At 58.5% G+C, this 55,470-nt stretch carries 57 protein-coding genes and 1 pseudogene; 31 read left to right on the top strand and 27 right to left on the bottom strand.

Features of this window, described 5'->3' with window-relative positions:
* Positions 1-304: 304 nt before the first annotated feature.
* Genes BHMPCIPO_RS30965 through BHMPCIPO_RS30950 form a run of 4 tightly spaced genes read right to left on the bottom strand, consistent with a single transcriptional unit; the run spans position 305 to position 5,755 of the window.
* Positions 305-2,266, bottom strand: a complete 1,962-nt coding sequence (locus BHMPCIPO_RS30965; RefSeq protein WP_173520639.1) for a DUF2357 domain-containing protein — start codon at positions 2,264-2,266, stop codon at positions 305-307.
* 4 nt (positions 2,267-2,270) lie between these two features.
* Entirely contained in the window at positions 2,271-4,289 is a 2,019-nt protein-coding gene (locus BHMPCIPO_RS30960) for an McrB family protein (protein ID WP_173520638.1), read from the bottom strand.
* Complete coding sequence (locus BHMPCIPO_RS30955) at positions 4,289-5,311, bottom strand: DNA-methyltransferase (RefSeq protein WP_246304751.1); 1,023 nt, start codon at positions 5,309-5,311, stop codon at positions 4,289-4,291. Before BHMPCIPO_RS30955 ends, BHMPCIPO_RS30960 begins: the two co-directional genes overlap by 1 nt.
* 39 nt (positions 5,312-5,350) lie before the next feature.
* Positions 5,351-5,755: a HigA family addiction module antitoxin gene (locus tag BHMPCIPO_RS30950; protein ID WP_080579148.1), complete on the bottom strand. Its 405-nt coding sequence runs from the start codon at positions 5,753-5,755 to the stop codon at positions 5,351-5,353.
* Positions 5,756-6,113: 358 nt separating this feature from the next.
* Here BHMPCIPO_RS30950 and BHMPCIPO_RS34000 point away from each other — a divergent pair.
* Positions 6,114-6,386: pseudogene (locus BHMPCIPO_RS34000) on the top strand (IS66 family transposase); the annotation flags it as partial.
* A 342-nt stretch (positions 6,387-6,728) separates the two neighbouring features.
* Here BHMPCIPO_RS34000 and BHMPCIPO_RS30940 read toward each other — a convergent pair.
* Positions 6,729-7,133: a hypothetical protein gene (locus BHMPCIPO_RS30940; RefSeq protein ID WP_376741736.1), complete on the bottom strand. Its 405-nt coding sequence runs from the start codon at positions 7,131-7,133 to the stop codon at positions 6,729-6,731.
* Between the two features lie 131 nt (positions 7,134-7,264).
* Here BHMPCIPO_RS30940 and BHMPCIPO_RS30935 point away from each other — a divergent pair, with 131 nt between their 5' ends.
* Positions 7,265-8,872 (top strand): RcgA family putative transporter, encoded by a 1,608-nt coding sequence (locus BHMPCIPO_RS30935; protein WP_173520636.1) that lies wholly within the window; start codon positions 7,265-7,267, stop codon positions 8,870-8,872.
* On the top strand, positions 8,862-9,884 hold the full coding sequence (locus BHMPCIPO_RS30930) for an alpha/beta fold hydrolase (protein WP_173520635.1): 1,023 nt from the start codon (positions 8,862-8,864) through the stop codon (positions 9,882-9,884). The genes BHMPCIPO_RS30935 and BHMPCIPO_RS30930 overlap by 11 nt, the downstream gene beginning before the upstream one ends.
* A 196-nt stretch (positions 9,885-10,080) precedes the next feature.
* Here the strand turns inward: BHMPCIPO_RS30930 and BHMPCIPO_RS30925 are convergent, their stop codons facing one another.
* Together BHMPCIPO_RS30925 and BHMPCIPO_RS30920 are read right to left on the bottom strand one after the other, a co-directional pair.
* Positions 10,081-10,383 (bottom strand): Y4lK-related protein, encoded by a 303-nt coding sequence (locus BHMPCIPO_RS30925; RefSeq protein ID WP_037433855.1) that lies wholly within the window; start codon positions 10,381-10,383, stop codon positions 10,081-10,083.
* Positions 10,364-10,930 carry a helix-turn-helix domain-containing protein gene (locus BHMPCIPO_RS30920; RefSeq protein ID WP_080579146.1) on the bottom strand — a complete coding sequence of 189 codons (567 nt, stop codon included), beginning with the start codon at positions 10,928-10,930 and terminating at the stop codon, positions 10,364-10,366. Before BHMPCIPO_RS30920 ends, BHMPCIPO_RS30925 begins: the two co-directional genes overlap by 20 nt.
* A 701-nt stretch (positions 10,931-11,631) precedes the next feature.
* Here BHMPCIPO_RS30920 and BHMPCIPO_RS30915 point away from each other — a divergent pair.
* The 19 genes from BHMPCIPO_RS30915 to BHMPCIPO_RS30825 all read left to right on the top strand — a co-directional run bounded on the left by BHMPCIPO_RS30915 (position 11,632) and on the right by BHMPCIPO_RS30825 (position 31,033).
* On the top strand, positions 11,632-12,087 hold the full coding sequence (locus tag BHMPCIPO_RS30915) for a DUF3846 domain-containing protein (protein WP_037433852.1): 456 nt from the start codon (positions 11,632-11,634) through the stop codon (positions 12,085-12,087).
* On the top strand, positions 12,087-13,085 hold the full coding sequence (locus BHMPCIPO_RS30910) for a DUF8626 domain-containing protein (protein WP_246304750.1): 999 nt from the start codon (positions 12,087-12,089) through the stop codon (positions 13,083-13,085). The genes BHMPCIPO_RS30915 and BHMPCIPO_RS30910 overlap by 1 nt, the downstream gene beginning before the upstream one ends.
* Positions 13,086-13,115: 30 nt before the next feature.
* A complete protein-coding gene (locus BHMPCIPO_RS30905) occupies positions 13,116-13,562 on the top strand; it encodes a hypothetical protein (RefSeq protein WP_173520633.1) in 447 nt (148 codons plus the stop codon).
* A 12-nt stretch (positions 13,563-13,574) separates the two neighbouring features.
* Positions 13,575-13,805: a hypothetical protein gene (locus BHMPCIPO_RS30900; RefSeq protein ID WP_173520632.1), complete on the top strand. Its 231-nt coding sequence runs from the start codon at positions 13,575-13,577 to the stop codon at positions 13,803-13,805.
* Between the two features lie 57 nt (positions 13,806-13,862).
* A complete protein-coding gene (locus BHMPCIPO_RS30895) occupies positions 13,863-14,168 on the top strand; it encodes a hypothetical protein (protein ID WP_173520631.1) in 306 nt (101 codons plus the stop codon).
* Between the two features lie 470 nt (positions 14,169-14,638).
* Complete coding sequence (locus tag BHMPCIPO_RS30890; RefSeq protein WP_173520630.1) at positions 14,639-14,836, top strand: hypothetical protein; 198 nt, start codon at positions 14,639-14,641, stop codon at positions 14,834-14,836.
* 176 nt (positions 14,837-15,012) lie between these two features.
* Positions 15,013-15,294: a hypothetical protein gene (locus BHMPCIPO_RS30885; protein WP_173520629.1), complete on the top strand. Its 282-nt coding sequence runs from the start codon at positions 15,013-15,015 to the stop codon at positions 15,292-15,294.
* 781 nt (positions 15,295-16,075) lie between these two features.
* A complete protein-coding gene (locus BHMPCIPO_RS30880) occupies positions 16,076-18,004 on the top strand; it encodes a ParB/RepB/Spo0J family partition protein (protein WP_173520628.1) in 1,929 nt (642 codons plus the stop codon).
* Positions 18,005-18,575: 571 nt separating this feature from the next.
* Positions 18,576-19,853 (top strand): plasmid replication protein RepC, encoded by a 1,278-nt coding sequence (gene repC, locus BHMPCIPO_RS30875; protein WP_173520627.1) that lies wholly within the window; start codon positions 18,576-18,578, stop codon positions 19,851-19,853.
* Positions 19,854-19,864: 11 nt separating this feature from the next.
* Positions 19,865-20,362: a thermonuclease family protein gene (locus BHMPCIPO_RS30870; RefSeq protein ID WP_037434025.1), complete on the top strand. Its 498-nt coding sequence runs from the start codon at positions 19,865-19,867 to the stop codon at positions 20,360-20,362.
* 403 nt (positions 20,363-20,765) lie between these two features.
* Positions 20,766-21,101, top strand: a complete 336-nt coding sequence (locus BHMPCIPO_RS30865; protein ID WP_095689859.1) for a DUF736 family protein — start codon at positions 20,766-20,768, stop codon at positions 21,099-21,101.
* A gap of 119 nt (positions 21,102-21,220) precedes the next feature.
* Positions 21,221-21,427 (top strand): antitoxin VbhA family protein, encoded by a 207-nt coding sequence (locus BHMPCIPO_RS30860; protein WP_173520626.1) that lies wholly within the window; start codon positions 21,221-21,223, stop codon positions 21,425-21,427.
* Between the two features lie 63 nt (positions 21,428-21,490).
* Positions 21,491-22,540 carry a Fic/DOC family protein gene (locus BHMPCIPO_RS30855; RefSeq protein ID WP_173520625.1) on the top strand — a complete coding sequence of 350 codons (1,050 nt, stop codon included), beginning with the start codon at positions 21,491-21,493 and terminating at the stop codon, positions 22,538-22,540.
* 223 nt (positions 22,541-22,763) lie between these two features.
* A complete protein-coding gene (locus tag BHMPCIPO_RS30850) occupies positions 22,764-23,648 on the top strand; it encodes an ArdC family protein (protein ID WP_173520624.1) in 885 nt (294 codons plus the stop codon).
* 249 nt (positions 23,649-23,897) lie between these two features.
* Positions 23,898-25,115: a plasmid partitioning protein RepA gene (gene repA, locus BHMPCIPO_RS30845; protein WP_173520623.1), complete on the top strand. Its 1,218-nt coding sequence runs from the start codon at positions 23,898-23,900 to the stop codon at positions 25,113-25,115.
* Positions 25,112-26,107 (top strand): plasmid partitioning protein RepB, encoded by a 996-nt coding sequence (gene repB / locus BHMPCIPO_RS30840; protein ID WP_173520622.1) that lies wholly within the window; start codon positions 25,112-25,114, stop codon positions 26,105-26,107. Before repA ends, repB begins: the two co-directional genes overlap by 4 nt.
* Before the next feature lie 195 nt (positions 26,108-26,302).
* Positions 26,303-27,517: a plasmid replication protein RepC gene (gene repC, locus BHMPCIPO_RS30835; RefSeq protein WP_173520621.1), complete on the top strand. Its 1,215-nt coding sequence runs from the start codon at positions 26,303-26,305 to the stop codon at positions 27,515-27,517.
* Between the two features lie 353 nt (positions 27,518-27,870).
* Complete coding sequence (locus BHMPCIPO_RS30830; protein ID WP_173520620.1) at positions 27,871-29,628, top strand: ATP-dependent nuclease; 1,758 nt, start codon at positions 27,871-27,873, stop codon at positions 29,626-29,628.
* Entirely contained in the window at positions 29,615-31,033 is a 1,419-nt protein-coding gene (locus BHMPCIPO_RS30825; protein ID WP_173520619.1) for a UvrD-helicase domain-containing protein, read from the top strand. Before BHMPCIPO_RS30830 ends, BHMPCIPO_RS30825 begins: the two co-directional genes overlap by 14 nt.
* 371 nt (positions 31,034-31,404) lie before the next feature.
* On the opposite strand, the gene BHMPCIPO_RS30820 is transcribed toward BHMPCIPO_RS30825, so the two are convergent.
* The 4 genes from BHMPCIPO_RS30820 to BHMPCIPO_RS30805 form a co-directional block, all read right to left on the bottom strand.
* Positions 31,405-31,899 carry a helix-turn-helix transcriptional regulator gene (locus BHMPCIPO_RS30820; RefSeq protein WP_173520618.1) on the bottom strand — a complete coding sequence of 165 codons (495 nt, stop codon included), beginning with the start codon at positions 31,897-31,899 and terminating at the stop codon, positions 31,405-31,407.
* Positions 31,900-32,115: 216 nt separating this feature from the next.
* Positions 32,116-32,508 (bottom strand): hypothetical protein, encoded by a 393-nt coding sequence (locus BHMPCIPO_RS30815; RefSeq protein WP_173520617.1) that lies wholly within the window; start codon positions 32,506-32,508, stop codon positions 32,116-32,118.
* A 3-nt stretch (positions 32,509-32,511) separates the two neighbouring features.
* Complete coding sequence (locus tag BHMPCIPO_RS33280; protein ID WP_246304748.1) at positions 32,512-32,919, bottom strand: hypothetical protein; 408 nt, start codon at positions 32,917-32,919, stop codon at positions 32,512-32,514.
* Complete coding sequence (locus BHMPCIPO_RS30805) at positions 32,912-33,625, bottom strand: ParA family protein (RefSeq protein ID WP_246304746.1); 714 nt, start codon at positions 33,623-33,625, stop codon at positions 32,912-32,914. The genes BHMPCIPO_RS33280 and BHMPCIPO_RS30805 overlap by 8 nt, the downstream gene beginning before the upstream one ends.
* A 644-nt stretch (positions 33,626-34,269) precedes the next feature.
* On the opposite strand from BHMPCIPO_RS30805, the gene BHMPCIPO_RS30800 reads away from it, so the two are divergent.
* Genes BHMPCIPO_RS30800 through BHMPCIPO_RS30790 form a run of 3 tightly spaced genes read left to right on the top strand, consistent with a single transcriptional unit; the run spans position 34,270 to position 37,328 of the window.
* Positions 34,270-34,671 (top strand): MobC family plasmid mobilization relaxosome protein, encoded by a 402-nt coding sequence (locus tag BHMPCIPO_RS30800; RefSeq protein ID WP_173520615.1) that lies wholly within the window; start codon positions 34,270-34,272, stop codon positions 34,669-34,671.
* Between the two features lie 3 nt (positions 34,672-34,674).
* Positions 34,675-37,110: a conjugal transfer protein TraA gene (locus BHMPCIPO_RS30795; protein WP_173520614.1), complete on the top strand. Its 2,436-nt coding sequence runs from the start codon at positions 34,675-34,677 to the stop codon at positions 37,108-37,110.
* Positions 37,111-37,115: 5 nt separating this feature from the next.
* Entirely contained in the window at positions 37,116-37,328 is a 213-nt protein-coding gene (locus tag BHMPCIPO_RS30790) for a hypothetical protein (protein WP_173520613.1), read from the top strand.
* Between the two features lie 166 nt (positions 37,329-37,494).
* On the opposite strand, the gene BHMPCIPO_RS30785 is transcribed toward BHMPCIPO_RS30790, so the two are convergent.
* The 15 genes from BHMPCIPO_RS30785 to BHMPCIPO_RS30715 are packed head-to-tail and all read right to left on the bottom strand — an operon-like array spanning position 37,495 to position 51,113.
* On the bottom strand, positions 37,495-37,896 hold the full coding sequence (locus BHMPCIPO_RS30785; RefSeq protein ID WP_312033082.1) for a helix-turn-helix domain-containing protein: 402 nt from the start codon (positions 37,894-37,896) through the stop codon (positions 37,495-37,497).
* Positions 37,851-38,093, bottom strand: coding sequence for a hypothetical protein (locus BHMPCIPO_RS30780; RefSeq protein WP_173520230.1), 243 nt, complete (start codon positions 38,091-38,093; stop codon positions 37,851-37,853). Before BHMPCIPO_RS30780 ends, BHMPCIPO_RS30785 begins: the two co-directional genes overlap by 46 nt.
* A 49-nt stretch (positions 38,094-38,142) precedes the next feature.
* Positions 38,143-40,233 (bottom strand): type IV secretory system conjugative DNA transfer family protein, encoded by a 2,091-nt coding sequence (locus BHMPCIPO_RS30775; protein WP_173520611.1) that lies wholly within the window; start codon positions 40,231-40,233, stop codon positions 38,143-38,145.
* Positions 40,230-41,252 (bottom strand): P-type DNA transfer ATPase VirB11, encoded by a 1,023-nt coding sequence (gene virB11, locus BHMPCIPO_RS30770; protein ID WP_173520610.1) that lies wholly within the window; start codon positions 41,250-41,252, stop codon positions 40,230-40,232. Before virB11 ends, BHMPCIPO_RS30775 begins: the two co-directional genes overlap by 4 nt.
* Positions 41,233-42,435: a type IV secretion system protein VirB10 gene (virB10, locus tag BHMPCIPO_RS30765; RefSeq protein WP_173520609.1), complete on the bottom strand. Its 1,203-nt coding sequence runs from the start codon at positions 42,433-42,435 to the stop codon at positions 41,233-41,235. The genes virB11 and virB10 overlap by 20 nt, the downstream gene beginning before the upstream one ends.
* The gene (virB9, locus tag BHMPCIPO_RS30760; RefSeq protein ID WP_173520608.1) at positions 42,435-43,244 is read right to left on the bottom strand and encodes a P-type conjugative transfer protein VirB9; all 810 of its coding nucleotides are present in this window, start codon (positions 43,242-43,244) and stop codon (positions 42,435-42,437) included. Before virB9 ends, virB10 begins: the two co-directional genes overlap by 1 nt.
* Entirely contained in the window at positions 43,241-43,936 is a 696-nt protein-coding gene (locus BHMPCIPO_RS30755) for a VirB8 family type IV secretion system protein (protein WP_173520607.1), read from the bottom strand. The genes virB9 and BHMPCIPO_RS30755 overlap by 4 nt, the downstream gene beginning before the upstream one ends.
* A gap of 37 nt (positions 43,937-43,973) precedes the next feature.
* On the bottom strand, positions 43,974-45,002 hold the full coding sequence (locus BHMPCIPO_RS30750) for a TrbL/VirB6 family protein (protein WP_173520606.1): 1,029 nt from the start codon (positions 45,000-45,002) through the stop codon (positions 43,974-43,976).
* A 13-nt stretch (positions 45,003-45,015) separates the two neighbouring features.
* The gene (locus BHMPCIPO_RS30745) at positions 45,016-45,240 is read right to left on the bottom strand and encodes a hypothetical protein (protein ID WP_173520605.1); all 225 of its coding nucleotides are present in this window, start codon (positions 45,238-45,240) and stop codon (positions 45,016-45,018) included.
* Positions 45,230-45,934 (bottom strand): type IV secretion system protein, encoded by a 705-nt coding sequence (locus BHMPCIPO_RS30740; protein WP_173520604.1) that lies wholly within the window; start codon positions 45,932-45,934, stop codon positions 45,230-45,232. Before BHMPCIPO_RS30740 ends, BHMPCIPO_RS30745 begins: the two co-directional genes overlap by 11 nt.
* A gap of 11 nt (positions 45,935-45,945) precedes the next feature.
* Positions 45,946-47,034, bottom strand: coding sequence for a lytic transglycosylase domain-containing protein (locus BHMPCIPO_RS30735; RefSeq protein WP_173520603.1), 1,089 nt, complete (start codon positions 47,032-47,034; stop codon positions 45,946-45,948).
* Complete coding sequence (locus BHMPCIPO_RS30730; RefSeq protein ID WP_173520602.1) at positions 47,031-49,490, bottom strand: VirB4 family type IV secretion/conjugal transfer ATPase; 2,460 nt, start codon at positions 49,488-49,490, stop codon at positions 47,031-47,033. The genes BHMPCIPO_RS30735 and BHMPCIPO_RS30730 overlap by 4 nt, the downstream gene beginning before the upstream one ends.
* A gap of 2 nt (positions 49,491-49,492) precedes the next feature.
* The gene (locus BHMPCIPO_RS30725) at positions 49,493-49,792 is read right to left on the bottom strand and encodes a VirB3 family type IV secretion system protein (RefSeq protein ID WP_096771553.1); all 300 of its coding nucleotides are present in this window, start codon (positions 49,790-49,792) and stop codon (positions 49,493-49,495) included.
* Positions 49,793-49,794: 2 nt separating this feature from the next.
* Positions 49,795-50,142, bottom strand: a complete 348-nt coding sequence (locus BHMPCIPO_RS30720) for a TrbC/VirB2 family type IV secretion system protein (RefSeq protein ID WP_173520601.1) — start codon at positions 50,140-50,142, stop codon at positions 49,795-49,797.
* Between the two features lie 11 nt (positions 50,143-50,153).
* Complete coding sequence (locus tag BHMPCIPO_RS30715) at positions 50,154-51,113, bottom strand: lytic transglycosylase domain-containing protein (protein ID WP_173520600.1); 960 nt, start codon at positions 51,111-51,113, stop codon at positions 50,154-50,156.
* 159 nt (positions 51,114-51,272) lie between these two features.
* Here BHMPCIPO_RS30715 and BHMPCIPO_RS30710 point away from each other — a divergent pair, with 159 nt between their 5' ends.
* From BHMPCIPO_RS30710 to BHMPCIPO_RS30685, 6 genes are read left to right on the top strand one after another with little or no spacing between them, the layout of a single operon-like run.
* Complete coding sequence (locus tag BHMPCIPO_RS30710; protein ID WP_173520599.1) at positions 51,273-51,881, top strand: hypothetical protein; 609 nt, start codon at positions 51,273-51,275, stop codon at positions 51,879-51,881.
* Positions 51,878-52,414 carry a thermonuclease family protein gene (locus BHMPCIPO_RS30705; protein WP_173520598.1) on the top strand — a complete coding sequence of 179 codons (537 nt, stop codon included), beginning with the start codon at positions 51,878-51,880 and terminating at the stop codon, positions 52,412-52,414. The genes BHMPCIPO_RS30710 and BHMPCIPO_RS30705 overlap by 4 nt, the downstream gene beginning before the upstream one ends.
* The gene (locus BHMPCIPO_RS30700) at positions 52,411-53,106 is read left to right on the top strand and encodes a thermonuclease family protein (protein WP_173520597.1); all 696 of its coding nucleotides are present in this window, start codon (positions 52,411-52,413) and stop codon (positions 53,104-53,106) included. The genes BHMPCIPO_RS30705 and BHMPCIPO_RS30700 overlap by 4 nt, the downstream gene beginning before the upstream one ends.
* Positions 53,107-53,517 carry a hypothetical protein gene (locus BHMPCIPO_RS30695; RefSeq protein ID WP_173520596.1) on the top strand — a complete coding sequence of 137 codons (411 nt, stop codon included), beginning with the start codon at positions 53,107-53,109 and terminating at the stop codon, positions 53,515-53,517.
* The gene (locus tag BHMPCIPO_RS30690) at positions 53,514-54,110 is read left to right on the top strand and encodes a hypothetical protein (protein WP_173520595.1); all 597 of its coding nucleotides are present in this window, start codon (positions 53,514-53,516) and stop codon (positions 54,108-54,110) included. The genes BHMPCIPO_RS30695 and BHMPCIPO_RS30690 overlap by 4 nt, the downstream gene beginning before the upstream one ends.
* A 12-nt stretch (positions 54,111-54,122) precedes the next feature.
* Positions 54,123-54,533: a hypothetical protein gene (locus tag BHMPCIPO_RS30685; RefSeq protein WP_173520594.1), complete on the top strand. Its 411-nt coding sequence runs from the start codon at positions 54,123-54,125 to the stop codon at positions 54,531-54,533.
* Between the two features lie 55 nt (positions 54,534-54,588).
* Here BHMPCIPO_RS30685 and BHMPCIPO_RS30680 read toward each other — a convergent pair whose 3' ends face one another.
* A complete protein-coding gene (locus tag BHMPCIPO_RS30680; RefSeq protein ID WP_173520673.1) occupies positions 54,589-54,870 on the bottom strand; it encodes a hypothetical protein in 282 nt (93 codons plus the stop codon).
* Positions 54,871-55,470 lie beyond the last annotated feature (600 nt).

Below are 55,470 nucleotides of genomic sequence, written 5' to 3'. Positions count from 1 at the left end.
GACGCGGCGCTTGTAGCCGAAGGACGTAGTTCCGGGTGCCACAAAGTGGTGTCGCCGAAGCGGGCAATTGCCTCTCGTCACCGATATTCGGTTGCCTGCAGAAACCGGTCTCCTCCGAAACCCTGTTGGAGACCGTAGACGCCTTGCTGCTCCAGGCATCTCCGGCCACGCGTCGCCGCACCGGATCGACCTTCCCACAAACGCTGATCAAACTCACCGAGAGCGGGGGCTGGGTTTCAAGACGGGTCATCTCGAGCACGAGCTTGGCTGACGGTGGAGTTGCGGGACGACGCCCGGCCACCGCTTAAAACATCCCCTGCTCCTCGTAGTAGGGTCTGCCCGTAGATACGGCGTCGAGGATGCCTTTCAGAAATTCCTGAATAATGGGCCGCTGGCCGTTGTCGCGACCGGGGCAAAGGTCGAACGCGCCGACACTGGGGAATAGGTAGGCCGGGCTGCCATCAAACGCGGATGGATGTCGCACGAACAAGTTCTTGCGCGGTCCGGTGAGTCTGAGGGATGCGCTATCGCCGGGGAAAAGTATGTAGGCCCCGCGACTGCTCATGATGCCGTCCCGGTAGGTGTGCATCTTGAACAAGTCGTCCTGACGATAGACGCGCGCCAGTTCGGCCTCATAGTCGGCGTCCAGATCATCCTCGGCGTCTTCGGTCTCGGAAACGGCCTCAAGGTCAACAGAGTCCAGCCGGTACTTGGCGTCGAAGTGGAGCCAATGGCGATGAAGGAAACCGTCGCCTTGGACGATGATCTCTATGCTGTAGTCCGGGTCGAAGCGGGCCGTGTAGCTTCCGTGCCATGCGGAGAGACTGCGCGTCGGGCGCTGAAAGGCGCGATTGTAGAACAGGTTCATCTTGACGGTGCTCGTGCTATCCCGCTTGTAAAGATAGCTGACCCGACTGCGCTTGCCGCGAAGGAGCCGGACCTGCAAGCCCCCCTCGGTAACGTCAATTAGTGAACTGTCGCCCGGCAGTTCCGCCTCGGCGAGTTCTGCCAGCGAACGACGCAACAGAAAGAAGCACCAATACTCATACAATTCGCTGACCGGCCGGAGGTCGCCGATCAATCCATCGGCCAGCTGTCCGGCACGCTTCCACGGCAGTTCAAGGCTCATCCTGAGCGACAGATCGAATTTCAGGATTTCACGATAGCCGCGGCGCTTTTGAAGTACCTGCGAATTTGAAGGGAAATTGCGGAACGTTCCGACCTGCCGCCACTGCCCGGAAGCGAGTTCTTCGTCCAGGGCGAAAATCCAGCCCTCTACCTCCCGGAGCGAAGCGGTTCTTCGGTTGTGCGCCAGGCTCGCTGCTAGGCGCTGCGCGATAAGCAGCAATTCTTCGAGAAAGAATTTAACATAGCGGTTCTCGACCGTGTCGGCTGTCTCACACGTCTCGAGCACTGGAAACTCGCGCGGGCTGTAGCCATGAAAGAGGCGCGCGAGGGGGCCGCCTTCTACAAGCACGGACTCGTCAAGTTCCTCGATGAAGGCAACAACGTCAGGCTCCTGGACGGCGCTTATATCCTCGATCCCCCGCCATTGATCGAGCCGCGTATGGAAGGAGCGCCTGATTTCATCAAGCGCGACCGGTAGATTGCGGTCGGTCATGATGTGTCGCATCTGGAAGAGGAGCGCCGCTTCAGTTTCGGGCGTTACGTCGGAAAGATTGAAGGACGCGCTGACCGGACTGTCGCATTGAAGGAGGAGTTCAGAAAATTCCTCCGCCACCTCGTCAAGGAGGGCGCGAAACTCATCAAGATATCCGAGTTTGCGACAAACAACCTCGGCAATGAGGGGCGCATCGTGACCAAGGCTCAGGTCGAGAATGCCGGCGTGGCCCCGCAAGCGCAGAAGACCGGAAATCGTCGTACTGCCATCGGCATTCTCGCGCCATCGTCTCGGCGGGTCGATGCGAAACACGGTTGCGAGCCGTTCGTTAAACGGCCAACCTTTCGGGTACGGCGCGCCGTTTTCCAGGTCGGCGAGGCTCTTGGGCAGCGTTACATCGACGAGATATTCGGTGTTCTCCCGCAGCTGGAATCGCTCAAAGAGAACAGGACTGTTCTCGCGCCAGCATAGTGCGGGGATTCCGCGCGCGGTGTGCTCGTCCGGCGAGGTTTCTTCCTCGGCCATGACCAGTTGCGGGGCCGGCGGCGGAACGGGAAGCTGTTTGCCGCTGCCCTTGGACCATTCGAGGTCGATGTGGGTCTTGGCCCCCCATGAGAAGCGCGCTCGGTGGAGCGGAATAGCCATGTTGTCAGCTTACGAATGACACGTAGCCGGTCGCCTGTAGGCGGTCGTGCATGGTGTCGAGTTTCTGCCGAGATAAGGGAAGCTGCGTTGCCGTTCCCGCCAACGCCAGCTTGCCCGCCGCCGGTATCTCAACTTTCGTACCGAGACCCAACGTGTAGCCGGCACTTGGAGTCGAGTTTGAATCGTTCCCTGCGTAGAAGGCGGAAAGCGCGCGCAGACTGTCGCCGAGCGACCTTCTGTTTCCGTGAATCTTCGGCAAAACCTTTTGCAGGACCGCGTAGTCGAGCGCGTCGTACCAAGCCTTAAGCAACGCGGCCTTGTCGGCCCCGGCCGCGTGCTTGGTCAGCATCCACTCCGTCACATAGATGAAAACCTCCTTCGCGATGCGATAGCCGAATGCAAAGCCCACCGGCGAAACGAGATCGTAAGTACCGTCAAGCGCTGTCACCATAGCTGCGCGGATCGTGTCGATCTCTGTTGCCGTAAGCCCCGTGTCGGTCAGGGAATCGAGGATGGTCGCGGGATTGGCCACGGCGTATTTTTGACTCTCGCGCGCATCGATCCCGCGCTTTAGCGCAACATCGGCTTGAGCAATGGCAACGATCCCTCCGGGCTCCGTGCGGGTGGCAGCCCCAAGGTAGGCGCTTGGCCGCTCGGCATTCAGTTCGATCACATGCGCACGGTCGAGAACCTTCGGTGAGAACATGTAGGTGGTCTCGTCGACATTGACCGTGCCGACGAAAAACAGATTGGGCGGAAGGATGAAGTCGCGCCCGTCGTTGAGCATCGCGGTTGCCGCCTCCGACTCCCTACTTCCGGGACTGTCGGCTTCGAGTACGGCCGCGATCAGCTTCAGATCGTCGCCGCCGATCAGAGAGAGGCCGCTTTCCGCATCGAGAATATTCGCCGCCTCCATAAGGGACAGGAAAGGCGCAAAATACCGCTCCACATGGGAAAGGTTCATCTCATCGAAGATCAGAAAATGCGGTATATCGGCCGCATCCGAATGACTCGCACGAAGAATGAGGCGGATCGCGTCGGTGATCTCATAGCTTTCGTGCGTCGTGGTTCCGTCTGGTAGTTTGCGCTCCTTCCCGAAGGGCGTTCGGAATCCCAGTAGCCGCTTGGGTGAGGTCCAATCCGGCCCCACTGCTATCAATTCGAAGATCGAGCCCTGTACCTCGTCAGCATGGAGGCGCTGCAGGCCCTCGGCCAGTTTCAGGGCTGCTCGTGATTTGCCAGTGCCGGAAGGGCCGGTCAGGATGACGAAATTTTTGGCTGCGAGCGCGGTGACAAGCGCGAACGATACCTCGGCGGGGTTCTCCGCCTTGGTAACTCCGACCGGCAAGGATTTTACCGGGAGATAGTCCTGCGGGGCTGGCGCGCTCGACACAAAGGGACCGCCGTCGTCTGTGGCGCTATCGTCAATGGACGTGTCGAAGACGGCCGCAATCTCGGCAGCGGTGAATCCGATGCGTGCTACAAACTCGTCGGTAACACGCTTTAGGCGACCGGCGGCGTCGGAGATTCCCGTCAGCACGCTATCGAGGTCCTGGCCCCGCCAGTACCAGACCGCCGCCTCGGTGAGGTTCGGAAGGGACTTTGCCTTGTTAGCGGTGAGCGCCAATGCCGCGAGGTGGGTATCGTAGCCAGATGCCAGGCTTGCCTGTCGTGGTGAGTCACTGCTCAGAACGATGATATCCCGCCAGGGCGTACCGGAGATTGTTGAGTTCGTGCCATTCGATCGGTAACGGCGCGGCCGATATCCGGTCTTGTCCGCTTCCCGCAATGCGAATGGATTGAAGTAGTAGTGATCGTCCCTGCCAAGTCCGGCAGCCCCGATTTCTTCAAGAGCTTGGATAAAGGCCGGCGCTGACTCAGCAATGGCGACGCTTGCCGCGCCTTTGATGGCCATTGTCCGCTTGACGATCATAAAATCAAACAGCGGCGTGCGCTTCGCGCGCGACTCGCCCAACTGGCTGATCGCCCGTTCGATCCTTTTAGCCGAAAGAAATATCGCCACTATACGGCTCCGCTCCCGACCTTCTCAAGGTTCTGGACCATCATCTTGCAGAAGTCCTTCTTGATATCGATACCGATGCTGCGGAATCCGTTCTTGCGCGCGAAAACGAGACTTGTCCCGCTACCGGCAAAGGGATCAAGGACAACGCCCCGGGAGGGCGTGGTCGCGAGGATCGGAATACGAACAAGTTCTTCGGAGAAGCGCGCCTTGTGACCGTTATGGAGGCCGCGCACCGGGGGCACTTCCCATGTATCGAGCGGCGGCAGAACCGAGCCGGAGTCAGTCGGTCGGCCGACCGGTTCTTTGTTGAAGTAATACCAACGATCTTTCACGAAATGAAAGACGTACTCGTGGGACATAGAACACCGGTCGCGCACCTGATCGGGAATGGGATTCGGCTTTAGCCAGACGTTGTCATTGCGGACGGTCCAGCCCTTGTCCTGCATCGCGATAGCAAAGCGGTGCGGTATCAAGAGCAACTGCTTGGGGATGCACCACTTGCCGTCGCCCTTCTTGTCTTGAGGCCGGAGACCAAAGCGGCGTGCGCCCTGCTTTACCTCGCCGCTCTTGTGCTCGCCTTTGCCACTCCAATAGGTGTCGCCGATATTGACCCACATACTGCCGTTCGGAGCGAGGATGGGATCGCAGGAGTCGAACGTCTGGACCAGTTTTTCGATGAACGAAGACGGGTGTTCTTCAAGGCCGATCTGCCCGTCAACGTCGTAATCACGCTGTCCATAGAATGGCGGTGACGTGACGATGCAATTCACCATCATTCCTGCCTGCGCCAACAGTCGGAGCGCTTCGGAAACATCCATGTTCAGGATGATGGTGTGCTCGTCCGCGTAGTACGCCTTCCGTTGCAGTAGCGGCGACCCGAAAATACCGTCGTCAATGACCATCGGGGCCATCGCGGCATTGGCCTTTGTCTTCGGCTTGCTGCCTGCTGGCCTAGCGGCCTTTGTTTGTCTCTTTGGGCTTACATCCTTGCCGGCTATTATCCGAAGCGCCGCCTTCTCCATTCCGATCCCCCGTTTGGCAATTAATTAACATTATTCTATTCAAGCGCGGCGGTTACTCTTCAGCTTCCTATTTTCACCGTCTTTCATAACTATAGCTCTTTGAAGTGTTTTCTTTCTCCGTGTATTGTTCCTGGATTCATCGTCGTTAATACCTTTAGAGACTTCGACGCTGCTGAACTTTAGTCGGGCTTGGCCGATATCGTGTTCGCTTTGCATCCGCATCAGGTGAGCCATATCCGCCCCAAAGGCTTTTTCGAGGCGGATTGCCATTTCGGCAGACAGCGCCGCCTGCTCGTTGAGAAGGCGCGATAAGGCCACCCGGTGAACGCCCAACGCGGACGCCGCATCTTTCACGGACAAGCCGCGTGGCTCGATGATCTTAAGTCGGACAAACCGCCCCGGATGGGGCGGCGTCCTGGACAGCTGGGCTTTAGCGACAATCACGGCGGACTCGCAGTTTCGAATCAGTCCGGAAAGGTTATGGAAACACAACTAGCGTGTAAAGTTACGCGCTACGCTGCCGCCCGGCCGCGACCGGGACGGCAGATTTTCTTCTCTTCGTGCATGCTCGGCCAGGTTTTGGTAGTCCGGACCACGGCAAACAGCGCCTTTGCGGCGCAGGTTCACCCACGGCCGGCGCCGCAACTTTCCCTTTGCCAGGCGCGCACGTCCGTTGACGATGGTACTACTGACGCCTGGAGAGAGCGCCTCCCGATCCTATGGGCGGCGCTCTTGCGTGTCAGGCGGCCGCCCGGCTGTCCCTCGGCTGCACCGGCAAGAAAGTCGGCGGCGCGCCGAGCGCCGGCATGCGCGCTCCAATTTCCATACGACCCAGATTGGCGGGGCGCAGTTCACCAATTTCCGCACCACGCCCTCCAGGTCCCGGCTGAACTTTCTGTCGCTTCTGAGAGGCAACGATCAGGACTATGCCCTCAACGACGCGGCATTCGACTATCTCGATCGCCGTCGCGTCGATCCGGCGCTGGTCGCCAAAATCCGCAGCCATGAACCCAGACGGTTTTGCAATCAGGTGCCATTTCTCGAATATCTGGCGAACAAAGGCATCGACATTTTCCCTCATTCAAAACCTCGAGGAGTACGAGATTCCCGTGGCGCAGGCAGTCAGCGCGGAGTCCGGCGCATAATCCAGCGGAGCAGCGCGGCGAACCGCGCTGGCTCCAATTCCCGAAGTCAATTTCGATAGGATCGATGAAGTCTCGATCTATGAGGGACTTGAGCAGGAAAGTCGCGCGTTCTTGGTCGATTTCGACCAGCTTCGCGATGTCCTTTACGTAGACTGGAGATGTAACTTCTCGAAGGCGATGAAGCGCGACGATGATTGCAAGCTCGTCAATGCAGTTTTTTCTTTGCTCTGGTGTAAGCACGCGTTGGCCTGCGCATTCAATCGTAGCTTCGCTCAGAAATCCAAGACCGAATTAATCTCATTGGCGGTCAGAGTACCCCGTGTTGCGATCAGGTAAGCCGCCAAATAGGTCCGCTTCAGCCTTGATTCCCGCTCGCCCCGCGGCAAGTAATTGACGATCGCCAGTCGGGTCGCTTCTTCGTCCCGCGCAACGTCCGACAGTTCATTTGCATAGCCGACGCTCGTAACCCCGCCAGTCGCCCTGCGTTCATCCCACGCATGAACGGCATTCGCGGCCGCCAGTTGCGCTGCGATATGCCGATCGATCAACTCACCAAGGGAAACCGCAGTTTCCGCCCTTCTACCTTCTTTGTGTCGCGTCCTAGCCGAAGGTCCCGAGATTTCTACATTAGAAACACCATAGGAAGCTGACGCACTCATCTGTTCTGAAATTAACATCCCAAAATCCAACAGTTGTACGCTTCATCTTGCAGGCGCCACAAAGTTGCACCGAGTGGATTGATAGAGGACAAAGGCACGATAGGATAAGAAATCTAGCGAAACCAAACGAAACCAGAGCCCGTAAGCCATTGTTAAAAAATGGAAAGTTATTTCTTCCTCCACCGAAGGACGGCAGTGATTTCAAAGAATTATTCAGACAGTTAGCGGCGGCGGGAGCGGGGCGGCCATTGGGCAGTGATGGTTTTCCCACAGGTCCATGGACGCCGGAGCTTCTTGCCGAGGCGATTTCACACATCGATTCCAACCGGATTGGGGTCGATCTGCGAACGGTGCAGCTTTGGTTTCAAGAGAACGAGAAAGGGATTAGCACTGCCAACATTCGTTGGCTGGCAAGGATTTTTGGGTGCGATGATCCGGTGGCAATCAGCGAATGGCAGATGGAGCTCAGTGCAGCGCAATCTCGGTTGACGGCCAAGAGGCGAGATTTGAAGAAAGCCGGAAGCAACGTTGCGGCCGGGGTTCCAGAAATGCCACGGGCTGCGACCGTCGATGATGAAACAGCGTCCCCGCCCAAGTTGGCACGGGAGACTGATAAGGGGTCGGGGCGGCGTGTCAGTTTGGCGATGAGATCGGAAGCGCTTTTTAGTCGCGGATCTCCCTTGAATTTACCGGCGTCGATATTCGCGGGTGCCTCCGCCCTTGGGTTTTTGTCGTATATCGTGGGGATCCACAGTGCCACTTATAGCCGGGCGGATGGTGTCGTTAAGCAGGTCGGTTTTCTATGGGCGCCGAACTGGACGTTCCTCTTCATGGTGCTCCTGCCGCTATTTTTCGCGTTCGTGATAGAGCTGCTGGTCTTCTGGAAACATGACGCGCGCTTCAGGCTGGTAGCGCAGGGCGACCGGTTGGAAAGCGACGATGCATGGACGCGCAACGTTCAAGCTTATTCGTACACATACTGGGCGGTTTTCTTGATCTGCGTCTTGTTCGCGGGTCTTTTTCAGTGGATCGGCGTGTGTTTAATCCCGCTGCTAGAAGGCGGTGACGACTACGCGACCAGTTGGGGCACGTTAGCGATTGTGCAACCTGACGTCATATCCGTGCCAGTTTCGATTGTTTTCACGGCGCTCGCATATCTCTACATGTGCCTCTGCTTTTACCTTTTTTTCGTGGGCCTCGTTCTGCTTCATACGATCGTCCATGATCTCTGGAGAATTGAAGAGGCATCAACTGTGCGACCGGTAGAACATCGGCGCGAGGGCGGTGAAATCGGCCTTAGGGTAATGCGCGGGATTTTCCGGTGTACTGTCCTGGGTGTTCTGGTCGCCATATGCATGAAGGTCCAAAGCTCGTACCTGAGCTCGAACGGAGGAGATATCGTGACCTGGATTGCCCACGATATGTCTTCGGCCCTGTATGAGCGCCACGACGGCGGCAATAGCATCAGCTATAGGATGCCAACGCATTACAGCAGCCTCCTAGTCGCCATTTCGACCTGTATCGTTTTTCTGTACGCTTCCATCCGCTTGGGTGTCGGAAAGCGGTTTCGCGTGCCTCTACGGAGGATGTCTGCAGTCGTAGGGTTGCTCTTGGCCAGCTACTTGTTGATCGATGCGTTTGAGGGCTTTTCGATTCTCGTCGGCGTTGGAGTGCTGCTTGCGACATACGGCCTCTTTGATCCAGAGTTTGGGCGATGGCGAGCAAGCGAGTTAGGAAGCAACCAGAGTGTATCATAATTGGCTTGATCGTTGGGACGAGCGGCGGGCGCGGCGCGGTGAGGAAGCGAAGAAAGTAACGGATTTCATCCTCGATGCCGGCCGGGCCTTTCCGGACGAGAAGAGGATAGAAACTATCGACGAGTTTTGTGTCCTTGCGGACCAGGCCCTGTCTGATTCAAGCTGGTACGATGAGCCGAGCGGGAGCGGTCAGGGCTTTGAAAGGCACGATGGGTGGCTCAGATTTCCATCGGACATTTCTACTGACGTCGAAGAGAACAACGTCGTTTGGGCAAAAATCACCGAGAGCGGCTCGCACGATCAGGCATTGGTGATTTTTCATCACTGGAATGCCAACGCCCGAAATCGTCAGATTGCCAAGTTTTTCTCGCAGCGTGGGATCACGGTTGTCGAGATTGCTATGCCTTATCACTTCGAGCGCAGCCGTCCCGGCTCGCTGTACGCCGATTATATGCTTAGTTCGAATCTCGGCCGAACGATCCAGTCTGTAAGGCAGGCCGTATGGGATGGGCGAAAACTCATACGCTGGTTGAAGAGCGAGGGCTATGGAGAGATTTCGGTTCTCGGTATGAGCTTGGGCTCTTGGGTCGCGGGGATCATCGCGGCGCACGACCAGGCGGTGTCTAAGGCCTCGCTGTTTCTGACGGCGGGGAGTCTAGCGGATATGGTCTGGACGGGGCGCGCGACACGATCGATAAAAAATAGCCTTGAACCTGAGATCGGGCTGGCAGATCTGAGAAGGGCATGGGCTCCGCTCAACATGGAGAATTACGCGGATCGTTTGGCGCGGTCCGATCTTGATCTTCACGTTGTGTTGGCAAAGAGAGACAAAGTGGTGTTGCCAGAGCTATCGGAGAGGTTCATGCAGCGGCTGAAGGACGCCGGAGCTAGGCCAAATATTATGAAATTAAACTGTGGGCACTATTCGCTCGGCATGCCACCTTACATTCTGCTGGCTGGCTTGAGCTTGAAGCGGTTTCTGTCGTGTGCTGAGAAGGCCCGGCGAACATGAGCTGGGCATCGCGCGCCACGCGCGGTCCCCGTCTCATACTCTTCTATCTGGCGGCTCTCACGCCGACGTTCTCGCCTAGCTTTCCCTGCGACAATTGCAGCCAAACCCTTCGCCCACGAATCCGACGACCGACGTGAAGTTTCAAGAGGTCGCTTGGAGTCGGAATCGTGCCCGGTGAACTGCGCAACGTATGCTCCTAGTGCGGCTTTGCGTTTTCTGTCCAATGTCTCACGTTCGAGCCAGGATCGATGTATCGGCCAAGCGAGCGAAGGTGGGCGGCGATTTCCAGTAGCAGCATGTCGCGGTCGCCATATTTTTCATCAATCCGGATCAGCTCCGGCTCTGCGACCTCGTATTCTTCTTCTGTCAGGTCGCTGTCCCCGATGACATACCCATCGTGACCGATCGCGCAGATGTCGCAGCCGGTCGCAATTATCTCGTCAACAAAAGCCGGGATCTCGGTTTCCAGCATCAGTCGCTTAGGCTGTTTTATTCCCATGCTCTGCCTCCCCCTGCAAGGCATCGGCGGCGAGCGGAAGAGATGGCGCGGCAGGTGCCGCGCCATCTCTATCGCCGTCGTTGTTGATGTTCGATTGGCTCACAATTCGACTGAGCAGGCTGTGAACGTCCTGCAACGTTTCCTCGTCAAAGGTCCGGAGCTTTTCGATCGAGGCCAAAAGCAGCTCTGCGGAGGTTTCGGTTTCGCCCCAAAGGTGGCGTGCCGGCGATGATAGAATCTCTTCCGGACGCGCCCCCAAGACCTCGCAGAGGTGAACCAGTCGGCCGACAGTCAGACGCGAAACGTTGTTTTCGTAGCGCTCATAGACCCGCTCGCTAAGGCCGAGCATGGTCGCCACTTTTTTCCGGGCCAGTCTCCGCCGATCCCTTGCTTCCCGCAGGCTTGAGCTGATCTGTTCTTCAAGATCCGCACTGAGAATGACCTTACCGTCGAAGGGCTTGCGATAAACCGGTTTACCTATGCTCGGATCATCAATTTGCTGTAAACCGAGGTCTATAATCCATTGATCGAGAGACGGTCCTGCCATTCATCCTGCCATAGGGTTGTTAGCGTGGTACAGACCTGTTTAACCCAAAAGGTTGTAATATTGGACCCCTTAAAGCGTCATGTCTCGTATCAATTTGGCGCATCGCTGAAGCGAGCCCGCTCTATGCCTTCGGCACGAAGCCCGCAAAAACGCGCTCTTCGCCCATGCGGGTAACGATCGGTTGCGCAAGCGCCGCTTCGGCGCGTCTCGCCTGACTGCATCAATTTGCCTCGAAATCCCGTTTACAGGCCGCTGTGAAATCAGCATATTGCCTGCCGAAAACTCTATCACGGGTTGGTCGTGGCAAGTCGCTAGCCCTTCTTGTCATGAACCGCGGGGGCCGTCCTGATCTACGAGGCAGGGCGGCCCTTTCCGTATCCGAAATGGCGGCCTGGCGGCCGGCTCTGCCTTCCTGAAGGAGAGAACGAGGGCGCTGCCCTCTCTCCCTCACAAGGGAAAAAACGGTCTCCCCGTCCTTCCTCTGCTCGCTTTTGGCTCGCTCCGTGCAGGATCGACGCGGATCCGTATGCGCGGATCCCGCGTCGCCCCTTCGGCTTTGCCTCGGGCGGGCGAACCCCCTCCGTTTTGTTCCCTTGCCTCCCTCTCTCCCGCTGCTCCGCGCGAACTCGGGGAGCAGGAGCGGGGCTCCTGCCCCTCGGGCAGACGCTAGACCGCTTCGCGGAATGGAAAGGGCTAGAACAATGGTACGCGCAAACACAGCTTATGTGCTGGACCCGGAAACGACGATTTTTAGGCCAGTCGAGCTTCCGGTCTCGATGGGCATCAGGCCGATTTATGACTTGGTTGGATGCCGTCTTCTCGAAGTCGTGCGCTTCGATGAGCGCCACACGCTTTTTGTCGACGAGGAAGGATTGAAGGACGGCTTGACCGCCTTCACCATCTTTGAAGGCTTCCCGCAGCCGATCGCGGGCAAGATCGTTCTTGTTGGCGGCGATGGTAGCTCCCCCTACACGTCTCCCCTCGTCAGTCTCGAGGATGCGGCCAAGCATTTCAAATGCTGCCGCCCGGTCCTGGACCCGGTTTTCGCCAAGGCCGACGAGATTTCACCGGGCGGGATCATCATCGCCGGTGCGCTCGCAGGCTTGCAATGCCGCATCGAGCGCCGCGCCCCTACCCTTGTCGAGGGAGAGGCATGATGAAAATCGCAGCCTTTGAAAACAACATCCTCGCTATCGTCGCAGGAACCTTCGCCGCAACCATTGCGGCGGAGGACATCGAGGCGCAGTTTCACGCCGTCACCCACTTTCCCGACCGGCGCACGAAGGCCGAGCTTTCAGAGCTTGCGGAGCGGTTGAACCAGTTCGCCGATTGCGTGGCCGAGCTTTGGGACAAAGCCTGCGCACCGATACCCGAACCGGAAATCGAAGCCTTCGCCCGCCGCCACGTCGAATTGACGCGGCGCTATTGGGCGGCGGAAGGCCGCTGCATGAACTGGTTTATCACCGGCCCCGCCCGCTTTCCCGTCGCCCGCAATGAGAAACGCATGAGGATCGCTGAGGCGCGCCGCGCCGACCTGAAGGCGCACGAGGCGATGGCGCGCAAGGCGGTGAAGCGGAAGGCATTTCCGCATGGCACCGATGATGAGCCAATCCGTTCCGGCGATCCAGTGGCCCTGCAGAAGATCATGACGCGCATCGAGGAGACAGCGCTTGCCATTGACCGGATGAAAGCAGCGAACGCGATCATCCGGCGCATGGAAAAGGACCTCGCCAGCGAAGAGGACATGATTGCCGCCGTCGTGGCGAACACCGGCCTTTCCCCGGAAGCCGCAGCCAGCGGCATCAAACTAGCGCCGTGGCAGTCCCGGCGCGGTTTCACCACGACCAACAGCCGCGCCGAGCTTCGCCGCCTGCAACAGCGCCTTGCGGCCCTTGCAAGGATGAAGGAGCGAGGCACCCAAAGCCAAGAGGTCGAGACGAGCGCCGGAGCCGTCGAGATCAAGGAGAACGCCGACATCGCGCGTATCCAGTTGATCTTTCCCGGCAAGCCCGATGATCCGACGCGGCACGTCCTGAAGGCCAACGGCTTCCGCTGGTCGCCGTCGCAAGGCGCGTGGCAACGGCATTTGAACGAGGCCGGGCGCTACGCGGCGCAATGCGTCCTGAAAAAGATCAGCGGCGCCGATGGCGCCTGATCTTCCCCCATTCGAAGGAAGGACATTCCGATGACTCAGGCAATCTATTTCGTCATGGAGTTTCACGGCACGGGCGACCCCTATTTCGGTGGCACGGCCGCCGATTGGGCGCTCTACAAGACCGAGGACGGCGGGCAGGTTTTCATCAGCGCCGCCGATGCGCAGCGCCGGAAATTGGTCGTGGCCTATTATCCGACCACGACTGAGGCCGAACAGGCCGGAACCGCAGCGAGCACACGGAAGGGGCGGATTTCCGCCCTTCCGGCAAAACTCCGGCCGGAAGTGCCGACCGGACAGATTTCATGGATCGTCGGCAACAAGCATGTTGGTGAGGACGATAGCGAACTTGCCGAGGACATGGCCGACAGGGCGAAACGGGCGGGTGCGACCGATCCGGACATGGTGGCGCAGATCGTCGCCTATGCCCTTGCCTGCCACCGTGCCAATCAGGCGCTTGTCGCTCATTTCCAGCTCTAGGGAATGCCAGTCATGCGACACCAGCGCCGCAGCGTCGAGGTTTTCGACACGCCGTCAGGCATGGGCGGAAGCTTCACGGTTTCCATTGTCGAGGAGCTTGCCGCCGATAAAGTGCGGGTGCGCGTCTGGTACGGACGCGCCACCGCGCAGGGTTGGGAGGTTTGGAAGGAGTGGGACGGGTACACTTTCGAGACTGAGCGAGCCGCCCTCACCAACCAGCGGACAATGCCGCTTTTCAAATAGATCGAGGCCGCGCCTATGGCGCGGCCTCCCCCGAACAGGCCACGTAAGGAGCAAGCATTGAGCCGCTATACCGTTGCAGTGAAATCCGCGACCAGGGCCGACCCGGAAGCCACGATTGGCTATGACCGGCCCTTGAGGACCTTCTTTTTGCAGGCGTTTCCGGACCCTGAATCCGACGAATGCGCCCTATGGCTAGGCGCTTTCCTTGAGGAATATCCGAGCCTGGAGTCGATCATCGAAACCGCGCGGGCGCAAGGCCACGAGGTTCACGGCCTCACGCGCGAAATGATGCTGGCAATGGTCAAGGAGGCCGGACCGCCGTCTCCACCGAGCCTCGGTGAACGCCTTGGAATTGTCCGCTAGCGCCGCGCAATCAGCCCTGATCCGCATCGAGCGGACCAAGGTTGATACGAGGGGCGCCCCTGACGCCCCTCCCCTCGTGCTCCCCTCCCCATCCACGGCGGCCGCCCCGCTGACGCGGGCCGGCTCACTTCGCCTTGTTGTCGTTGGCGGCCGTCGAACACTGGAGTCCTGCCTGGACCCAGCTACAGCAAGACCGCGACCGAGATCCGGCCTGGTGGCCGGATGGCGACTTGCCGATTGATCGGAGAAGGCGGCGGCCGGGGCTACGAAGGCCGCGTTTTCCGGCCTCTCCTTGGTGGCTGTCCGCAATCTAACGCTGCGCACGATACGTCAGGGCCGGCCTTGGCGTGCAACCCTAAAGGGTTCTCCTCTCCGCTTCGCTCCGTTGCGACCGCTTCGCGGTGCACTCGGCCATCCCTGCCGTATTCGAGCTTCGCGATTACGCACAACCACCAAGGAGGATCACCCTCATGAAAACGCTCGTAACCTTCTGCCAGAAAACCGGTCGCCGCCTTCGCCTCTACATCAATCGGCAAGTCGTCAAACTGTCCCATAAGGGCCAGTTGAAAATCTCGGTCGCGGTCTCGCTTCCGCTCGTCGCGAAGGTCGAGGTCAGTTACCAGTGCGAGTTCAACGCCAAGGCTGACAACGACAACAAGGCGAAGTGAGCAGCGCTGCGCCCTGCACTGCAGGGCGCAGCTTTCCGCCCTGAACCTTGGGTCTCGTCAACGTTGGCGCTTACAGATTTGAACTCTTGCGAGCTGCGGACCTTGTTGAATCCTACAATTTCGAAGGTGCGGAGCCGCAACTATAACTGGAGCGTTGATGAGGAAAGGAGATCCAAATGGAATTCACGCTCTGGGCGTATCAGGTCACGCCGGGTTTCGACGATGTTCTGTACTTTGCGGAGCATGAGGCCGATTGCCGTCGTGCTGCACTTGAGCAGCGTGCCGAACTGGAAGAAGGCGACCCCGATAATGATGAGGAATTGGGTGCGATGGCTCTCTACGTGTTTGTGTTCCGGTCCATGACTGCCGGGGAACTGGTTGCCGTCTTAAATGGCGACACGTCGCTGATCGAGGCGTGTGCGGTGGACCGGAAACTTATCGGGCTGATCGCGGACTAAGTGCATTTAGGATCCCGATCTTGACTCGCCTAGGATTATGTTCCTATTTTGTTCTCTTCCTCGTATCGAGCAAGAGCAATGAAACTGACCGCGCCATTTCAGCCCGCAACGTACATCGAGCATAACCCTGCGATGTACAACACGATTAAAGGCTTACAGGAGTGGGAGGTCTTGGGTGCACGGTGCTCGGCATGTGGCCGCATAGGGTGGGTCAACAAGGACGCAGTGCTTGCGCGTTGGGGCGATCAATATCTTATGAACCTGAGAAGCAGGTTCCGCTGCGACTGTGGCAACCGAACTGACAACACTGTGCTCATTGGGCGATTGCCTCGCTAGTGAAATAGGTAGGGCCGTCTTAAGAGTACCGCTTGCCGGGGCCAGTCGGTCCCGGTTCCCGGCTGATCGCCGTCGCTATGCTGAACCTCCTGCGGCGGGCCTTTTAACCGGTCAAGCGGCGCGCGAACGGTCTTCGGCCGCTTTGCTAAGCCTACGCCTGGTACGCTCATTGTTGCTTTGAAAGGGAAAGGGCGCTCTGCCCCCTCTCCCCTGCAAGGGGAAAATCGGTCTCCCCGTCCTTCCTCCGCTCGCCTTCATCTCGCTCCGTGCAGGATCGCCGCGGATCCGCATGGGCGGATCATGCGTCGCCCCTTCGGGCGGGTGATCCCCCTCCGATTTGTCCCCTTGCCCCCTCTCCCCCGCTGTTCCGCACGAGCTCGGGAGCAGGAGCGGGGCTCCTGCCCCTTCGGGCACGAGACCGCTTCGCGGGAAAAGGGAAAACATTATGACCGAGATCATCACCGTTGCATTGAACAAGCTGGACGCCGATCCGAAGAACGTCCGCAAGACCTACAGCGCCGAGGGTATCGAAGCACTGGCCGCCAACATCAGAAAAGACGGCTACCGGCTTTTGCAAAACCTTGTGGTTCGCAAGGGCGACAAAAAGGGCCGCTATTTCGTGACGGCGGGCGGCCGACGCCTTGCCGCTCTTAATCTGCTGGCCGAGGCGGGGGAGATTACCAAGGATTTCGCCGTCGAGTGCAAAGAGCGCGAAGGCGCGACCGCCACGGAAATCAGCCTTGCCGAGAACATCATGCGCGAGGACATGCACCCGCTCGACCAGTACGAGGCATTCGACGCGCTTGCCAAGCAAAGCAAGGATGTTGCCGACATCGCGGCCCGTTTCGGCACGACCGAAACCATCGTTCGCAAGCGGCTTGCGCTTGCCCGCGTGTCGCCGGTCCTATTGCAGCTTTACCGCGACGAGGACATGAGCTTTGCGCAGCTATCGGCCTTCACCGTCAGCGATGACCACGAACGGCAGGTGTCGGTTTGGAACGCGCTTCCCACTTGGAACCGCGATGCGCATTCGATCCGGCGAGCGCTCACCGAGGAAATGATTGCCGCGACGGATAAGCGCGTGCAGTTCATCGGCGGACTGGCGGCTTACGAAGAAGCCGGGGGAGCGGTCAAACGAGACCTGTTCGATGACCGTAACGCCGGATATGCGGCGGATGCCGCCTTGGTCGAAAAGCTGGTGGCGGAAAAGCTCGAGGCGACCGCCGCCACCGTTCGCGCCGAAGGCTGGAAATGGGTGGAGTGCTCCGCAACGGCCCCCGCTGGCTATCATGCCATGAAGCGCCACTATCCGGAGGCGATTGCTCTTTCCGAGGAAGATCAGGCCGCGCTTGATGCCTCACAGACCGAATATGACGAGCTTGCCGAGTTGATCGAAAACGGCGTGGCCGACGACGAGGCAGAGACAAAGCTGGCGGAGGTCGAAAAACGGATCGACGCGCTCAATGCCCGGACGGAAGCGTACAGCGCCGAGGCATTGGAACAGGCGGGAACCTTCGTCTTCCTCGACTATTACGGTCGGCTCGCCATCGAGCGCGGTTTCGTAAAGCCGGACGAAACCGCTGAGACGGAGGACGAGGACGATTATGGCGAGGGCGAGCCGAGCGGCAAGGGCATGGTAGCGCCCAAAGTCCCGTCCATCAGCCATTCGGCTGCCCTGATCGAGGACCTGACGGCTCATAAGACTGCCGCGCTGCGCATCGAACTGGCGAACAATCCGGAGGTCGCCCTCGTTGCCGTCGTTCATGCGATGCTGTTGCGCGTGACTTACCCGTATAATACGGAGCAGAGCGCCCTTCAATTGTCGCTGACTCACGAGCGCTTGGAACCGTCGATGAAGGACGCCGAAAGCTGCAAGGGGCTCGCCGCTTTCAATGACCTTGCGGATAACTATGGCCATCACCTCCCCGGCAATCCTGCCGATCTGTTCGATTGGCTCTTGGAGCAGCCGCAAGACACCGTGCTTTCCCTACTGGCATTCGGCGCGGCGCACGCGGTCAATGCGGTGGAGAAGAAGTTCACGGATCGGAAAAAGGGCATCGAGCAGGCGAACCAGCTTGGCCACGCTCTCAAGGTGCATATGCCCGATTGGTTCGTGACGACTGGCGACAGCTATTTCAAGCACGTAAACCGGACGACTATCGAACTTGCGGTAGCCGAGGCGAAAGGCAGCGAAGCGCAACTGTCGGTTAGAGCCGCTGCTAAGAAATCCGAAGCGGTGACGATCGCAGATCGTGTTGTTGCCGGAAGCGGCTGGTTGCCGTCCCCTGTTCGCATAACATCGCCCGAGGCCGAACCGGAGATTGGAGCCGAGCGCAGCCCCGAAGACGAGCAGTTCCCCAAAGCGACTGAGTAACATCAGTCGCGGGCCGGTCACGTTTCCCTTCCGCGTGATCGGCCCTCCCGCCATTTTAGCGCACCGGTGATTGCGGGCCAGGATCGACCTGGCCCGCAATCATGTTGAGGGGAGGCCCCATCCCCCTCCCCTTCAAGCTCCCCTTCCCACCCGGAGATTTTCCGATTCGGAGAAGACTGCGCACCAATTTGCTGCGAAATGCTAAATTTGAGATAGCACGATTGATTTGGATAAGGGCGAGAAAACTCTTTAAAAGCAGTACATAGGCGTTAGCGTATCGCGCTTTGAAGGCCACGGCATGTAGCACGTTGTTGCGCCATTATGCTTTATGACGCTATGGTTCCAAATCAGCGGAATCAGCGCGATTTCGGAACTGACATTCTGACCATCTTTACGGAGAAGACACACCCGACCAGAAAAGAAAAACCGCTCCCGAAGAAATCCGGAAGCGGTCTGTGAGTCGATAAATTAGCCAAATCACTTCTCGCAGACCCTCCCTTCCCTGTCAATAATGAAAGCACCTTTTCGGTGAACGGCGAAGCTTTCCCTGGTCTCAAGACGGAGACGAGGAATGGGGAACACCCAAACGCATCAGCGGCCAAACGGCCGCCGGATAACGCCGCAGCGTGCCCACTTCCGCCGACTGGCAGAGTCGGCAGAAATTGGCACGATAACGCGCGCACAGTTGGCCATACTTGTTCAAAGCCTTCCGTGTACTGGCTTGATCAATGGAACCGAAAGCCATCTGCTGATAGCTCTGATCAACACGGCCCAGGCCGATACATTCGACAAATCGGGCCGCCCGATCGTGTTTAAGTCCAACCAGCAATTGGCGTTCGAAATCGGCCGGTCGGTCGGCCGCGTCAGCCGTATGCTGTCGCGCCTGTTCGACGCGGGCCTTATCACTATGCAAGACAGCGGCAATTACAAGCGCTATCCCATACGCAACGGCGAAGGCGAGATCACGGACGGATGCGGGATCGACCTGCGAATTCTGATCGTCCGATATACCGAACTCGATGAATTGGTCAGGCACGCGCGCGCCGAGAAGAAGGCCGCCGATGCGGCTTTGCGGCGCTATCGCGGGGCGCTTCGCAATGCTCGCTACGCCATAGCGATCGCCACCGAGCATTCCGAGCACGTCGTGAGGCTGATCGAAGGCCGCATAGATCGCGTGAGCGATCTTGTTGGGGTTCCCAGCAAAGCGCCGAGCCGTATGTTGCGCCGGGCAACAGCCCTCTTGGATTGGATTGTGGAGCGGTTGATGCGACTTCCGCGCCGACCGGCAGAAGCGCAAACGACCCCGAATATGACATGCCCGCATGTCGAAAACGACATGCACAAACAGATTACAACCCCCTATCCACTTGCAGATAGTAGCCAAGAACGGCGTTCGGCTAACGCCGAACAATTCAGTTCCCTTCAGGCTGGCTCCGCCAGCAAATGGGCTTTTGAAGAAAGCCTGGGGCGACGCTGGAGCGAAATCAACCAGCCACAGCGCTTGCCACAGGCAATAGTGGCCTTGCAAGACGTGCTTAGGGCGGTGCCAGCATTGAAGACCTACGGGTTTACGCCCACCAGTTGGGCCGACCTGGCGCGGGCCATGCCGCTGATGTGCCGATTTGCCGGGATCTCCGAGGATGCCCGCCGCCGCGCCGTCGAACTGATGGGTGAGCAGCAAGCCGCCGTCGCGGTCGCTGTGACGCTAGAGAAATACGACCGGCGGGACGTCAAGTCGCCGGGAGGTTATTTGCGGGCCCTGACGGACCGCGCCGCCGCGGGTGAATTGCATCTCGCCCGCTCCGTTTTCGGGCTCGCCGCCCGAAACTCCATGGAGGTCACACATTGAGACTTAAAGCCTTGCCGGCGTTCTTCGCCACCCTCATCGTCATTTGTGGTTCGGCAGAAGCCGCCGACCTTTCGGGCCGCGCCCGCGTGATCGATGGTGACACCATCAGTATCCGAAACCAGCGCATCAGGATCGCGGCCATCGATGCCTGCGAGCGCGATCAGACCGGATTGAAAGACGGAAAGGTGTGGCGCTGTGGCGTCGCAGCTCGGAGCTACCTCGGCAAAATGATCGACGGGCAGCATGTCCGCTGCGACATCATCGACCAGGACCAGTATCGCCGCTTGGTTGGCCAGTGCTTCATCGGAGATGTCGATATCGGACTTGCGATGGTGAAGGCTGGACTGGCAGAGGCAATGTTGCGGTATTTGCCGGCGACCCACTCAATCAGCGAGGTCGAGTACGGCCAAGCCGAGAACAGAGCCCGCGATAACGGTTTCGGTATGTGGGCGGCTGAAATTGAAAGCCCACACGTCTACCGCCGTTCCAAATCATCCGCGATGCCGTGATCATGTGATAGCCAATGTGGTGCAATGGCATATATGGCATTGTGCACCTTATTGCCTCATACTGTCCGTCAAAAGCGCCGCAATACCTGTTGCTCATGCCGGATTGTTGAATAATATTGATGCAGGATTTGCGGTTGTATGTCGTTGGAGGAACCGGGAAACGTTGCCAAAAAGGTTCAAGCCACACCCCTCTAAGGCGGTTGCTTGTAACGCTCGTTCGCACGTCGTCGCGAATTTGCGCAAAGCCGGATGTCACAAAAATTTCCCCGCCTTCGGCTTCCTCGCGAGAGCCAAATTTTCGCGTCCTCCAGCTTCCTCCGCTCCCGCTCCGGCCTACGGTGCCCATCGCTCACCGCCGTGCCGTTTGAACGATCATCGCAACCACCAAAGAGGAGTGAAAGACATGAACAACATCACCAACTACATCCAGTTCGACCGCGACAACCTCGACACCGCAAAGGGCACCGGCCTCATCTCCACCATCGACCGGGACATGGACATCAAGGTTGTGCCGTTTGACTCGGACAACGATAAGGCCCCGACGCACCGCGTTTACGCCAAATCTCCGCGCGGCCATGACATCGAGGTCGGCGGCATCTGGAAGAAAGATAACCAGGAGGGCAAGCCCTACTACACTCTTTCGATCCGCAAGCTCCGCTACAACGCCAATCTCGGCCGGTTCCCCGGCCAGGACGACGCTTCTCTGCAGGCGATCATCGAGTGGGAACCCCGCGATTGATCGGCCCACAGCGCCCGGCAACCAGTCGGGCGCATCCCCGAAAAGGCCGGAAAACCCGGCAAAATGCTGGATTTCCAGCATTTTTCCTGCTAGGTTGCCCGGTAACTGGAGATTTGCCAATGAACGTTCATTCCCGCCGACCGGACCGATCGCCGGAAGCTGTCGAGAAGCGGCGTAAGGCCGCCGAGCAGGCTCGCGCTGCGAACATCCGGCAGGGCTATGTTCACGATCCGGTGCTCGAGGCGGCAAACGCCCGCTATGTCGCCGGCGACATCACCACGGAAGAGTTTCGCGAAGAGATGCTGGCGCGCCTTAAGCGCGCCTGATCTTCGATCAGTGATTTGAACAAGCCGCCTGTATTCCCGGGCGGCTTTTTTCATGAGGAATCGATGCCAAACGAGCAGCCAAAGGGCGCTTACACCTACCCCGACGTTCCCGACGATCCAGATCGCACGGGCGTCTTGCGCAACAAACTGAGCCTGACGACACACTCCGAACTTCGACCGGCCGAATACGCGCTGACCCACATCCGACAGATCGAGATAGCCGAGGGGCGTGGACCGAGCGGTAATTTCGACAGGGCACATTTGAAGGCGATTCACGGGTACATTTTTCAGGACGTCTATGAGTGGGCCGGTCATACGCGCAACGAAAGTCCGATTGTCGACGGCCAGCGGGTGGAGCCGATCGGCGGCCTCTCTAAGGGCGGCTCGCCCTTCCTGCCCGGGTCGCGGATAGAAATGGGCTTGGACGAGGCGCTCAAGCCGATCCGAGATCCGCAGGCCCTTCGCAATGCCACGCCAGAGCAATTTGCCGAACGTGCCGGCCAGGTTCTTGCCGAACTGAATTATGTGCATCCGTTTCGTGAGGGCAACGGCCGCGCCCAAGAGGCTTTCATTTCCGAACTAGGTCGTCGCTACGGACACGAGATCGACTTTTCCGTGATCAGCAAGCCGCGCATGATCGAGGCGTCTATCGAGACTACGAACGACCCTTCGAGCCATGCCATGAAGCACGTGGTGCAGGACGCTATGGATCCTAACCGCCGTGAGGCGATCCGAGCGGCATTCGCGGATTTGAAAGACTGCGGCGAGGAGCCCTTACAGCACAACGTTCGCACCGCCCGGGCCGGCGAGGAAATCACTGGCACGGTTCTCGGAGTCGACGACCGCCTTACCAGCCTCGTGACCGATCAGGGAATTGCCGTCGCCGATCGCGCCGACTTGCCGGAGAGATTGCCGGCGGACGAGGAAATCACCTTTACCGCCCGATCGGACTTTTCCCGCCTGGGACGAGAGCAGCCGGCCCGGGAGCCGCAATCGCAACCAACGCCGGCCGGGCAGCCACAGCAGGACCAAAACCCGGAGCTGAAGTCGATCGAGGCGCAAATGGCGGCACAGCGAAGCCGTGAGCGCGATGACAACGATCATGGGCGGTAAGGAACCCACCCGCCATTAAAGCTGCACCACGCCGGCCATGATGAGCAGGCGTCAATGTTCAGCGCCCTCTCCTTCCGTCGGATGATTGACGGACAAGCTACGATAGCCCCTCCCCCATGCAACCGCTTGGCGCGGTCCTCCACTCCGTTGCGGCCCTACGGGTGCATGGGCTCGTTTCGGCTATCTTGGATTTTTTGCCGTCAACCAACGAAAGGAGACGGCAATGCAGAACATCAAGGACACCTACCAGCGCATCACGGACGCCATCATCGAGCAGCTTGAAGCCGGTACCAAGCCGTGGATCCGGCCCTGGCGCGGAAACAGCCGCGGCTCCCTCGTTCCCCGCCGCGCCACCGGCGAAGCCTATCGCGGGATCAATGTCCTGATGCTGTGGCTTGCAAGCGAGCTCGCCGGCTACGAGGAGAACACCTGGATGACCTATCGCCAAAGTCAGGATCTCGGCGGCCAGGTCCGAAAGGGCGAAAAAGGTGCCCTTGTCGTCAAATACGGCACCTTCACCCCTAAGGAGCGCGAAGACGATGACGATCGCGCCATCCCATATCTCAAGGGCTACACGGTCTTCAACGTCGAGCAGATCGAGAACCTTCCGCCGCAGTTCTATCGCCCGCCCGAGGAGCTGCCGACCACGTCAATTCCGCATCTGGAAACCGTCGAGACCTTCGTGCGCAACACTGGAGCGGTTGTCACCTACGGCGGAACGACAGCTTGCTATCGTCCTGGTCCTGACGACATCCTCATGCCCGATAGGGTTCGGTTTGTAGACGAAGTTCATCTGTACTCCACTCTACTGCACGAAATGTCCCATTGGGTCGGGGCAAAACATCGTCTCAATCGTGATCTGAGTGGCCGCTTCGGCAGCGCAAGCTACGCCATGGACGAATTGGTCTCAGAGCTCTCGAGCAGCTTCCTTTGCGCTGATCTCGGTGTCGCGCACGATCCCCGCGGCAATACCGCAACGTACCTTGAAAGTTGGCTCAAGGCGTTGAAGTCAGACAAGCGGGCGATTATCACGGCGGCTGCCAAGGCTCAGACGGCAGCCGACTATCTGCACGGCCTCCAATCTCCGGAGCAGAGCGGGGCCGCTTAGCGGCCTTGCTCATGTTAGTGAGTCGGAGCAGTTACAACCGATTCTCTCGAAGAATCGAATTTCGAGTAGTGGGGATGCCGAACAACTTACCCCCAATTGTCAGCTGACAATTTTTCTAAGTAGCGGAGATCACTAACTTATTCGGATTTGCCACAACCGTTAATTTCAGTTAACCAAAAACTCCTTGACGCGAACGCGCGTTTCAAGATCATTTGCGGGAATTTCAATGAATTACCGGAAATTGCGTGAATGGCGACAAAAGCTGCGATTGTTGAAAACCGACAGAAGCGCTCCCGTGCTTCAATCGACGAAACCATAGCGCACGACTCGGCCTCCCTAAGTGGCCAGTTGCAGATTTTATTCGAGAAGCTCTTTTCGCCAAACGCGAAGAAAACATTGCGGCGTTTCAGCAGTACGGAGACTGCAAAGCTCCTCGGTGTCACTGACAGTTACGTCCGTCACATCGCCTCGCAAGAAGAGGCCGTAACATCCGAAAAGACTGCGGCAGGCCGAAGGACATTCTCCCTGGAGGAAGTGAACACAATCCGGCAGTTCCTCGGACGAACGAAACCGTCGTATTTGCCCGGCCGCCGCGAAGGTGACCACGTTCAGGTGGTCGCGGTGACAAACTTCAAGGGTGGTTCGGGCAAAACAACGACAGCCACCCATCTAGCTCAATACCTCGCCTTGCGTGGTTATCGTGTCTTGGCGGTCGATCTCGACCCCCAAGCCTCCATGTCAGCCATGCTCGGCTTTCAGCCTGAGTTCGATGTGCACGATAACGAGACGCTCTATGGCGCCATCCGATATGACACCGAACGGCGTCCGGTAGGAGAGGTGGTCCGGCAAACCTATTTCGCCGGGTTGGATCTCATTCCGGGAAACCTGGAACTTCACGAATTTGAGCACGACACGCCGCGAGCACTCGCATCGCGAGACTCTGCTGATACGGACATGTTCTTCATGCGTGTCGGCAACGCGCTCATGGACCTGCAGGATCGGTATGATGTCGTAGTTATCGACTGTCCGCCTACTCTCGGCTTCTTGACGCTATCGGCCCTTTGCGCGGCTACTTCGGTGCTGATCACCGTTCATCCGCAAATGCTCGATGTCGCATCGATGAACCAGTTCCTGTCTATGACCTCCGATCTGCTCGGCGTAGTCAAAGAGGCTGGAGGCGATCTCGACTACGATTGGATGCGATACTTGGTGACCAGGTACGAACCCAATGATGGGCCTCAGGCCCAAATCGTTGCGTTCCTCAGAAGCCTTTTCGGCGAACGCGTTCTGACTTCGATGATGGTCAAGTCGACCGCGGTCTCCGACGCTGGCCTTTCCAAGCAGACGATTTACGAGGCGGGCCGGGAAACGATGCATCGACAGACCTACGACAGGGCTGTTGAAGCGATGGACAGCGTGAACTCCGAAGTGGAGGCCCTTATTCGAGCTTCATGGGGTAGGGCATGAAAGGCAGAGACATCCTCAAGAGCATGGTGAGCTCGGCCGAGCACACAAAGGCGGAAACTCCGCAAGCGCCGGTGGCACATAAGCCAGCCGGCGCTGTCCGCGCTATGAATCTGTCGCTGGGCCGGCTGAATGAGGAGGCGGCGGCGGCCAAGGATTTGCGGGAAGCAATTGCCGCCGGCGACAAGGTCATTGAACTTGATCCCGCTCTCATAGAGGTCTCATTCATTCGGGATCGCATACCGCTCGAAGCCGATCCGCAGTTCGACGACTTGAAGACATCGATCGCAGACAGCGGTCAACAGGTGCCTATCCTTGTGAGGCCTCACCCGTCCAAGCCGAGCCACTATCAGGCGGCTTACGGTCACAGGCGTTTGCGTGCAGCAAACGACCTCGGCCGGTCCGTCAAGGCAGTTGTTCGGAATTTGACTGATGAGCAGGTCATCCTCGCACAGGGCCAGGAGAACGGCCCCCGTATCGACCTCAGTTTCATTGAGCGGGCGCTCTTTGCCCGACGTTTGGAAGAACATGGGTTCGATCGCGATACGATTGCCAGGGCATTGTCCGTAGACAAGCCGGAGATCTCCCGGTTGTTGCAAGTCGCCGAAAACGTCCCATCCGAAATCATCCTGGCGATAGGCCCAGCCCCGAAGGTCGGGCGGCCGCGCTGGCTGGCGTTCGCGGAAAGGCTGAAGGACAGCAGCGCAGCCGCCAAAAGGGTCGAGAAGGAACTGCAGGCAGCCGATTTTCTGGCGACCGAGACCAACAAGCGGTTTGATCGTCTATGGAAGGCGATGACGGTAGCCGAGAAAAAATCAAAGGACATTGAAGCGGTGCGAACCAAAAAAGGCTTACCGCTCGCATCAATCGAACACAGCGCCCGCGGTTCAAAGATCACTGTTACATCGGCAGAATTCGCAGAATTCCTATCCTCGCACATGCATGAGTTCGTTGCGATGTTTGAGCAGGAAAAGGACGGAAAATCAGCCGATTAATAGAATTGTCAGCTGACAATCGGAGCTAATAGGAGACGTAGAACCGCAAAAGAAAAAGGCCCCCAAACGTTGCCGTCGTGGAAGCCTCTCTCATATCTAAGCAATCTGAGAATCGCATTTCCTCGAATCCCCGTCAAGAGTCTTAGGCGCCGTTTTGGTGAGCGGATTTCTTTTGCCTTCTGAAAGGTGAAGGAAATGCAGGTTGGAAATGTGACGACGCCCTTTGGGCGGCGGTCGATTTCGCTCGCCCATGTCAGAGGGCAGATGCGGACGGCCGAGATCAAACCCGGCAAGACCGTCGACAAATGGAAAGTGTTCCGTGACGCCTGTGAGGCGAGGGCGGTTCTGGGGATTCAGGACCGAGCGCTTGCCGTTTTGGACGCGTTGCTGACGTTCTATCCGGAGAGTGAGCTTTCCGAAGAACGCGGCCTTGTCGTGTTTCCATCAAACGAACAGTTGTCGGTTCGCGCCCACGGTATTGCGGGCACGACGTTGCGGCGACATCTCGTGGCGCTCGTCGAGGCAGGCCTGATCCAGCGGAAAGACAGCGCTAATGGCAAGCGCTACGCGCGAAAGGATAACTCAGGTGCGATCGAGGAGGCTTTTGGCTTCAGCCTGGCGCCGTTGCTTGCTCGCGCCGAGGAGCTTGCGCATGCTGCCCAAAAGCTCGCCGCCGAGCGTAGGCGTTTTCGCGCAGCGAAAGAGGCCTTATCGATCTGCCGGCGCGATGTTCGCAAACTGCTTACCGCTGCGATCGAGGAGGGGGCCGCCGGCGATTGGGGACGCATCGAGGCTATGTTCCTCGAGCTGACCGGCCGCATCCCGCGCACGCCGACGGTCGCGGATATAGAGCCAATCCTCGACGAAATGCAAATGCTGCGGGACGAGATCATCAATCGACTGGAAATTCAGGAAAATTCCGAAAATACGGACAGCAATGCTGTCCAAAACGAACGCCACATACAGAATTCAAATACCGAATCCATCCATGAACTTGAACCTTGCTCTCGAAAAGAGCAGGGGGCGAAGCAGAGCCCTGACATCCGGCCGATGCGGGAGCCGATAAAGGCGTTTCCTTTGGGTATGGTGCTGCAGGCTTGCCCGGAGATCCGCGACTACGGGCCGAACGGTACGATCGAAAGCTGGCGTGATCTGATGTCGGCGGCTATCGTCGTGCGGTCAATGCTCGGCGTCAGTCCCAGCGCCTATCAGGAAGCTTGCGAAGCCCTGGGAGCGGAGAACGCCGCGGCCGTGATGGCGTGCATTCTGGAGAGGGCAGGGCATATCAACTCGGCCGGCGGGTACCTGCGTGATCTGACGCGAAAGGCGGAGCGCGGCGAGTTTTCGCTCGGGCCGATGTTGATGGCGTTAATGCGCACATGCTCTAATCAGGCGCGAAGGGCCTCATGAGTGGCGAGAGGGCTATTTGGGGTCGGTTCCGGTAGAGGGCGAAATGACGGTGGGAGGCAGCATTCGGCCCCCCTGTCGGTCATAGCGGTCGTCCCGGCCCCCCCCCAAGAGCGGATATCGTACTGGTTACGGCGTGACGGCATCTGTGCACGAGACAGCGGATCCAAGCTCGACCACGATTAACGTTCGGACTTTGGGTCGGAAATGGCGAGTTCCCGATCTATCCTTAGATCATCCCCAGCACTGCCATCGGGAATAGCCAGCTGGACAGAGGAGGAGCATCTAAACTCTTGCGGCATTTCGGTTTGACGTCGCTATAGCCTCAACTTAACCTAGAAGAGGGGGCAAAATATATGCGCGTCGGCTACGTAGAAATTGAGAATTTCCGAGGGATAAAGCAACTATGGTGGGCACCTGCAGCCGGGGTAAATTGTCTGATCGGTCCGGGAGATTCCTGTAAGACTACCATTTTGGATGCCGTCGAACTGGCGCTTTCACCGCGCCACACCTTGAGCTTCGACGATCTTGATTTCTTTGGAGGCGAGTTCAATAAAGCCACCAAAATCATTGTGACTTTAACTGACCTGCCGGACGAATTCATTTCGGATGCGATGTATGCTCCGTATCTGAGGGGCATCTCTGACGATGGAAAGGTCATCGACGAACCCCCTTTACCCGAGAAGGGCCAACATGCCTTATCAATCATGCTCAGCATTGATGAGGGCCTCGAGGGAACGTGGACGCTTTGGAATGAGCGTGTTGCTGCGGGCGACATGAAGGAGCGCTCGCTGACTTATGCGCACAGAGCAAGCGTTGCCCCGGCTCGCTTGGGTGTCTATGCGGACCGGCATCTGAGCTGGGGGCGGAATTCCACACTTGCCCGCATGAGCGAAGGAGCCGCGGCCACCCAGGACATTCTCGCCCGTGCCGGCCGACTTGCCCGCAATCATTTCAAGACCGAGGCGGCGGCGCTCTTCAAAAGCAGCCTCGAGAGCGTCAAGCTGGCTGCCAAGAAGGTGGGCCTCGCACTGCCGGGTACGATCGCTGCCGGTCTGGACGTCCAAAACCTCGCTATCACAAACGGAAGCGTCGCCATTCACGATGGGGAAGTTCCCCTTCGTGCGTTGGGCATGGGGTCGTCAAGGCTACTCGTCGCGGCCCTGCAGGATTACTCCAAGGCGTCCTTATGCCTGACTATCATCGACGAAGTCGAGCACGGGCTCGAGCCTCACCGGATCGTTCGCCTGCTCAAGCACCTGAAGTCGAAGGACCGCGTAAGTCCTCAGGTGTTCATCACTTCGCATTCGCCCATTGTTATCCGCGAGCTGAGTGTTCACGATCTGCATGTCGTCCGCCGCGCCGAGGACGGTAAGGTGACGGTTCGGCCTGCCGACAAGAAATATAGCAAGCGGGATCCCCAGGCGCCCCCTCGTTCGATGCCTGAAGCATATCTGGCTCCCACAGTGCTGATATGTGAGGGAAAGACCGAAGTCGGCCTCTTGAAGGGACTGGATGATTATTGGGTCGCCCAGCATCTCGACAACCTGGCTCTCAAGGGCATCGCGCTGGCTGACGGGGGCGGGGTCGACAATGCCCCGGCGCTGGCGGGACAGTTCTGCGGCCTGGGCTACCAGGTGGGCTTGCTGTTGGATTCCGATCAGGATCCTGCGGACACCGAGATTCTTGGCAAGTTGGAAAAGGCCGGTGTCACCGTGTTTCGTTGGGATAAGGGTTGCTCAACGGAAGATGTCCTGTTTCACCAGCTGCCCCTGGCAGCCGTCGAGATGCTCTTCGATTACACCCTCACCTTCCTCGAACCGACAGCTATTCTCGACGCGGCCAACAAGCCCCGGCAAGCGGATGATCGCTTCACTTCCATCGATCAGGTCAGAGCCCGCCTGAGCGACGCGACCGTTCTCGACGCCTTGGCAGCTAGGGCAAAGGGGAAGAAGAAAAAGGACAGCGAGGACCTGCATGGAGCTTGGTATAAGGACATCGCGAAGGCGGAGCATATAGCGCAAAAGATCCTCGGCCCGCATCTTAAGGACGCGCACAAGGGACTGCAGGAAATGGTGAGCGCTCTTCGGGGCTGGATCGATGGCCATTCCTGACCGGATCCGGACGGCCCTGCAGGAGAAAGCCAACGGCTCGGTGGTGGCACCGGCTGGCTACGGCAAGACGGAAACCATCGCCGACATCGTGGCGGAAACATCGTGCCGCTGTCTGCTGCTCACCCATACCCTCGCCGGCGTCGACGCGCTCCGAAAGCGCCTCCGGGAAAAGGGCGTGAGGTCCGATCGCTACCAGCTCGAAACAATTGCCGCCTGGTCCTTGAGATACGCGGCCGCCTATCCGGTCACGTCGGGTTTCCCACGACTGGTAACGCCGCGGGGGCATCAGTGGTCGACGGTCTACGCGTCCACGCGGAAGCTGCTCGACGGGCGCTCGATCGACCGGGTGATCCAGGCATCTTACGGCCTCGTTCTCGTGGATGAATACCAGGACTGTAGCGCTGACCAGCACGCGGTCGTGGTGCTGTTATCCAGACTTGTCCCGACCCTCATTTTCGGAGATCCGCTGCAGAGCATCTTCGATTTTGGTGGCGAAGCAACCGTGCGCTGGCAGGAGGACGTACTGCCGGCCTTTCCTGAACTCGACGAGCTGGGCACGCCTTGGCGCTGGAAAAACAAAAAGAATGATCCTCTTGCCGAATGGCTTCGCATCGTGCGGGCCGACCTGCTCGCAGGCAAGGCGATCGACTTGCGCAAGGCGCCGGCCTGTGTCCAGGTTCACCACCTGGACGAACCCGGGCGGTTACGGGCCTTGGAGAAAAAGGCCTGTGGCCACGGTAGCCTGTCAGACGCCAACCGGCTCGCCATTATCGGCTCGAAAAGCAGCGAACGGGTGCGTGCGGCATTGGCGAAGCGGGTCCATGCTCAAAACGTCGAGACGATCGAATGCAAGGATTTGCAGACAGCCTGCTCAACGATTGAGGCAACGGCCGGCATGGATCGCTTAACGTTCGTGATGGGACTGCTCCAACGGTCGATTGTCGGGGTGAACCAGACGCCTTTCCTACGCCGGATAAGTGAAATCCATGGCGGCAAGCAGATCCGCAAGCCCCTCACGGCGGCCGAAGCCGCAGCCCTGGCGATCGTGACGAGTGACAAGTTGGAGCCGGTCATCGCGATGCTCGACGAATTCCGGAAGGGGAGGCGTACGTTCCGCGGTGAACTCATCTTTGCGCTCCGTGAAAGCCTTCAGCTGCGCTGCCTGCCCGGAAGCCCGTCGCTGCTGGAATGCGCCTGGCATGTGCAGGAACGCCGGCGCCATGCCGGCCGACGCCATGGCTATAAGATCGTCACCAGCACCCTCCTCGCGAAGGGCTTGGAGTATGAAAATTCGGTGGTTTTCCTGACGGAGCCCGCCACGAAGGAAGATATTTATGTCGCTTTGACCCGAGCGTCGCGCCGGATCGACATTGTAACGGCCGCTCTCGATCTCTCAGCCAAGTGATTGCGACCACTTGCCGTGATGACTCACGCCAGAAGCAGCCAGTCCGCATTCGGACCCGAATCGGTCACTCACTCGAGCCGAGCTAGTGACCGCAATTGGCACATTCCGGCCGAGGGCGTGGCTGTCCCAACTGAACTTTAGTCAGAATTGGACAACAATCAGCCCTTAGAAACGAGCGCCTGATTGAGCGATAGCCGCCCTGGTGTGCTACTTCAGAGAGATCGATAGGGTAGGGGCGAGGCCGTTTAGCGGCGGCAATGTCGTCCTTCGTATGCTCCGAATCGGCCGTCGCCTTCAGCGGAGACCAACGAACACCTGAATTCCCGGAGACGCGAACGATCGCGCCATTTTCTGCGATTCAGATACGTGTTTTAGCTGCCTTCGCTCCTGCTGGCGGAAATAGCATCGGTTGCTTGTTCCCCGGGCGTCATGCGTTTCAGGAGCCGGATCAAATCACGCGTGGTGTCTGGTGGCAGCTGTTCAATCAGCCTCGTTAGCGTTCGACGTTCTTCGGCTTCTTCCGGCGTTTTGCCCCACAGGTGCGGAGCAGCTTCAAAGATCATGTCTATGGGCATGAAGCCCATCAGCTCGCAGAGATGAATCAGGCGAGGAACGGTCATGCGCGACTCCGCGCGCTCGTACCGCCCATAAACGGACACAGAAAGCCCGAGCAAATGAGCCAATTCCGCGCGTGAGAGATTTTTGGTTTCACGAATGTCCTTCAGAAAATTCGAGATCCGTTCATCCATTTCTCTTGCTGTTTGGATGCCTTCGAAGCCGGGCTTCCGGTAGACCGGCCTCTCCAGCTCCGGATCGTTTGTTTCAATTAAACCCCGTGCACTTTTGTAGCTGCTTAGATCAATCACGATCCTTACCTTTATTATGAAAGCCGCCCTCGGCGGCCACTATGCACCAAATTGCAGCAATTTGGCACATCCCCCTCCTCTGAATCGCGGCGGTTTTTCCTACCTATTTTGGGGGATTTTTAAACGACGATTTTCCCAGAGGCAGTGAACCGAAATGCTTCAAGTCATGCCCACGATGCGGACCACTAACATTGTCCGTAAATCGAAATAAAGCAATTAGCGATTCTTCGCAGCCACCATCTTCCAACCGTCCGGTTTCGCTTGAAAAAACGCTTCAATTTGCGTTTCACCTTCGATCCAGGTGAGCCGCGCCATCAGCTCGCAGGACATCTCGCCCTGGGAAATCCGGATACAGCGGTTAACGCTCACCTTTGAACCAATACCATGCTTTTTAAGGTCCCATTTGGATAAGTCGAATAGCTGGGCCTTTGCTTGATCGTTAGTCGGCCACATACCCTTTTCGGGTACCGCCTGCGCAATATTCACTTGAGGCAAAATGGTTCCTGAAATGTCTCCCCTCCCGGCCGGCGGGTGGCCGAGATGAGGCGCGATGTATACGCCGAGGACGCAGCCGAAAGCTACGCCGAGCAGGAAGCCGCGGCCTGCCATTGATCAATAGCCGTTATCTTTGAGGTACTGATCGATTGCCGCCTTCATGATAACTGTCATCTTCACGTCGTTCTCGAAAGAGGCTTTCTCCAGCCGTTTCTTCGTTTCGTAGTCCAACGGGCAGTTGACGTAGTGCTTGGATTCGCGACCGCGTGCCCTCTTCAGGTCGCGCAAGCGTACTCTCGAATCTTCTCGCTGCAGGGCTTTGCTCACTGACCGCTCGCGTCGGGCTTCTTCCGTCGGCGCAAGCAAACGGTTCGACGGTTGATCCGCCTCTGCGTTTAGAGGTGCAGCTGCTTGCTCTGCCGGCCCCTCCGCGGACGGGTCGTCCTGTTTCGCAGCCGGGTCCACTGGACGACTGCGACGTGGTGCGACTGCAAAATCTGAAACCGTCGTTAGACCCTTAGCCATTGACCGCTACCTCTTTCTGTCCTGACAGAAGCCTTTCGATGTTCTGAACCAGGCTCATCACTTCCGCTCTCGCTTTTCGCACCGGATCGGTGAGTTCCAACATCTGCAGAGTGCCGTAACCATTGCGGATCTCACGATAGCAATTGCGCTCCATAAGTTCGGTGTCGAGCAGATGGGAGTCGTAGCCGCCTTGGCGGAGATTCTCGACGAACGGTCTTATGAGCCGATACGCTTCCAGCGCTCTGGCTGGCAAAGTAATCCGCGTGACGAAATTGGCGTGGGGGATCAGTCGTCCTACTTTGTCGGAGATATCGGCTGTGTCAGCCGCGGCCTGTCCTGCCGCCTTGATCTCGTCCTGGTTAGGTTGGATTGGCGTCAGGACGATGTGTGATGCGGCGATGATGGTATCTCTTAGAACCGTGTCCTGCCCGGGTGTATCCATCAAAACGACATCGAACCTGTTCGCGTCGTTCTCCAGGAGTTGTTGGACGGCGGTCTGGCGTGCTGCCGTGACCAGCTCGATGTTTTCGGGTACGTTGTCCTTCGCCTCGCTGCGCTTCCACCATTCCTGCAGATTTTGGCGGCCGTCGGCATCGATGAGAAGGACGCGCTTTCCCTGAAGGGCATATTCCCCGGCGATTAGAATTGCCGCTGTCGTCTTTCCGGCTCCACCTTTGCCGCTCACGGCGGAGATGCATAGTGACATATGTGACAACTCCTTTTGCCAGACCGATCTGTATCTCGGCGGTTGGGTGTCCGCGCGGCAATTTCAAACCGCACGTACACATGGTGTGAGTAATTGCTCACACGATAATGTGTCATGCTGCTACCATATGGTGTAGACGATCTCTTCCATTAAACCAAGTACACATCTTGTGAATAATTATCCCCATGCTGTCTCGGTATGTTCGTGTGAAAACATCGTGTGCCTAACTCGTGTGGAATGTTCACATGCTCAATGCGGTCGCCCCGGCGATGCCGCCTGAAAGCGCTGTCGGATAAGTGAACCCCGGAGCCGCGTAAGGGCCGATACTGACGCTCGCACGCAAGCGGCAAGGGCGAAGAGCGGAGCGTCCCTTGCGGCTGAGTACGGGGGGCAGACAAGGGCCTTCAGAAGCGGATTTGGAGGTGAACCCTGGTGAGCGTTGCCACGATTAGAGGGCCGGGCGAAGTCCCGGCCCAGAGAATTCAAATGGACGAGCGAAGCGAGTGCGGCTCGGCGTTGTTGGGTTGAATGTTTTCATACTGTTGGTGGCAGGATACGGAAAAATGTGCTACGCCCTTTTTCCACAATCGAGGGACGTGCCCTCGATCGACTGTCGCAAGCGCCAGTAGGGGGCCAACGGCCATATGGATGACGGGAAATTCAACGCTCCCTTGGAGCCAGTGAAGAAAGATCGAACTGTGCATGTTCGCGTGACGGGCGACGAACACGCGGCGATTGAGAAGGCGGCCGAGGAAGCGAGGATGACCGTATCCAGCTTTTTCCGGTCTTTGCTCTTGGAGGGCGCAGGTGTTCGGCCGATCTTGACGGGGGATGACCGCCTGGTGATGGCGGCGCTGCTCGAAGACATGCGGATGATCGGAATCAACCTCAACCAGGTCGCAAGGGCGCTCAACAGTGACCGGGGCGTCCATCCAAGCGAGCTGAACATCAACCTTGAGAACGTGCAACGCATTCAGGCGGCGGTGATGAGCGAGCTTCGCTCTTTGTCGCGACGGGCCGGATATCAGCGCCGGGGGGAGAAATAGGCCTTGGAAATCTTCTTCGGCGCATTCACCAGCGAATGGGAGCAGCGACGCGCAGCGCTGTTACATGAGATGGCGTCGGGTGGCCGGGGTGCTGCGGCCGAGGAAGAGATGCGCAAGCGCCTCAGACAATTGGCGCAGCTCGGCGCTGGTGGTGGCGGAGGTTCTGGTGGGGCAGGGGGCGCTGGATCGAAAAGCTGGAGGGCTCCTGGAACGCAGACCATGCCGGCGACGGCGGCAAGCCGGCCGATGGAGGCGAGGCTTGCCGCCGTCGCCAAGGGAAGCCAGCCGGCCGTCGTCAAAATGGCATCGTACGGGGGCGGAGCGCGCGTCGGGGCGATGCTGAACTACGTGTCCCGATCCGGGGAGCTGAAGGCTGAGGACGAAAACGGCAGAATCCTTGAGGGCCGTGAGGAATTGGCCCGGGTGCGCGGTGATTGGGATCATCTTTTCCAAAACCGCGCCGAAAGCCGCGACATGGGGAGCTTCAGCGTCGAGATAGCGGTTTCTGGCCTTGCGTCCGACGACACCTTGCATGAGTTCGTGCGCAGCACGTTATCGAGCGGCTTTGGCGATCGGCGCTATGCCTATGGCGTCGAGAAGATAGCAGACGGCTCAATATCGGTTACAGGGCTCGTGGTCCTCAGAAGCGGGCAGGGGGAGCGGCTGACAGGAGACGCGAAAGCGGCCGGCATCATCCAGGGCCGGTATGACGCCAGTGCGGCCGCCAGCGAGGCCGGCGCGACGTTCTCGTTTCATGGGTACGGGAACGGCGTCGAGTTCGGCGCCAGCCGTTTGCGCGGCCTGCTCGAGCAGCATCAGGACGTTCGCGATGACCGCGGCCGGCCAGTATCGGACGAAAAGGCGGCTGGCGATCTGGTGCAGAAGGAATGGCGCGGCGAGCTGCACAGCCGAAAGAGCCGCGACGTGATGCATGTCATCATGTCGGCGCGGGCCGGAACGGACGTGGCGTCGTTCGAGCGGGCAGTACGCGACTTCCTGGCGCACCAGTTTGCGGGCCATCGCTACGTCTTCGCCATGCACGATCCTGCCAGCGACCCGAAAGAAGCTGGAGAGGGGGGTAAGCGACCGCACGTTCATGCGCATGCGATCGTCGCCATGCGATCGGACGCCGGCGATCGCATCGAGACCACGCCGGCCGTGTTTCGTGAATGGCGATCGGTGATGGCCGAGAAGGCGCGGGAACACGGCATTGAGATGGAAATGACTGATCGGCGCGAGTTTGCCAGTCCGCCGGCTTTCACGCGCACGCAGGTTAGGCCGGTGAGCCGCGACGGCCGCACGGAGCATGTTGGCACCAGCGAGCCGGCGCAGGCTCGGTACGACGCCAAACGCAGCGGCCGGCGTACGATTGCGAAGAGCGACAGGAGCCGGCAGTACATCAAAATGGCGCAGGAATCGTGGCAGAAGGTCGCCCTAGCGAGTGGAGATCGTCACGCCGTTGCCTATGCCACACAGCACAGAGAATACTTAGAAACCCGGCTTTCAGCGGCAACGACGGAGGCAAGTGCCAGCGTCATTCATGCAGATTTCGGATCGAATTTCCGCGCCAATTTGGTTACATTGCAGGAAATGGTTTTGGAGGGTCAAGAATTGCGCGAAACGTCACGAGCAGAGTTTGAAGCTTATGAGAAGAAAGTCGAAACGGCGTTGTTCAAACTGGAGCGCACCGTGGCTCCGGATGACCGGGCCGACTTTGATGAGGTCGCGGGCCTGGCGCGAGATTTTGTCAACCAGAAGCGGGAGCTGGTCGAACTCTACGAACAACGCAAGGATGCGTTGGCGGAGCGGGGCGGCGAAGAGGCGCGCAATGAGCCCCGCGATCCGGTCAACGAGGCATGGGATGCCGCGGTCGCCAAACACAGCGAGGCTGTCGTCGAGGCCGGCAATGAAGCCTTGATCGACATCGACCACTACCGCGAGGGGCTTGATCGGATCGAGGCCGGCGATTTTTCGGCCGACGGCAAGGCGGCAATGCAGGCTGGGCTTGACCGGGCGGTGGAGCGAGCCGTGCAAATGGCGATCGAGGGCAACAGCTACCTTCGAGAGGTAGCCGAGCAGGATCCCGATCTGCAACGCGCGATCGATCAGGTGGAAAACAATGCCGATCGTCCGACTGAGGCGAAGGACAAGGCGCCGTCGACTGCGGAGACTGTCGACGAGCAGCGGCGCGATTTGCGTGCCGAAGAAGAGGATCAGACGCCGGTCGATAGCGACACGCGGGAAGCTCACGACCTGGCTTCCACCGTCGACGCTACAAATCGCCTGCAAGATCGGTTAAATAGGGATCGGGAAGCCGCACAGCGTAGCGGAGAGACGACACGGACTGATCCCGCCCAACAGCACGTTCCTCGTCTCGAGGAGCTTGAGCGGGAACAAATGGAACAGAGGGAACGCGACCGCGACGATCGGGACCGTTAAGAGATATGTTGAACGATAACCGGCAGCAATACGTTATCCAGACCAATGACCCGAAGGGCGACGAAGGGTTTGGTAAGTTCTTCGCCGTCGTTATCCTCTTTGTGTTTTTTCTCGGCTGCGTCCAGATGGCCTTGGAAACAGTTACCGCCTGGTATCGCGACACCATGGTATGGGTAAACGAGACAGCGACCTACTTGGGAAGCTTCTGGCCGTTCTAAGGTCGGCTTACTTGTCCAGGTCGGCATGCTTCATGCCGACCTCAGAACAGCGGCCGGTGATCGACACTGACCGCTCCCAATATCTCTCCACGGTCGAGCGGCAACCGCCCGGAAGCTACGAGACGATCGACGTCGTGGTACCTCGGCTGACAGATAGATTCCGGTCTTACTCCGAAGGCTCTCTTGCCAGCGCTTTAACCACGTCAACGACCTTCCGTCGGATCTTGTCGTCCTGAATCTTCACAAAGGCGCGATTGAGCGACAGCCCCTCGACGGAGTTCAGGAACTGCGTGATTTCCCTGCCGACTCCCGCCTCCGGCCCTTGCGAAGTCGAAGAGCTCACAGGCCCCTCCTCGAAGAACCAGGCAACCGGGACGCCGAGAATGTTGGCAATGGCTTGTAGCCGGCTCGAGCCGACCCGATTTGTGCCCTTCTCGTATTTCTGGACCTGCTGGAAAGTGACGCCGAGCCCTTCGGCCAGTGTCGTCTGGCTCATTCCCTTGAGCGTGCGCTGCAAGCGGATCAAGGCTCGAAAAGCTCTAAACGCCGCTCGCCGAGCGACCGATATGCGGCTCGGAAACCTTCGCAATCCTCCGGGCTGAGTGAAGACTTCGACAGCTTCACCGCCCATATATGCAGAATGACCCGCTCTTCGGCATCCAGCGCATCCTTCCGTTCCTGAAGCGCATGAAAGTGCGCCTCCGCCTGCCGGTAGGCACGCAACGTTGTGGCGGCTCTCTCCCGCAAGCGCGATACAGAATTCATTTCGCCACCACCAGTCCCCCATTGGTTCCCGATTTTAGATCCCTGATCACTATTCGGCTGCCACCCCAACTTCGACGGGATCAGGAATCGTCGTGTTGAAAATGTCCATGTAATTGCGGCGCGTAGTCGGTGATTTATCGCCGAGCTTTTCGACCTTCGTTTCGACCGTTGCCTTGAGCTGCGCCGCCGTTGGTTTCAGGCCCTCCTCAACCGCCTTTATCCGGGCCTCCATAGCGGCAAGGCTTGCGGACGCTACCGTTTCCTTCTTCGCAGGCGTCGGCTTTGGCTTTGATCGCAGAGCCTTTTTGCTGACGGTTCGCTTGGCGGATGGCATCTCCACTGCGGCAGCGTCCGGCGTTGCGGCAACCGGCTCGATCGTCGCGACCGCGGCCGGCTTCTCTTCTGTCATGGGCACCGGCGAGGGTATTTCGACGGAAGGGTCTCCACCGTTGGCATATTCCGAGGTCGTGGCGGGAACGGCTTTCGCGGGGAGATATTCAACCTCCGGCACCTGCGGGATGTTGGCCTGCGAAAATGCTTCCGCCGACTTGAAAGGCTGCGTTTTGAAGAACCGAAGCTTTTCGCCGAAGATCGGCCTTTGGCCTTCGACGAGCAGGATCATCTTGTTCTCCGGCATTTGCCGGACCTCCTGCGGCATCATCAGATCACGTTCGCGAATCTGCTCTACCTTCGTGCGGCGCGGCAGGCCCAACAATTCGATCGTGCGCGACTCCGACTGATAGCGGATCGTGCGCTTTCCGAGCGCCCGCGACGCATATTCGGCCGTGGCCTGGTCGTTGGCGCCGAGGACGAGTTGATAACCGCAATTGCCGAGCAGCGAATGCCGGGAGGTTTCGCCATAGATCTCGTCGAGGTTTTTCAGGTCTTGGATGATGAAGGCGAGCTTGATGTTATAGCCGGCTACATAGGGCAGCTTTGTCATGATTTCGTCCATCCGCTTCAACTGCCGGAACTCGTCGAGGAGGAAATAGACGGGAAGAGAGCTGGGATCGTGCTCGAGCGTGAGGATGTCCATCACTTGCTGCACGAACAGGGTGAGGAGAGGGCGCAGTAAGGTTATGTCGGTGATGTTCGGCGCCAAGTAGATCGACATCGGCCGGCGTTTCATCGCGCGCAAATCCATGTCGGTGACATTGGTTGCCGCAACGATCCGCTCATTTTTGAAAGGCCGCATGGCTTTCTGGATATCCAGAAGCGCCGAGGCCGCCGCGCGTTCGGATAGAGCGATATAGGAATTGAAGCTCTCGACGGTGAACTTCGACAGGTAGGGCTCTTTTTCCTTGATGTATTTCATCAGCGCCTGCAGATCGACGCCACTATTGAAGAAGGAATTGACCTCGCCGAGGTTGCGCCGATCCTTATAGAAGGGGCTTTCGGTGATGTAGCTGATGACGCCGGCAAGGACCTGCTGCGCCGTCGCTTGCCAGACCGAGTTTTCCGATGCCGTGTTTTCGGGCACCAGGATGCTGGCGATGTTTTGGATGTCAGTGGTGCGATTGCCGCGCTCTGGCCGGACAAAATCGAGCGGATTGTAGCGGTTGGTCTTTTCCGAACCCGGCGCGAAAAGAAAGACCTGACTGCCATTCTGGCGGCGATAGCCCGAGGTCGCCTTGAAAACCTCGCCCTTGAGGTCGGTGACGATCATCGAGCCTTCGTGCATCAGCGCGTTCGGGATGACATAGCCCGCGCCTTTACCGGAGCGGGTAGGGCCGATGATCAGATGATGCCGATCGTCCTTGGTGCGGAGAATGCTGCGCCCTATGCGTCCGAAGATATGGCCCTGTTTACGGAACCATTTGCCGCGCCGAAGCGAGGCAATGTCCTGAAACGCCGCATCTCCCAAGGGGCTGCTCGTCGGTTTCAGTCCGATATATGTGGCCAGGCCGGCGACGATCAGCGCCGGCACCATCGAGCCAAGCGCAACCTTCTGCAGGGCAGGGCTAGTGTGATAAATCCAGAACTGCTGAATGGGAACAAAGGGGTTGCTTGTGATCGTCTCTTCGAGAACCCGCCCGTCTTTATAGAAGAGCTGAAGACCCAGGCCGTACCCGAGCATCCAGACAACGAATGCTATCCCGACGCAAAAGAGCAGGTAGAAGGCCTGGAGCCCCTTGGTCATGCTTCATCCCGGGCAAAGAAGATTTCGGAGACGCCGCGCTTGCCGCCGTCACGGCGGAGCTGGATGACGATCGGGATCACCATCTGGATATAGGACATGAGATCCTGCTTGGAAAAACCCGCCGACATGCCGGCTTGCTGCATCATCATGGCCAGCTGTTCATAGGCGCCCATCGGGGTATCGGCGTGAACTGTGGACATACTGCCCGGATGCCCGGTGTTGATCGCGCGCAGGAAGGAGAACGCCTCCGCGCCCCGAATTTCGCCGACGAACAGACGATCTGGACGCATGCGCAACGACGACTCGAGCAGATTTTGAATGGTCACGTCTGCGGTGCCTTGGTCACCCTTCGAAGCAATTAAGTGAACCGTGTTTGCCTGAGGCGGGAAGAGCTCGCGTGTGTCCTCGAGCGTGATGATCCGCTCATATGGCTCCACACTCTTCAGGCACGCGTTGAGGAAGGTCGTCTTGCCAGATGACGTGCCGCCGCTGATTAGGATAGAGACCCGTCGAGTGATGGCGGTATGGATGAAATCGTAAATCCGGCTCGCGCGCAGGTGCCCGATCAGCTCCCGATCGATGTCGCTGAGGCCGCCGACGGCCACAGATACTTTTTCGAGCGAGCCGTTGTCGCGATACTCCTCGAGCGTGAAGTTATTCACCACCTGCTTGCGGATCGAGATCGAGCCTCCGTCGGGCGCCCCCGGCGGCAGGACGATCTGAATCCGTTCGCCGGTTGGAAGCGCCGCGCTGAGGATCGGCTTGGAACGGCTGATAAACTGGTTGGTCGCCGCTGCAACACGCTCGCCGATATTCTGGATTTCATCGGCCGTCAGGGCCTCGATCAAATGGTGCTCCATATGATCGGCCCCGAACCGCTCCACATAAACGTGGCCTGGCTTATTGACGGCTATTTCGACCACCTTCGGGTCATCCAGGAATTGCTTGATCGGTTCGAGGGCGCGATTGAGGAAGTAGTGCGGATCGCGTTTGATCGTGTTACCTGCCGCGACGTTCACGTCGGATCTCCTTCATCGCTTCGGTGACCGGATCGTCGTACATGGCGCTGAAATCGAGGTCCTGGCGCACGTAGACGAAGATTCGCTCGCCTTGGCTGACGCTGATGGTGGGAGGAATACGGAGGTTTTCACTGAGGACCGTATTCGCCATGTCGCTGAAGGTCTGCGCGATGGTCTCCCGCGCGATCTCTTCGCCCCGTGCGGCATCGTCGCTGTTGTTGGAGGCTTCCTGACTGCCATATCCGGTCAGATAGCTGGCAGCGCCGCCGACGATAGAGAGCATGATCGACGCCCCAAACCGTTCGCGGAACTTGTTGTCGACATGACCGGTCAAGCCAGACCGGCCCAGGCTGTCCGTGCCGATCGAGTTGAGGCGCACGGAAACGCCGTCATCGCGAATAAGCCTGGTCCAGATGACGAAGATGCGTTTTTGTCCGCGGGTCACCTCCGACTGATATTCGCCAATGAGGCGCGTTCCGGTCGGGATCAAAACACGCCGGCCGTCGAAGGAATAGACATCCTGGGAGGTGATGGCGCGGATCTGGCCGGGCAGATCGCTGTTGATGGCCGTCTCGAGGATTCCGGGGATCAAGGTTCCCTCCGGCATCATCGCGTCGATGCGCGCGATCTGCCGGGCCTTGGCGGTTCGGTCCGCTAGGCCCGCAGCCGCAGCCAGGTACTTGCTGTTGCGGTCCTCGCCGGCAACCGTCAATCCGGAATCGCCTTCGCCTGTCAGGCTGCCGTTCCCGCTCCCGTTTCCTTTATGGTCGAGCGAAATCAGGCCCGATTTATACCGCTCGGGAAACTCTTCGACCGGCGCGGCTTCGGGCGTTTGTTCGACGACCTCTGGCGGCGCTGGAACCTTGAACTCGGTCGTATCGACTTCCTCTACCACCTCAGGAGGCGTTGGCAGGTTGATGACTTCTTGTTCGGGCTCCGGTTCCGGCTTCTCTTCGTCGCGGACAAAGGACGGTGGCCGAAAAGTCGTCGTCTGAAACTCCTCGTCGCTGTCGGCGACATCACGCGGCTTTTCGCCAGCCGTCGCAAGGACAAAATAGGCGGCCACAGCGCCACCCAGGAGAAGGGCGGCCATACCGAGAGTTTGATTTCGTCCAGCATTCCGATTGCTGACCGCCGTTTCGTCGGCAGTCATCATGGCCTCAAGTTCGGGGCTGCGCTTCATTAGTTGCCGCTCCTCCTACGTTTCGTCGCCTTGGTGTCATGAGCCGGACCGAGAATGTCCGGATCCGGAGCGCCGAAGTCAGGCTTGCGAAGGTTGAAGATGCAGGTCCATTGGTTGCCGTCGCGGAGCGTATATTGTGTCGCGACACCATCGACGACGATGTATTCGCCCTCCTTGCGGAAATTGCGCAGCGTCTCGGAAAAATCCGACTGCACGGCAAAAATCGCCGGCACGCGGCTGCCGAACTTGAAGAAGGTCTTTTTCCCGTCGTCGAAGATCACCATCGGCTTCAGCGATGGGTCGCCGGAAAACGAATAGTCGATGTTGACGTTGGCCTTGTCGATATTCGCCATATTCGGGTTCGCCGCCCGGTACTCCGCTTCCTTGCGGAGCGAGGCGTTCAGGTCCTTCTCTGGGTAGACGAACCGGATGCCGAAGACCTGTTTGCCGTCGGTCGGCGCATGGTCGTTGAGCTCGAGGAAATAGATCCTCTTGCTGGTCACGACGTTCATGTTGGTGGCGACGTTCTTGGCGATCGGCTTGACGAACAGGATATTGCCCTTCTCGGAGGGGGCAACTTGCCAACTATCGGTGTCGCCGAGCGAGATCGTTTCGAATTTTTCGTCCTCATCAAAAATGATCATGGTGGAGATGCCGTAGGTGGCAGAAACCTTCACCACATTGTTAGACTGGTAGACGACGCTGGTGACACGCGAATCGAGCGAGCCCGGCCGTGGTGCCTGCGCCGCGTGGACGTGAGTCAGCATAGCGGCCGAGAAGGCCGCAGAAAGCAGGAGGCGTGTGATCATTTTTCGCCTCCGGGTGTCACCGTCTCTTGATCGCGACGGTAGTTATAGACCTGGAAGCCCAACGGGTTTTCGAAGCGCCATTCATTGGTCGCCGGGGTGTCCGTATAGCGGTAGCGGACGACCGAAATAAAATGCCGGGTGATGGAGTCGGTATCGGATTTCTCGGTCGTCGAAAACCGCACCAAGGCCGTGCTCGCATTGGAGAAGGTCACGGACTTGATATCGACGGTGACACTCTTGTTCTTTCCCAGGGCCCTGGCCGGGTTGTTCGGATTTGCCGCGCTATAGAGCTCCTGAAGCTCCCGGGCCGCATCTCCCGTCGAGAGCAGTGCGGCAATGCCGAAATTCTGCTCAATGGCAAAGGGATCATAGCCTTCACGCGAACGAATGTAGCGTACGACGTTGGCCTGAGTGACCGCCTGTTGATCCGTGAGGTTTGTTGACTTCGTGAGGCCGGTCTTGACCTCCATATAGCCGGTGTTTTTGTCGACCTCGACGATGTACGGTTCGAAACTTTTCAGCGGCACTAGCATCACTAGCGCCGTCAATGACAGCAAGGTTATCGCACCGAAAATCGTCGTGACGAACCATGCGAGCGCGCGCGATCGCTTGGCCTTCTTTACGATTTCCTGCTCCCAGCGATCGCCGTCCTGAAAATAGGTCCGAAGAACTGCTTCATTCGTATCTGCCATTCGTCTAGCCCTTAAACCTAGCCCTTACTTTCGCGCCTCAGCGAGGCGTGCTGTTGTTGCTGATGCGGTTCTGCATCGCCTCAGCAGCGGCGTTTCGAATATTGGTTTTCATGCCTTCTTGCGTTCGCGCCCTTGCCTGCATGCCGGCGTTGCCAACGGCTCCCGCTAGCTTTTGCCCACCCGACAGGGCGGATATCGGCGCGGATATGCCGGCATATCGGCCGATAGTGCGCGCAACGTTGCCGACGCCGGCGGCAACACCGCCAGTAATGCCTTGCGCGAGAACCTGAATGTTGAAGAGGACAAACGCGCCGGCGGCGCAGAGCAACAGGAAGGCGGAAATGTCGCTAAGCTGAAGGCGTCTTTGGTTTGCAGCGTTGCTGACCTTCGTCAATTCCGGGTCCATAGCTGCGATCAGGAATGCCGCCACGACATAAACGAACAGCGGAATCAGCGCATACATCAATACCTGCTGGAACCATGCGACGCCCAAACCTCTCGTCTGCTCGAACAGCATGCAGCCGATGAATATTGGCGCGGTCCCGATCAGGACCCACATCATCACCTTGGCAAGCAGCAGGATCGCCAGCGCCACGGCAATAAAAACCGCTACCGCAAACATGATCAGAAACCCGACCATAGACGGTAGCACCGAGAAGTAACCGGACTGCTCAGCGAATGCAGAAGCCGCCTCGTTGGCCGTTCGCCAGATCATCGACAGGCCGTTCGTCGGTTCCGTGATACCGGTTCCCGTGGCGGTCAGGATCGCGCGGCCGACATCTTCCGGCGTGTCGTTCATCCAAGAGTAGAAAAGCGTATTGAAGTAGTCCCACTCCCTGACCAGCGCCAGGATGATCAGCATACGGGTCACGCGGCCGATGATCTCGGCGACGCTGACGCGGGCGGTTCCCATGAAAAGCTGCAGCCCGTAATAGGCCACATATGCAATGAACATGATGGTGAGCAGCGGCACCACCTCGTCGCCAACGATCTGGTAGGCTCGCGAGGAAAAGTTCGCGCCGGTCTCTTCAATTCTGTCGAGCAGCGCCCCAAGGAAATCCTGCATCGTCGCAATCGTCCTATTCAGCCATCATTGCGTCGATCGCCGCAAAGGCGGCTGCTGCGTCGCCGTTGATGCTCATCATCGGGCCACATTCGGGACGCGGATCCGGCGCGTAGGAGGTCAGTGCAGGTCTCTTGCAAGGCGCGGTCTTTTCCTTCGCCGCTGTACCGCAGCCGGCGAGGCCAGCCGCGATCAGCAGAGGAAAAAGCACCTTCGCTGGTATGGTGATTTTACTGGTCACTGTAGCTGAGGGCCTTCTTGGAGTTGGAGATGTCGGTCAAGCGCCTTTGGTTGTCGGCCTGGAGAGACGACACGGCACCATTCATCACGCCGATCAGTTCATTGATCGTCAGCCCGGCTTGCACCTGAAGCTGTGTGTTCTGGTCGATCGAGCCCTTGATGTCCTTGGCCTGGCCGATATTTGCGCCTGCCTGCTCAAAAGAGGTGCGGCGGGTCTGGACGGCCTGCTGGGAACCCGTCACTAGGGCGGCAACACCAAGAACGGTGTTCACCATCTCCTCGTAGGATTTGTCGCCCGAAAAGGAGCTGCCCGCATGGCCGGACAGATTTTTCACCAGTTGCAAGCCGTTGATGAAGGTCGTTGCGACTTTGGAGACATCACCGCCCATACTGCCGAAGTTCGGAACGCCGCCGGACATAAGGCTATCGAACGACGGCATTTGGGAGACGCTAAATCCATTGCCGACGGCAAGATTCTGCATTTGGTTGGCATCGCTACCGCGATCACCGGTGACCGCCTGAAGGGTCTCCTGGACCGTTTTCAGGACTTCCTTGTTGGTGCCGAGAATATCATCGGTCGTCTTCGACGTTCTCTGTGCAATCTCAAGATTGGCACCGTCGATCACCGGGACCTGCGCCAAAGCCGAGGACGCAAGGGCGGCCACCGAATACGCCGTCGAAATCAAACGTTTCATGGCAGTTCTCCTCATTGAGCGTTCAACATCAGTTTTACGTTGTCCTCACGTTCCCGCTTTTGGACGCAAGCTTTCTCAGTCGGGCTCCATTCGAGCCCCTGCCGGGCATCGCAAACACCAGTCGTTTCACGATCGCCCTTGTCGCCATTTCTCTCGAAATCGCTCGTGCGCGACGATCCGGACAAGCCGCTGAGATCAACCGCGTTACGCGAGTTCATAAGGTCCGCCATCGTCGTGCCGAGGCGGATGACCTGGTTCATCATTTCGAGATTGGCATTGCGGGCACCGGAATTGTGATCCCAACTATCCTGGATCGTGCCGCTGGACATTGCGCCCAACTGCTGCATCCAGGACGCTACGTTGCCGCTTCCTTCCCCAATCGCCTGAGACGTCGCCATGGAGTTGATGGTGGAATCCCGCATACCGGTAAAGGCCGTCGATCCACCGCCATAATTCACCGGGATGTTTGCAACGTCGGAACCGCCGAAGGCCGGGAGCCACTTTTGGGTGATGTTCGCCACATACCCTTGCGTCTCTTTGAAGGGAGGAATCCCGCCATACTTCTGGACGTTTCCAGGTCCCGCGTTGTAGGCGGCCAGTGCCAGATTGGTGTTGCCGTTGAACCGGCGAAGCTGTTGCTTCAGATAGCGTGCGCCGCCCCGAAGGTTGTCTTCGACATTGTGGGGATCGACGCCGAGGTCTTTTGCCGTACCCGGCATGAGCTGAGAGAGCCCGATCGCACCGACCGGCGACTTCGCGCACGGATTGAAGCGGCTTTCCTGGTAGACGAGCGCCATGAAGAGTTTTTCATCGACGCCTTCCTCCTGAGCTACGCGCTTGACCAGGCCGGCAATTTCCGGATTGGCCGTCGCTGCTGAGGCTGCATCGCCGCCTCGCCCGGGACGATACATCGAGCACGTGACGCTTTTGCTGACCGTATGGCGGTCGCTATCCGTCTTCTCGATTTCGGTGGTTGTCGCGTCGCGTTTCGTGTCGGTCTCGAGCACCTTCCCGTCGATCACCGGCACCTGAGAGAGTGCCGGTCCGGAAACACCGAGCCACAGCGCAGAGATAACCCCTAATGCAGGACTTTTCCTCATTCGGCTTTCTCCCATCCGCAAAATTCAGACAGCCAGTTTTCGGGCTCGTCGCCATATTTTTCCCGAAGCGCCGCGCATTCCTCGACTGTCTCCTTGCGCCCGGAAAGCACTTTCACGAGATCGGGCATGGTGGAGAGATCGAGCCGGGCGATGACCGAGTCATTGCCGTGCTTGATCAGGAAAGTTCGCTTTTCGGGCGGGGTGTTCTTGATGAAGTTGAATTCCTTCACCGTCAGGCCGAAACGCTTGATATAGCTGTCTTCGTCGGCCCGAGGGTTCGGGAAATGAATATTGGTCGCCGATTGCTCGATGAGCGTATGCGAGGCTTTTGCCTTGGCTATATCCGCGGCGGACTGAGTGCCGAAACCGACAATACCGTTGAGCTTACGGATGGTCTTCATTTTGTCGACGATGAAGGCCGAAAAGGTCTCGTCCATTAGGAGCTGCCAGCCCTCGTCCATGAAGAACATGACCGGGTCGCCGTCCAGCAGCTCGTCCAGGCGGTGATAGAGGTACATCAGCGCCGGCGTGCGAAGATCCTCGTTACCGAGAATGTTCGTCATGTCGAATCCGAAGACGCTGCGGCCTGAGAAGGAGAGGACGTCATGCTGTGCATTGAAAAGCCACGCCTTTTCGCCATCAATCCAAGGGCGAAGGCGAGCGTGAAGGTCATTGGCGTCTGCCCGTGACCGACCCACCAGCAGGCCGGCGAGATTTGGCAAATTGCGCTCCGCCGCAGGTTCCTGCATCAGACGGACGATCGCCCTTTCAAGCGTGTCCTCGTCTTCCTGGGTGAAGTCGCTGCGATCGCCGGAGCGCAGCATTGCTTTCAGAAGGCGCAGCAAAAATTCACGATTGGGGCCGGTGTTATCGAGCTGAAGCGGGTTGAAGCCGGTTGGCGTCCCCGGCGACAGCACCTCATAGGAGCCGCCGATCGCCCTTACAAAGATCTCCGCGCCGCGATCCTTGTCGAAGAATACGGCCTTCGGCGTTGGAGAAACGCGCATCGCCTGCGCCAGCAGGAACGTCAATGCGACCGTCTTACCAGAACCCGTCGGGCCGGTGACGAGGAAGTGGCCGATGTCGCGGCGATGGAAGTTAAACCAGTACGGCGTTTGCGACGTGGTTTCGAGTATCGTGATCGGCAGTCCCCAATGGGTGCGATCCGCCTGTCCTGTCGCGAAATTGTGCATCGAGGAGAGGCCGGTGAAATTCGCGCTCGAAAGCATCGCCTTGCGAGCAATGTAGCTGTGGTTGCCGGGGAGCTGCGCCCAAAACGCGGCTTCGAGATTCAGATCCTCACGAAGCCAGTTGATGTTCATGTCGGTAAGGCAGGCGCCGAGTTCGGAAACCGTGCGGCTTATGCCCTGCAGATCGCGAGAGAGGCACAAAAGCGAAAGATGGTGGAAGCCGAATACGGCTTCCTGGTTCATCAGGCTATTGAGCGCAAAGTCGATATCCTGCTCGACCGAACTGCCGGATTCGTCCGATGCCCGGATTTGCCGCTGGAGACGGCTGATGCGCTCTTGCGCAATTGGTTTGTCGGCGATCGTGAAGGATTGCGTCAGGATGAATTCGTGGTTCACCTGCAACAGGCCATCGAGCATGCCTGGGCCGGTAAAGGGCGGATATTCTTTGATCGATAACAGCGCCCCATAACGGCTGTCTTCGTCGACCGCTGCTTGGGCCTGCATGGTCCGCTTGCTGAAATGCAGTCGCGACGTGCCGACGTAATTGCGGATTCCCATGCGTGGCAGACGCATTTTGCGCGGCACGCCGCATGTCAGAATCGTATTGAAGAATTCGCAGGGCTCGGAATAGGGGTCGCCCCTTTCCTTCTCCTCCTGCCCTTCAATCTTGGCCTCGTCGTCGTTCCTGCGACGATAGGTAATGCCGAGCGCCCGGGCTCCATACTTGTGCAGATCGCGCACTATGTTGCCGATCAGCTCTTCGAGCTCCGTGACATCTTCGCGCGTTTGCTGGACCCGAGCGTCCTTGTTTGCCTTGTCGAAGATCCTTTTCAGCGTGTCGCCGACGCCAAGTGCGCCCCGCATGCCGGAGCGCACGATAGTCAGGTAAATTTCGTTCGTGAACATGCGCTTATGGCGCAGTTGCTCCATGTAGCGCTTGTTCAAAAGGTCGCAAAATGATTCATCATACGCGCCGCCGATTTCCGTCTCGACCTCTCGGCGGATTACGGTAGACCAAAGTGAATAGCGGCTGGACCCCAGTGCTCGTATCATCGTATTTTGCACGACCGAGCGCATGTTGAGCTCAGCCTGGTCCTGCGTCTGGAAGAACAGGCCGTCCAGTTTGATGACGCTCAAGAGTGAGCCGTTCTCCAGCCCGATGACGGTATCCGAGACGTGGCGCAGATACGGGATATGAGTCGACATGGGCCGCTCATTTCCAGCGACCCGGCCAAACCCAAGCTCTTCTTTGACGACTTTCAGCATGGTTACGGTCCGTAAGAGTTGGTGCCCCAAAAGCGCTTGTTGGGAGTGCGCGGCGTCTTGCGAGACGTCACCTGCAGCACGTCGAGGATCTTGTTGTCCCAGGTGCAGAGCGAGAACAGGACAAGGTAGGCGACCGGCGCGATGAGCAGCGCCAGAAGATGGTTCGTTGCCAGCCAACCAATAATGGTGATGCCGACGATCAGCACCACCGCCATGTACGGCACACCCCAAAGTGTTGGGGACCGGGTTAACCCGATCACCAGCGGCGTCAGAGATGGCTTTTCGTCCTGAAATTCGCTCATGATCAGTTGCCGCCGCCGACAGACGAAATCATCTGGTCAACGATCGCCGGCGCACCGAACACAAGGCCAATGCCGATCACCACCGCGCCCGCCGTGAACCACGAAAGGCGGCCGGCGAAGGCGAGAAAGCCAAGGCCGATGACGGCAATGATCGCCATCAGGCGGCCGAAGGGGCCGGTGATGAAATCGACGATCATTTGGACAGCGGTTTGAAGCGGCGCAAAGGCGCCTCCTCCGGTAGCCTGAGCAAAGGCGACGTCCGCGCCAACAACCTGGATAGCGGCCACGAGACCGAACAGGGCCGCAAACTTTACAGCCTGAGACTTCCCCGTTTGCATCGAAATCTGCATACTTCTCTCCTTCAAAAGTGCATCACACCGCCGACAAACGCGCCGGTTTTTTTCACAGCGATGACACCAGCGTCCCCGCTGTCACTCGCATCCGAGACCGCTTGGTCAGCGGCCTTTCTCGATTTGCTTCGTGCCGCCGGCATAGGCATGCCGAGCTGATAGTTCACGACCTTGGCGACGTATCCGAGCGTTTCCTCGAAGGGCGGGATGCCGCCGTGTTCGTAGATCCGCTGTTCGCCGCTGTTGTAGGCGGCCGCGACAAGGAGGGGGTTTTGAAACTCGTCCAGAAGCACCCGCAGGTACTTCACGCCGCCCTCAATGTTCTGCGCCGGATCACAGACATCCTTGACGCCAAAACGTGCGGCCGTAGCCGGCATGAGCTGCATTGGCCCGCGCGCACCCTTGGGAGAGTTGCGGCTTTGATCAAAGCCGCTTTCGGCCCAGGCGATGGCCGTCGCGAAGACTTCATCGACGCTGTACTTCCGCGCCGTCTGCACAACCATAGACTTAATTTCTTCGGCGTTGAGCGGAGACGGGCCACATTCATGCACTTCATTGGCGCTGCTTCTAGCCTGTCGATTTGCGCCAATTTGCGTTATTGAGCCCGTCGGAAGTTGCGCTTTATCAGTATCGTGCGCTGCATCAATGGCAGCAGCGGAATAGCCCAAAGCTGCATCAAATTGATTCGAACCCCCAAATTCTTGGTGGTTTTCGTCTGCGCTGTCCGTCTGCTTTACGACGCCATTGGTGCCAAGGACGAACTCCTTTTCGGAGCCATGCCACCGTTCCTCAAAGTTCCTTGCAAGCTCAGATTTACTGCGTCCCTGCCAAGTGCTTTTATTGACTATGATATTTCCATTTTTATGACCGTCTTGGGCGTGACAAATCCCGCCCAGGATCACGGTCAAAAGGGCCGTCCCCGCCAATACGGTCTTGCCCGAACTGCCTGCAATTCTAGCCCTTTTTTCCATCGGTCCCCGCCAAACTTGCGGTGTTGTGATTGACACGAAAACTGATTAAGTTGGTGAACTCGTGACATCGATTTGGTTCAGCGATACACTTTTTTGCTGCACACTTAAACCCCTTTTCGCGGGGGAATAGACGGAAGCAATATGGGTAAGGGCTAGAAAATGAAACGGATCATCATTGCTGCACTCACAGGTTGTGTTATGGCAACACCCGCCTTGTCCGCTACGGACATCAATACGGACTACATCAAATCCCTGGCAGCACCGGGAAAGACCGTGCTGGTGATCGAGTACTATGACGGGGGCGGCAAAGTCGCCGACCGCAAAGGCTATGCAACAACGGCCGGCTTCAGGGCCGTGTCGCCGACCGACTTCCGCGTTGACGAGAAAACGACGCTGCACCTTTACGGGCTCGAGCCTTGCAAAGGCGAGATGGTCAATCGCAGTGAAGACTTCGCCGGGACCTGCACCGACTTTGCGCAGCAACAGCTTCAAATCATGCTGCAGAACCCGAAGGTCGTCTTTTGCCGTGCCTTCGTGAGCGAGCAAGGTGCGCCGGTTCAGAACGCGACTTGTTACGGCTACTACAATTTTCCGGGCAGTCTCGATTCCGTCGATATGTTTGAGGAGCAGCTTCTATCGCTCGGCGCACTCCGCCTTGCCAAGAAGCCAGACGGAACCCCTGTCCGCCCCGACCTCACCAAGGCCGAGGAGATTGGCCAGAAGGGCTCTTTCGGAATGTGGGCTGATCCGAGGGTTAAGGGCCAATGAGAAAGGCTCTTTTCCTTCTTTCGGCTCTTCTGCCATCAGCCGCCGCAGCCGCGCCGACCGGATATTTCGATCTATTACCCGGCGTCACACTGGAGACCGGTGATACGTGGATTTCGGAGGGTAAGCGCTTCCGGCTCTACGGCGTTCAGTCGTGTTTGCGGGGTACCTCTTATACCGACAAGCACGGGCAGAAACGCGATTGCGGCGAGGCGTCCCTTGCCGTGCTCGCGGCCTATATCAAGGACACCAAACCCGTTTGCGCACCTGTGGCGAAGAAGGACGATACCGCCTACGTCGTCTGCTACGCCACCGTCGAAAAACAACGGCTCGACCTGGCGAACGTCCTGATCACCAGCGGGTACGCCTTTGCGGCCCTCAATGGTGAGGGCCTGCCATATCACGTCCCCTATGCCGTGGCTGAACAACTTGCTCGCGATAAGCGGGCCGGCCTCTGGCAGTTCGAAGACGTTCAGCACCCGGCCATTCTCTTGAGCCGTGAGGTGAATGCACGAAACAAGAAGGCAAACCAATGAAGCGACACCTGTCCGCAGCCGCGGTTCTTGCTGCGATCGTCCAACCCGCTACGGCCGCCGATCTGGTCAAGAATCCAGCCGGGACGATCGGGCAGCAGCATGATTGGTCCGATGCTCCGGTATATCCGATCTACAAGGGGCGGGTTGTGGCCATCAATGGCCGAACTCTATGGTATCCTCAATATGCGCAGCGCGTTCGACTCGTCGACATCGACGCATGCGAACTCCCGCAATGGGCTCTTGATCCGAAATGGGTGAACCGTGAACGGCAGAAGGCACCTTCCCCCGTCCCTTGCGGCCCGCTCGCCAAGGCCTGGCTCAAAAGGACCGTAGGCAACAGGCCGGTCGAATGCACAGTCGTAGCTTATGGCAATGACGGAATCCCGCAGGCGCGTTGCACATCAGTCGGACGTGACATTGCGGTTGAAATGCTACGCGTCGGCTGGGCGCGCGTCGCGTCACCTCACTTCTATAACAACCAGTACCTAGCTTACCAGCAGCACGCCATGGCGGGCCGCTACGGCATGTGGGCCACCTATGTTCTCGACATGAACGAATGGCGACGCAAGGCGGTGGACAAAACGTCAGAGCGCCAGCCGATCGCCGATGCCAACCTGCTCGCCGAGCGTGAAAGCGAGATTTCACCTCCCTTCATCGATGCCCGCAGGAAGCCTAAGAGGACAGACCGATAGTTGCCCGACTTCGCTCATATTGCGAACTCGTTCGCAACGGATCCGCTGGCGAGCCTGCTGCTCGCCATTCCGCTGTCGTTCGCGTTGATCGTCGTTTCGGAAAAAATCTGGTGGGTTCATGCACCGTTGGCCGCGGCGCTCCTGATCGTCTCTGTACTCTTTCTCGATCAACGTCATCTAGCGCTCGACTGCTTCTTGGTCGGTCTTTTCGCCTTTCCGTCGCTTTGCCGGGACATCCCCAATCAGCCGCTTCTCTTCCGGATCGGGATCTTCTGGTTCTCAGCCTTCGCGCTCATCGCAGCCGTCATCTACGCGGCCGGGGACCGGGTGCAACATGTCGCTCCGATCGACAAACTGTTCGTCGGTCGGGCTTCTCCAGCCGCAACCATCAATGAGGACCAACTGACATGAAACGTCTGCTTTATGCCGCCGCCGGTCTTGCTGTGATCGCAATCGCCCCTAAAGGGGCAAAGGCTCAAGACGCCGAGTGGGGCTGCCAGGTTCTACTTTGCGCCGCCTCCCAAAACCCTTCCTGGCATGGCGTCCCATATTGCGTTCCGCCAATGAAAAAACTGATCCGCGCAATGTCAAAGCCGGGGTTCGATTGGCCGATCTGCCACCAGGCGAAAGCCGGCGAACCCGGCCGGCAAGAGTTCGAGGAATGCCCTGCCGGCTCTCGTCCCGCCTCGAGCGGCAATGGAGATGACCCTGTCTTCAGGCGGGATCAAAATGACCAGTGCGTCCGCATCGTGGACAGATGCGAAGACGGCGACGAGTATGACCGCCTCTATGGTGATGCAGAGGCCAACGACAGGAATCGGACCACATTGGAGATCCTTCGCAGCGGTAGAAATGATGATGATTTCGGATATCGAGACAACAAATATAACAGCTGCAAGGTGAAGGTAACGTCTCCCCGGCCGCGGCGCTCGAATCCCTGGTATTTCGACATTCCAAACGACAAGGGCGCCAAAGAGCGCTTCTGGTTCAACCTCAGAACCTAAGTGAGAAAGCCAATGAACCAGAACATCCTTTTAGCGATCACCGCGAGCGTCGGCCTCGTGGCCGGAGCCGGCGGCACCTATCTTGCGACCTCAGAGCCTAAGGTGGAGGCCCTTTCAAAGGTAGAATTGGTGGCGGCGATCTCCGCTGATCCGTCCCTTTGCCCGATTCCAACAGTCGAGGCGCCGACGGAGGCCGAAGCAACCGCAGCCTACCGCAAAGCTCACGCGGCGTCTCCCCTCGTTTGGGACAGAAACGATCTGCCGGAAATTTCCGTGGCGCTCGGGCAGTGCGACAAGGCTGGATCAGGCCCTGGCGTCGCCTGCATGACCTCAGTCAAAATGTCACCTGAGGCGCAGCCCATTGATCGGATTGTAAGTTTCGCCAAATCGGCATCCGGAGAATGGATCGCAACAATCAACTAGCTTACGGAAAGCCCGCTTGAAGCGTGCTTTCCGCTCAAATCACATGAGGGCGACTTTAGTAGCCGCCCTGCTCCAAGATTGAATTCATCTCACTGGCGATCAACGTGCCCCGTGTCGCGATCAAGTAAGCCGACATATAGGTCAGCTTCAGCCTCGATTCCCGATCGTCGCGCGGTCTATAGTTGACGATCGCCAGCTTGCTGGCCTCTTCTGCCCGCGCCACGTCCAGCAGCTCATTCACGTAGACGACGCTCGTAACCTCACCGGCCGCCCTGCGTTCATCCCACACACGAACGGCGTCCGCGGTTGCCAGTTGCGCGGCGATATGCCGATCCATCAACTCACCAAGTGAAACCGTAGTTTCCGCCCTGCTCTCTTCCGTCATAGCAACCTCAATCCCAGGTTCCACGGTCACTCCTTGGCCTCCCAAATTGGAAGGGAGGGCAGGAGCCCCGCTCCTGCTCCCCGAGTTCGCGCGGAGCAGCGGAAGAGAGGGGGACAAGCGCTAAACCGGAGGGGGATCACCCACCCATTGGGCCGGTCGGCACAGCCGGCCGGTGCTGCAGGCCATCGGCCGAAGCATGGGGAGACCGGTTTAGTGCTTGTTGGGGGAGAGAGGGCAGCGCTCTTTCTCCCCTCTCAGTGAGTTGAATCTATTGGCCTTCGGCCGAAATTCGGTGCCATACGGAGAGGTACTTTCTCTCTCTCTCAACATAAACCGAGCGTACCGAGTTGATGGGCTTGCATCAATGACAGCGGTTCCCCCAATTTTGCCGCAAGCGACAAAACCGGTTCCCCCATCTGCCCTTCGGGCCGCTTAGGCGGTCATTGACCCAAGCCCCTCAACTCGGGGTGAGCGTCCGGTGAGCGGATTTTGCTGAGCGAGCCAGTTAGGCGATGTTCTGGCATTAGAACCAGCATTAGTGCTGACACTAAT

It is taken from the genome of Ensifer sesbaniae (genome assembly GCF_013283665.1).
Classification (GTDB): Bacteria; Pseudomonadota; Alphaproteobacteria; order Rhizobiales; family Rhizobiaceae; genus Ensifer; species Ensifer sesbaniae.
This window is presented reverse-complemented; position numbering and strand designations above follow the sequence as displayed.

Bases quoted from the DNA above. Each gene is read 5' to 3' on its own strand.
- BHMPCIPO_RS30965 (WP_173520639.1), bottom strand. From the start codon at position 2,266: ATGGCTATTCCGCTCCACCGAGCGCGCTTCTCATGGGGGGCCAAGACC.
- BHMPCIPO_RS30955 (WP_246304751.1), bottom strand. From the start codon at position 5,311: ATGGAGAAGGCGGCGCTTCGGATAATAGCCGGCAAGGATGTAAGCCCA.
- BHMPCIPO_RS30940 (WP_376741736.1), bottom strand. From the start codon at position 7,133: ATGTTAATTTCAGAACAGATGAGTGCGTCAGCTTCCTATGGTGTTTCT.
- BHMPCIPO_RS30925 (WP_037433855.1), bottom strand. From the start codon at position 10,383: ATGGGAATAAAACAGCCTAAGCGACTGATGCTGGAAACCGAGATCCCG.
- BHMPCIPO_RS30920 (WP_080579146.1), bottom strand. From the start codon at position 10,930: ATGGCAGGACCGTCTCTCGATCAATGGATTATAGACCTCGGTTTACAG.
- BHMPCIPO_RS30915 (WP_037433852.1), top strand. From the start codon at position 11,632: ATGGTACGCGCAAACACAGCTTATGTGCTGGACCCGGAAACGACGATT.
- BHMPCIPO_RS30910 (WP_246304750.1), top strand. From the start codon at position 12,087: ATGAAAATCGCAGCCTTTGAAAACAACATCCTCGCTATCGTCGCAGGA.
- BHMPCIPO_RS30905 (WP_173520633.1), top strand. From the start codon at position 13,116: ATGACTCAGGCAATCTATTTCGTCATGGAGTTTCACGGCACGGGCGAC.
- BHMPCIPO_RS30900 (WP_173520632.1), top strand. From the start codon at position 13,575: ATGCGACACCAGCGCCGCAGCGTCGAGGTTTTCGACACGCCGTCAGGC.
- BHMPCIPO_RS30890 (WP_173520630.1), top strand. From the start codon at position 14,639: ATGAAAACGCTCGTAACCTTCTGCCAGAAAACCGGTCGCCGCCTTCGC.
- BHMPCIPO_RS30885 (WP_173520629.1), top strand. From the start codon at position 15,013: ATGGAATTCACGCTCTGGGCGTATCAGGTCACGCCGGGTTTCGACGAT.
- BHMPCIPO_RS30880 (WP_173520628.1), top strand. From the start codon at position 16,076: ATGACCGAGATCATCACCGTTGCATTGAACAAGCTGGACGCCGATCCG.
- repC (WP_173520627.1), top strand. From the start codon at position 18,576: ATGGGGAACACCCAAACGCATCAGCGGCCAAACGGCCGCCGGATAACG.
- BHMPCIPO_RS30865 (WP_095689859.1), top strand. From the start codon at position 20,766: ATGAACAACATCACCAACTACATCCAGTTCGACCGCGACAACCTCGAC.
- BHMPCIPO_RS30860 (WP_173520626.1), top strand. From the start codon at position 21,221: ATGAACGTTCATTCCCGCCGACCGGACCGATCGCCGGAAGCTGTCGAG.
- BHMPCIPO_RS30855 (WP_173520625.1), top strand. From the start codon at position 21,491: ATGCCAAACGAGCAGCCAAAGGGCGCTTACACCTACCCCGACGTTCCC.
- BHMPCIPO_RS30850 (WP_173520624.1), top strand. From the start codon at position 22,764: ATGCAGAACATCAAGGACACCTACCAGCGCATCACGGACGCCATCATC.
- repA (WP_173520623.1), top strand. From the start codon at position 23,898: ATGGCGACAAAAGCTGCGATTGTTGAAAACCGACAGAAGCGCTCCCGT.
- repB (WP_173520622.1), top strand. From the start codon at position 25,112: ATGAAAGGCAGAGACATCCTCAAGAGCATGGTGAGCTCGGCCGAGCAC.
- repC (WP_173520621.1), top strand. From the start codon at position 26,303: ATGCAGGTTGGAAATGTGACGACGCCCTTTGGGCGGCGGTCGATTTCG.
- BHMPCIPO_RS30830 (WP_173520620.1), top strand. From the start codon at position 27,871: ATGCGCGTCGGCTACGTAGAAATTGAGAATTTCCGAGGGATAAAGCAA.
- BHMPCIPO_RS30825 (WP_173520619.1), top strand. From the start codon at position 29,615: ATGGCCATTCCTGACCGGATCCGGACGGCCCTGCAGGAGAAAGCCAAC.
- BHMPCIPO_RS30815 (WP_173520617.1), bottom strand. From the start codon at position 32,508: ATGGCAGGCCGCGGCTTCCTGCTCGGCGTAGCTTTCGGCTGCGTCCTC.
- BHMPCIPO_RS33280 (WP_246304748.1), bottom strand. From the start codon at position 32,919: ATGGCTAAGGGTCTAACGACGGTTTCAGATTTTGCAGTCGCACCACGT.
- BHMPCIPO_RS30805 (WP_246304746.1), bottom strand. From the start codon at position 33,625: ATGTCACTATGCATCTCCGCCGTGAGCGGCAAAGGTGGAGCCGGAAAG.
- BHMPCIPO_RS30800 (WP_173520615.1), top strand. From the start codon at position 34,270: ATGGATGACGGGAAATTCAACGCTCCCTTGGAGCCAGTGAAGAAAGAT.
- BHMPCIPO_RS30790 (WP_173520613.1), top strand. From the start codon at position 37,116: ATGTTGAACGATAACCGGCAGCAATACGTTATCCAGACCAATGACCCG.
- BHMPCIPO_RS30780 (WP_173520230.1), bottom strand. From the start codon at position 38,093: ATGAATTCTGTATCGCGCTTGCGGGAGAGAGCCGCCACAACGTTGCGT.
- BHMPCIPO_RS30775 (WP_173520611.1), bottom strand. From the start codon at position 40,233: ATGACCAAGGGGCTCCAGGCCTTCTACCTGCTCTTTTGCGTCGGGATA.
- virB10 (WP_173520609.1), bottom strand. From the start codon at position 42,435: ATGAAGCGCAGCCCCGAACTTGAGGCCATGATGACTGCCGACGAAACG.
- virB9 (WP_173520608.1), bottom strand. From the start codon at position 43,244: ATGATCACACGCCTCCTGCTTTCTGCGGCCTTCTCGGCCGCTATGCTG.
- BHMPCIPO_RS30755 (WP_173520607.1), bottom strand. From the start codon at position 43,936: ATGGCAGATACGAATGAAGCAGTTCTTCGGACCTATTTTCAGGACGGC.
- BHMPCIPO_RS30750 (WP_173520606.1), bottom strand. From the start codon at position 45,002: ATGCAGGATTTCCTTGGGGCGCTGCTCGACAGAATTGAAGAGACCGGC.
- BHMPCIPO_RS30740 (WP_173520604.1), bottom strand. From the start codon at position 45,934: ATGAAACGTTTGATTTCGACGGCGTATTCGGTGGCCGCCCTTGCGTCC.
- BHMPCIPO_RS30735 (WP_173520603.1), bottom strand. From the start codon at position 47,034: ATGAGGAAAAGTCCTGCATTAGGGGTTATCTCTGCGCTGTGGCTCGGT.
- BHMPCIPO_RS30730 (WP_173520602.1), bottom strand. From the start codon at position 49,490: ATGCTGAAAGTCGTCAAAGAAGAGCTTGGGTTTGGCCGGGTCGCTGGA.
- BHMPCIPO_RS30725 (WP_096771553.1), bottom strand. From the start codon at position 49,792: ATGAGCGAATTTCAGGACGAAAAGCCATCTCTGACGCCGCTGGTGATC.
- BHMPCIPO_RS30720 (WP_173520601.1), bottom strand. From the start codon at position 50,142: ATGCAGATTTCGATGCAAACGGGGAAGTCTCAGGCTGTAAAGTTTGCG.
- BHMPCIPO_RS30715 (WP_173520600.1), bottom strand. From the start codon at position 51,113: ATGGAAAAAAGGGCTAGAATTGCAGGCAGTTCGGGCAAGACCGTATTG.
- BHMPCIPO_RS30710 (WP_173520599.1), top strand. From the start codon at position 51,273: ATGAAACGGATCATCATTGCTGCACTCACAGGTTGTGTTATGGCAACA.
- BHMPCIPO_RS30705 (WP_173520598.1), top strand. From the start codon at position 51,878: ATGAGAAAGGCTCTTTTCCTTCTTTCGGCTCTTCTGCCATCAGCCGCC.
- BHMPCIPO_RS30700 (WP_173520597.1), top strand. From the start codon at position 52,411: ATGAAGCGACACCTGTCCGCAGCCGCGGTTCTTGCTGCGATCGTCCAA.
- BHMPCIPO_RS30690 (WP_173520595.1), top strand. From the start codon at position 53,514: ATGAAACGTCTGCTTTATGCCGCCGCCGGTCTTGCTGTGATCGCAATC.
- BHMPCIPO_RS30685 (WP_173520594.1), top strand. From the start codon at position 54,123: ATGAACCAGAACATCCTTTTAGCGATCACCGCGAGCGTCGGCCTCGTG.
- BHMPCIPO_RS30680 (WP_173520673.1), bottom strand. From the start codon at position 54,870: ATGGATCGGCATATCGCCGCGCAACTGGCAACCGCGGACGCCGTTCGT.